This window comes from Campylobacter armoricus, assembly GCF_013372105.1.
GTDB classification, from domain to species: Bacteria; Campylobacterota; Campylobacteria; order Campylobacterales; family Campylobacteraceae; genus Campylobacter_D; species Campylobacter_D armoricus.
Genome location: NZ_CP053825.1, coordinates 403,004 through 460,674 on the forward strand (window position 1 = coordinate 403,004; position 57,671 = coordinate 460,674).

Annotated in this window: 51 protein-coding genes, 7 tRNA genes, 3 rRNA genes and 3 pseudogenes (2 of these 64 running past the window's edge); 51 read left to right on the top strand and 13 right to left on the bottom strand. The window is 30.3% G+C overall.

Features of this window, described 5'->3' with window-relative positions:
- The 6 genes from CARM_RS02085 to CARM_RS02105 all read left to right on the top strand — a co-directional run.
- Window positions 1-390, top strand: partial view of an NCS2 family permease gene (locus CARM_RS02085; protein WP_139424654.1) — the 3' portion only. 927 nt of this gene lie to the left of the window's left edge; 390 of the gene's 1,317 nt are visible here — the last part of the coding sequence; its start codon lies off the left edge, out of view; it ends in the stop codon at window positions 388-390.
- Window positions 391-399: 9 nt separating this feature from the next.
- On the top strand, window positions 400-840 hold the full coding sequence (locus CARM_RS02090) for a phosphoribosyltransferase (RefSeq protein WP_139424656.1): 441 nt from the start codon (window positions 400-402) through the stop codon (window positions 838-840).
- A 59-nt stretch (window positions 841-899) separates the two neighbouring features.
- Window positions 900-1,031 (top strand): hypothetical protein, encoded by a 132-nt coding sequence (locus tag CARM_RS08490; RefSeq protein ID WP_280525981.1) that lies wholly within the window; start codon window positions 900-902, stop codon window positions 1,029-1,031.
- A 53-nt stretch (window positions 1,032-1,084) separates the two neighbouring features.
- On the top strand, window positions 1,085-2,242 hold the full coding sequence (locus CARM_RS02095) for a hypothetical protein (RefSeq protein ID WP_139424659.1): 1,158 nt from the start codon (window positions 1,085-1,087) through the stop codon (window positions 2,240-2,242).
- Complete coding sequence (locus CARM_RS02100) at window positions 2,239-2,979, top strand: pilus assembly FimT family protein (RefSeq protein WP_139424661.1); 741 nt, start codon at window positions 2,239-2,241, stop codon at window positions 2,977-2,979. Before CARM_RS02095 ends, CARM_RS02100 begins: the two co-directional genes overlap by 4 nt.
- Before the next feature lie 284 nt (window positions 2,980-3,263).
- Window positions 3,264-4,493, top strand: a complete 1,230-nt coding sequence (locus tag CARM_RS02105) for a major outer membrane protein (RefSeq protein WP_176300988.1) — start codon at window positions 3,264-3,266, stop codon at window positions 4,491-4,493.
- Between the two features lie 23 nt (window positions 4,494-4,516).
- On the opposite strand, the gene CARM_RS02110 is transcribed toward CARM_RS02105, so the two are convergent.
- Window positions 4,517-5,257, bottom strand: coding sequence for a YaaA family protein (locus tag CARM_RS02110; protein ID WP_139493276.1), 741 nt, complete (start codon window positions 5,255-5,257; stop codon window positions 4,517-4,519).
- A 92-nt stretch (window positions 5,258-5,349) separates the two neighbouring features.
- Here CARM_RS02110 and CARM_RS02115 point away from each other — a divergent pair.
- The 20 genes from CARM_RS02115 to CARM_RS02215 all read left to right on the top strand — a co-directional run bounded on the left by CARM_RS02115 (window position 5,350) and on the right by CARM_RS02215 (window position 23,639).
- Window positions 5,350-5,425 (top strand) — tRNA-Thr (locus tag CARM_RS02115).
- 48 nt (window positions 5,426-5,473) lie between these two features.
- Window positions 5,474-5,559 (top strand) — tRNA-Tyr (locus tag CARM_RS02120).
- Between the two features lie 7 nt (window positions 5,560-5,566).
- Window positions 5,567-5,643, top strand: a tRNA-Gly gene (locus CARM_RS02125).
- A gap of 105 nt (window positions 5,644-5,748) precedes the next feature.
- Window positions 5,749-5,823 (top strand) — tRNA-Thr (locus tag CARM_RS02130).
- A gap of 65 nt (window positions 5,824-5,888) precedes the next feature.
- On the top strand, window positions 5,889-7,088 hold the full coding sequence (gene tuf / locus CARM_RS02135; protein WP_139427114.1) for an elongation factor Tu: 1,200 nt from the start codon (window positions 5,889-5,891) through the stop codon (window positions 7,086-7,088).
- Between the two features lie 39 nt (window positions 7,089-7,127).
- A complete protein-coding gene (gene rpmG, locus CARM_RS02140) occupies window positions 7,128-7,286 on the top strand; it encodes a 50S ribosomal protein L33 (RefSeq protein ID WP_139427112.1) in 159 nt (52 codons plus the stop codon).
- 22 nt (window positions 7,287-7,308) lie between these two features.
- Window positions 7,309-7,384: transfer RNA gene (locus CARM_RS02145), tRNA-Trp, on the top strand.
- Window positions 7,385-7,400: 16 nt separating this feature from the next.
- A complete protein-coding gene (gene secE / locus CARM_RS02150; protein WP_039666709.1) occupies window positions 7,401-7,583 on the top strand; it encodes a preprotein translocase subunit SecE in 183 nt (60 codons plus the stop codon).
- A 1-nt stretch (window position 7,584) separates the two neighbouring features.
- Window positions 7,585-8,118 (top strand): transcription termination/antitermination protein NusG, encoded by a 534-nt coding sequence (gene nusG / locus CARM_RS02155; RefSeq protein ID WP_087684660.1) that lies wholly within the window; start codon window positions 7,585-7,587, stop codon window positions 8,116-8,118.
- Between the two features lie 28 nt (window positions 8,119-8,146).
- Window positions 8,147-8,572: a 50S ribosomal protein L11 gene (gene rplK / locus CARM_RS02160; protein WP_039649450.1), complete on the top strand. Its 426-nt coding sequence runs from the start codon at window positions 8,147-8,149 to the stop codon at window positions 8,570-8,572.
- Between the two features lie 64 nt (window positions 8,573-8,636).
- Complete coding sequence (gene rplA, locus CARM_RS02165) at window positions 8,637-9,338, top strand: 50S ribosomal protein L1 (RefSeq protein ID WP_139427110.1); 702 nt, start codon at window positions 8,637-8,639, stop codon at window positions 9,336-9,338.
- Window positions 9,339-9,492: 154 nt separating this feature from the next.
- On the top strand, window positions 9,493-9,972 hold the full coding sequence (rplJ, locus tag CARM_RS02170; RefSeq protein ID WP_139427108.1) for a 50S ribosomal protein L10: 480 nt from the start codon (window positions 9,493-9,495) through the stop codon (window positions 9,970-9,972).
- A 20-nt stretch (window positions 9,973-9,992) separates the two neighbouring features.
- Complete coding sequence (gene rplL / locus CARM_RS02175; protein ID WP_139427106.1) at window positions 9,993-10,373, top strand: 50S ribosomal protein L7/L12; 381 nt, start codon at window positions 9,993-9,995, stop codon at window positions 10,371-10,373.
- Window positions 10,374-10,466: 93 nt separating this feature from the next.
- Window positions 10,467-14,603 (top strand): DNA-directed RNA polymerase subunit beta, encoded by a 4,137-nt coding sequence (rpoB, locus tag CARM_RS02180; protein ID WP_139427104.1) that lies wholly within the window; start codon window positions 10,467-10,469, stop codon window positions 14,601-14,603.
- Window positions 14,596-19,149, top strand: coding sequence for a DNA-directed RNA polymerase subunit beta' (gene rpoC / locus CARM_RS02185; RefSeq protein WP_139427102.1), 4,554 nt, complete (start codon window positions 14,596-14,598; stop codon window positions 19,147-19,149). Before rpoB ends, rpoC begins: the two co-directional genes overlap by 8 nt.
- A 467-nt stretch (window positions 19,150-19,616) precedes the next feature.
- Window positions 19,617-19,778 (top strand): CatA-like O-acetyltransferase, encoded by a 162-nt coding sequence (locus CARM_RS08575; protein ID WP_139427118.1) that lies wholly within the window; start codon window positions 19,617-19,619, stop codon window positions 19,776-19,778.
- Between the two features lie 72 nt (window positions 19,779-19,850).
- Window positions 19,851-20,234 (top strand): 30S ribosomal protein S12, encoded by a 384-nt coding sequence (gene rpsL, locus CARM_RS02200; protein ID WP_012661187.1) that lies wholly within the window; start codon window positions 19,851-19,853, stop codon window positions 20,232-20,234.
- A gap of 67 nt (window positions 20,235-20,301) precedes the next feature.
- Entirely contained in the window at window positions 20,302-20,772 is a 471-nt protein-coding gene (gene rpsG / locus CARM_RS02205; protein WP_012661188.1) for a 30S ribosomal protein S7, read from the top strand.
- 15 nt (window positions 20,773-20,787) lie between these two features.
- Window positions 20,788-22,863 (top strand): elongation factor G, encoded by a 2,076-nt coding sequence (gene fusA / locus CARM_RS02210; RefSeq protein ID WP_139427098.1) that lies wholly within the window; start codon window positions 20,788-20,790, stop codon window positions 22,861-22,863.
- Between the two features lie 146 nt (window positions 22,864-23,009).
- Window positions 23,010-23,639, top strand: a complete 630-nt coding sequence (locus CARM_RS02215; protein ID WP_139427096.1) for a flavodoxin — start codon at window positions 23,010-23,012, stop codon at window positions 23,637-23,639.
- A gap of 21 nt (window positions 23,640-23,660) precedes the next feature.
- Here CARM_RS02215 and CARM_RS02220 read toward each other — a convergent pair whose 3' ends face one another.
- The 3 genes from CARM_RS02220 to putP form a co-directional block, all read right to left on the bottom strand.
- Window positions 23,661-25,028: a hemolysin family protein gene (locus CARM_RS02220; protein WP_139427094.1), complete on the bottom strand. Its 1,368-nt coding sequence runs from the start codon at window positions 25,026-25,028 to the stop codon at window positions 23,661-23,663.
- Between the two features lie 72 nt (window positions 25,029-25,100).
- The gene (locus tag CARM_RS02225; protein WP_139427092.1) at window positions 25,101-26,075 is read right to left on the bottom strand and encodes a putative transporter; all 975 of its coding nucleotides are present in this window, start codon (window positions 26,073-26,075) and stop codon (window positions 25,101-25,103) included.
- A gap of 1 nt (window position 26,076) precedes the next feature.
- The gene (putP, locus tag CARM_RS02230) at window positions 26,077-27,555 is read right to left on the bottom strand and encodes a sodium/proline symporter PutP (RefSeq protein ID WP_139427090.1); all 1,479 of its coding nucleotides are present in this window, start codon (window positions 27,553-27,555) and stop codon (window positions 26,077-26,079) included.
- Between the two features lie 135 nt (window positions 27,556-27,690).
- Between putP and CARM_RS02235 the strand changes: the two genes are divergently transcribed.
- Window positions 27,691-28,896 (top strand): saccharopine dehydrogenase family protein, encoded by a 1,206-nt coding sequence (locus tag CARM_RS02235; protein ID WP_139427088.1) that lies wholly within the window; start codon window positions 27,691-27,693, stop codon window positions 28,894-28,896.
- Window positions 28,897-28,911: 15 nt separating this feature from the next.
- Entirely contained in the window at window positions 28,912-29,583 is a 672-nt protein-coding gene (gene modB / locus CARM_RS02240) for a molybdate ABC transporter permease subunit (protein ID WP_139427085.1), read from the top strand.
- Between the two features lie 83 nt (window positions 29,584-29,666).
- Here the strand turns inward: modB and CARM_RS02245 are convergent, their stop codons facing one another.
- Window positions 29,667-29,852: a hypothetical protein gene (locus CARM_RS02245; protein ID WP_039667697.1), complete on the bottom strand. Its 186-nt coding sequence runs from the start codon at window positions 29,850-29,852 to the stop codon at window positions 29,667-29,669.
- 201 nt (window positions 29,853-30,053) lie between these two features.
- Here CARM_RS02245 and CARM_RS02250 point away from each other — a divergent pair, with 201 nt between their 5' ends.
- The 10 genes and pseudogenes from CARM_RS02250 (at window position 30,054) to CARM_RS02300 (ending at window position 39,693) form a co-directional block, all read left to right on the top strand.
- A complete protein-coding gene (locus tag CARM_RS02250; RefSeq protein WP_139427083.1) occupies window positions 30,054-30,542 on the top strand; it encodes a hypothetical protein in 489 nt (162 codons plus the stop codon).
- On the top strand, window positions 30,539-30,850 hold the full coding sequence (locus CARM_RS02255) for a hypothetical protein (protein WP_139427081.1): 312 nt from the start codon (window positions 30,539-30,541) through the stop codon (window positions 30,848-30,850). Before CARM_RS02250 ends, CARM_RS02255 begins: the two co-directional genes overlap by 4 nt.
- 171 nt (window positions 30,851-31,021) lie before the next feature.
- Window positions 31,022-31,246, top strand: a complete 225-nt coding sequence (locus tag CARM_RS02260; RefSeq protein WP_139493277.1) for a hypothetical protein — start codon at window positions 31,022-31,024, stop codon at window positions 31,244-31,246.
- A gap of 599 nt (window positions 31,247-31,845) precedes the next feature.
- Window positions 31,846-33,358 (top strand): 16S ribosomal RNA (locus CARM_RS02265).
- Between the two features lie 97 nt (window positions 33,359-33,455).
- Window positions 33,456-33,531 (top strand) — tRNA-Ala (locus CARM_RS02270).
- 8 nt (window positions 33,532-33,539) lie between these two features.
- Window positions 33,540-33,616, top strand: a tRNA-Ile gene (locus tag CARM_RS02275).
- Window positions 33,617-34,059: 443 nt separating this feature from the next.
- Window positions 34,060-36,965: ribosomal RNA gene (locus CARM_RS02280) — 23S ribosomal RNA — on the top strand.
- Between the two features lie 290 nt (window positions 36,966-37,255).
- Window positions 37,256-37,372 (top strand): 5S ribosomal RNA (gene rrf, locus CARM_RS02285).
- The 16S, 23S and 5S rRNA genes sit together here with 2 tRNA genes alongside, the layout of an rRNA operon.
- A 1,245-nt stretch (window positions 37,373-38,617) precedes the next feature.
- A pseudogene (locus CARM_RS02290) lies at window positions 38,618-39,022 on the top strand (AAA family ATPase); the annotation flags it as partial.
- A 476-nt stretch (window positions 39,023-39,498) separates the two neighbouring features.
- On the top strand, window positions 39,499-39,693 hold the full coding sequence (locus tag CARM_RS02300; protein ID WP_139426632.1) for a phage tail assembly protein: 195 nt from the start codon (window positions 39,499-39,501) through the stop codon (window positions 39,691-39,693).
- 111 nt (window positions 39,694-39,804) lie between these two features.
- On the opposite strand, the gene CARM_RS02305 is transcribed toward CARM_RS02300, so the two are convergent.
- On the bottom strand, window positions 39,805-40,122 hold the full coding sequence (locus CARM_RS02305) for a hypothetical protein (RefSeq protein WP_139426634.1): 318 nt from the start codon (window positions 40,120-40,122) through the stop codon (window positions 39,805-39,807).
- A 41-nt stretch (window positions 40,123-40,163) separates the two neighbouring features.
- On the opposite strand from CARM_RS02305, the pseudogene CARM_RS02310 reads away from it, so the two are divergent.
- Window positions 40,164-40,520, top strand: a pseudogene (locus tag CARM_RS02310) (phage tail tape measure protein); the annotation flags it as partial.
- 5 nt (window positions 40,521-40,525) lie between these two features.
- On the opposite strand, the gene CARM_RS02315 reads toward CARM_RS02310, so the two are convergent.
- Window positions 40,526-41,170, bottom strand: coding sequence for a S24 family peptidase (locus tag CARM_RS02315; RefSeq protein WP_139426636.1), 645 nt, complete (start codon window positions 41,168-41,170; stop codon window positions 40,526-40,528).
- 143 nt (window positions 41,171-41,313) lie between these two features.
- On the opposite strand from CARM_RS02315, the gene CARM_RS02320 reads away from it, so the two are divergent.
- From CARM_RS02320 to CARM_RS02340, 5 genes and pseudogenes are all read left to right on the top strand, one after another.
- A complete protein-coding gene (locus CARM_RS02320) occupies window positions 41,314-41,514 on the top strand; it encodes a hypothetical protein (RefSeq protein WP_139426638.1) in 201 nt (66 codons plus the stop codon).
- 76 nt (window positions 41,515-41,590) lie between these two features.
- Complete coding sequence (locus CARM_RS02325) at window positions 41,591-42,565, top strand: asparaginase (RefSeq protein ID WP_139426640.1); 975 nt, start codon at window positions 41,591-41,593, stop codon at window positions 42,563-42,565.
- Between the two features lie 12 nt (window positions 42,566-42,577).
- The gene (locus tag CARM_RS02330; RefSeq protein ID WP_139426642.1) at window positions 42,578-43,846 is read left to right on the top strand and encodes a citrate transporter; all 1,269 of its coding nucleotides are present in this window, start codon (window positions 42,578-42,580) and stop codon (window positions 43,844-43,846) included.
- A 119-nt stretch (window positions 43,847-43,965) separates the two neighbouring features.
- A complete protein-coding gene (locus CARM_RS02335; RefSeq protein WP_139426644.1) occupies window positions 43,966-44,433 on the top strand; it encodes a hypothetical protein in 468 nt (155 codons plus the stop codon).
- Window positions 44,434-44,501: 68 nt separating this feature from the next.
- A pseudogene (locus tag CARM_RS02340) lies at window positions 44,502-44,910 on the top strand (DUF411 domain-containing protein).
- Window positions 44,911-44,920: 10 nt separating this feature from the next.
- On the opposite strand, the gene CARM_RS02345 reads toward CARM_RS02340, so the two are convergent.
- The 3 genes from CARM_RS02345 to exbB are packed head-to-tail and all read right to left on the bottom strand — an operon-like array spanning window position 44,921 to window position 46,384.
- Window positions 44,921-45,574: an energy transducer TonB family protein gene (locus CARM_RS02345; protein ID WP_139426646.1), complete on the bottom strand. Its 654-nt coding sequence runs from the start codon at window positions 45,572-45,574 to the stop codon at window positions 44,921-44,923.
- Window positions 45,571-45,960, bottom strand: coding sequence for a TonB system transport protein ExbD (exbD, locus tag CARM_RS02350; RefSeq protein WP_139426648.1), 390 nt, complete (start codon window positions 45,958-45,960; stop codon window positions 45,571-45,573). The genes CARM_RS02345 and exbD overlap by 4 nt, the downstream gene beginning before the upstream one ends.
- On the bottom strand, window positions 45,953-46,384 hold the full coding sequence (exbB, locus tag CARM_RS02355) for a TonB-system energizer ExbB (RefSeq protein ID WP_139426650.1): 432 nt from the start codon (window positions 46,382-46,384) through the stop codon (window positions 45,953-45,955). Before exbB ends, exbD begins: the two co-directional genes overlap by 8 nt.
- A 155-nt stretch (window positions 46,385-46,539) precedes the next feature.
- On the opposite strand from exbB, the gene cfrA reads away from it, so the two are divergent.
- On the top strand, window positions 46,540-48,633 hold the full coding sequence (gene cfrA, locus CARM_RS02360; RefSeq protein ID WP_139426652.1) for a TonB-dependent ferric enterobactin receptor CfrA: 2,094 nt from the start codon (window positions 46,540-46,542) through the stop codon (window positions 48,631-48,633).
- On the opposite strand, the gene CARM_RS02365 is transcribed toward cfrA, so the two are convergent.
- On the bottom strand, window positions 48,630-50,168 hold the full coding sequence (locus CARM_RS02365; RefSeq protein ID WP_139426654.1) for a DNA polymerase III subunit gamma/tau: 1,539 nt from the start codon (window positions 50,166-50,168) through the stop codon (window positions 48,630-48,632). The two genes, cfrA and CARM_RS02365, sit on opposite strands and share 4 nt — an antisense overlap.
- A 2-nt stretch (window positions 50,169-50,170) precedes the next feature.
- Complete coding sequence (gene rho / locus CARM_RS02370) at window positions 50,171-51,475, bottom strand: transcription termination factor Rho (protein WP_139426656.1); 1,305 nt, start codon at window positions 51,473-51,475, stop codon at window positions 50,171-50,173.
- Window positions 51,476-51,650: 175 nt separating this feature from the next.
- Here rho and CARM_RS02375 point away from each other — a divergent pair, with 175 nt between their 5' ends.
- Both CARM_RS02375 and ccoS read left to right on the top strand, forming a co-directional pair.
- The gene (locus CARM_RS02375; RefSeq protein WP_139426658.1) at window positions 51,651-53,996 is read left to right on the top strand and encodes a heavy metal translocating P-type ATPase; all 2,346 of its coding nucleotides are present in this window, start codon (window positions 51,651-51,653) and stop codon (window positions 53,994-53,996) included.
- A complete protein-coding gene (ccoS, locus tag CARM_RS02380) occupies window positions 53,993-54,208 on the top strand; it encodes a cbb3-type cytochrome oxidase assembly protein CcoS (RefSeq protein ID WP_139426660.1) in 216 nt (71 codons plus the stop codon). The genes CARM_RS02375 and ccoS overlap by 4 nt, the downstream gene beginning before the upstream one ends.
- Before the next feature lie 11 nt (window positions 54,209-54,219).
- On the opposite strand, the gene CARM_RS02385 is transcribed toward ccoS, so the two are convergent.
- On the bottom strand, window positions 54,220-54,525 hold the full coding sequence (locus CARM_RS02385; RefSeq protein ID WP_139426662.1) for a c-type cytochrome: 306 nt from the start codon (window positions 54,523-54,525) through the stop codon (window positions 54,220-54,222).
- A gap of 132 nt (window positions 54,526-54,657) precedes the next feature.
- Between CARM_RS02385 and CARM_RS02390 the strand changes: the two genes are divergently transcribed.
- The 4 genes in view from CARM_RS02390 to gmhA are tightly spaced (at most 1 nt apart) and all read left to right on the top strand, a layout consistent with a single transcriptional unit that may run on beyond the window.
- Window positions 54,658-55,185 carry a D-glycero-alpha-D-manno-heptose-1,7-bisphosphate 7-phosphatase gene (locus tag CARM_RS02390; RefSeq protein ID WP_139426664.1) on the top strand — a complete coding sequence of 176 codons (528 nt, stop codon included), beginning with the start codon at window positions 54,658-54,660 and terminating at the stop codon, window positions 55,183-55,185.
- 1 nt (window position 55,186) lies between these two features.
- The gene (gene rfaD, locus CARM_RS02395) at window positions 55,187-56,143 is read left to right on the top strand and encodes an ADP-glyceromanno-heptose 6-epimerase (RefSeq protein WP_139426666.1); all 957 of its coding nucleotides are present in this window, start codon (window positions 55,187-55,189) and stop codon (window positions 56,141-56,143) included.
- On the top strand, window positions 56,136-57,521 hold the full coding sequence (rfaE1, locus tag CARM_RS02400) for a D-glycero-beta-D-manno-heptose-7-phosphate kinase (protein WP_139426668.1): 1,386 nt from the start codon (window positions 56,136-56,138) through the stop codon (window positions 57,519-57,521). Before rfaD ends, rfaE1 begins: the two co-directional genes overlap by 8 nt.
- A protein-coding gene (gmhA, locus tag CARM_RS02405) for a D-sedoheptulose 7-phosphate isomerase (RefSeq protein WP_139426670.1) crosses the window boundary here: on the top strand, window positions 57,499-57,671 show its 5' end (the start). 388 nt of this gene lie beyond the right edge of the window; the window shows 173 of its 561 coding nt (coding positions 1-173); its start codon is at window positions 57,499-57,501; its stop codon lies beyond the right edge, outside the window. Before rfaE1 ends, gmhA begins: the two co-directional genes overlap by 23 nt.

A 57,671-nucleotide genomic window follows, 5' to 3' on the forward strand; every position in this document is an offset into this window, starting at 1 on the left:
TTTGTAGAAAGTTCAGCAGGGGTAGAAGCAGGTGGTAGAACAGGTCTTACAGCCTTGGTTACTGCTATATGTTTTGTTTTTACTTTGTTTTTATTGCCGGTATTTAAAGCTATTCCTGCAAATTCTATCTATCCTATTTTGGTGCTTGTTGGTGTTTTAATGTTCATGGAAGTTGCAAATATTAATTTTAAAGATAAAGCTATAGCAGTAAGTGCGTTTTTTATTATCATTATGATGCCACTAACTTATTCTATTACTACAGGTTTTGCTTTCGGATTTATCACATATTTATTTATGCGTATTATGCAAAAAGAATTTGATAAAATCAATCTTGGTATTATTGTTTTAAGTGCAATTTCATTGCTGGTGTTTTTATTACAATTTTTATAGGAAGTGATTATGTATTATTATACTTATGAAGAATTTCAAAAAGAAATTATTCCTTTTACACGCAAAATTAAGGAAGAATTTAATCCTGATGTATTACTTGCCATTGCAAGAGGTGGTATGACTTTGGGGCATTTTTTGGCAGAAGGTATGGGAAATAGAAATTTATTTTCTTTAAATTCCATTCATTATGAGGATACTCAAAAATTAGATACGATTAAAATTTTTAACATTCCCGATTTAAGTTCATATAAAAAAATTCTTTTGGTAGATGATATTATAGATAGTGGTGAAACTATGATAGAAATCAAAAGAGTTTTAATGGAAAAATATCCTCATTTAGAGCTCAAAGTAGCAAGTGTTTTTTATAAACCTTCAGCATTATTAATCCCTGAGTTTTATATAAAAGAAGCTAAAGAGTGGATTGAATTTTTTTGGAGTATAAAAATTTAATCTTTTCAAAAAAAATACTATAATGATAATTTGTATTTTATTTTGAAAGGAAAGGACTTATGAGACTGACAAGAAGAAAGTTTTTAAAAGGACTTGTTGCTACTTCAGCTATTGCTTCGGTTAATCCTTTAATGGCTGCAAGTGAGGGAACTAAATTTTATGATACTTGTGCAGAAAAAATAGAATTTTAAGATTTTTACAATCTCACGCAAGCAATGGGCCTGTAAAACTTGACTAATTAAAAATGAAAAGGTATTTGCTAGCTGTTTTATTTTTTGATTTTTGTGCTTTATTATATGGTGTTAGTACTTTATCTATAAGTTACAATGAAGCACAAATTTATTTTTACGATCATAGCTTAATTGCTATGATCGCTAGATTTGGCACCGCTCTTTTTGGTCAAAATGACTTTGGTTTAAGAATTCTGTTTATTTTACTTCATTCTTTAAGTTGTATTTTACTTTATATTCTAGCATTAAAATACACTAAAACTTCTTTTGATGCTTTTGTATCTGTAATTTTATTTATATTATTACCGGGTAGTGTTGCTAGTGCCTTACTTATAAATGAATCAAGTATTGTAATCTTTTTAACGCTTTTGATTTTAGTATTGTTTGAATATAAGAAATTTTTTTTATTTTATATTTTGTTTATTTTGGTTCTTTTTATAGATAAAAATTTTGCGATTTTATATTTATCTTTTTTCTTCTATGGGGTTTATAAAAAAGATAAAATACTTATGGGAGTTTCTTTGGTTTTGTTTGGTATCTCTATGAGTATTTATGGTTTTGACGCAAGTGGCAAACCTAAAGGATATTTTTTAGATACCATAGGAATTTTTGCAGCTTGTTTTTCTCCGTTAATTTTTCTTTATTTTTTTTATGTTGTTTATAGAATTCTTTTGCAAAATGACAAGCCATTGTTATGGTTTATCAGTGCTACCACTTTTATGTTTTGTCTGATATTTTCTATTAGACAAAGGCTTTTTTTAGAAGACTTTTTACCTTTTTGTGTGGTTTGTACCCCGCTTTTAATTCGTTATTTGATGTCTTCTTATCGCTCAAGAGTTCCTGAACTTCGCTTAAAACATAAAGTATTTATAGAGTGTTCTTTGATTTTTTTAGCTATTTTTTATATTGGAATAATTTTTAATCATAGTTTTTATTATATATTAAAAGATCCTAAAAAGCATTTTGCATATGATTATCATATTGCAAAAGATTTAGCTATGAAGTTAAAAGAACAAAATATCAATTCTATTACCCTTAATGATGATAGTTTGGCTTTAAGATTACAATTTTATGGAATTTCTAAAGGCAAAATAAAGCTTGTATTTATGCAAAAACCTGGTGATTTATATGTGAAGTTGGGTAAGCATAAGATATATTTTAATTTAAAATGAAGAAATCTTTCACGCTTATAGAATTAGTTTTCGTTTGTATAATACTTTCAATTTTATTTTCTATTGGATATTTTTATTTTAAACCAGATTATCTAAGATTGGGTGCAGAGCAAATTTTAAGTGATATTAAATACACTAGACATTTAGCAATGATGCAAAATGACTTTAGAGCAAGAGAATTTAATGTCGCAAAAAGAGAATGGTTTAAAGCTAAATGGCAAATATATTTTATACGCTCAAAATCTGCAACCAACAATGAACAAACATATACAATTTTCTTAGATAAAAATGGAGATGGTAATGCAAATATAGGAAAAAATCTAATCAATAAAGACAGGGAAATAGCAGTTGATTTGATAAATCCAAATATTTTGATGAATTCAGGGCAAAGTGGGGTAATAAATCAAAATGATTTTAAAACAAATCCTAGATATAATATAGAAAAAACTTATGGAATTAATGAGGTATCATTTGAAGGCTCATGCAAAGGAGGTACTCGTTTAATATTTGATGATTATGGGCGTTTATATACTCCATTAAAGAATTCTTCAAGAGTTTATGATAAATTATCAAATCCTTTGAATAATTGCATAATAAAATTATCCAATAAAAACAATAAACATATATGTATTGTTGTAGATCCTATAAGTTCTTATGCTTTTATTCCAAAATTTACACCATCAAATAAACAATTAATTGTTTTAAATAATAAAACCATGTATTGTGAAAATTTATAATTATTTAGTTTCCAAACATTAACTATCAAAGAGCATAATTACAATTGTAAAAGCAAACATTCATAGATAACTCCTTAGTTTTTAAAGATCTAGTTTCAAACTAGATCTTTAAAGATATTTACAGAGTTTAAAATATACGCAATTAAAATTTTATACTCTTTGCTTTATATATTTAAAATCCATCAATAAACTTTTTTAATCAATATTTATTTACTTTAAGATTTCTTATATAAAACTATGCTATAATACAAGCCATAGTTTTAATTTTAATAAGGAGAATTCTCATGAAACTAGTTAAACTTAGTTTAGTAGCAGCTTTAGCTGCAGGTGCTTTTTCAGCAGCAAATGCTGTTTCACTTGAAGAAGCTATAAAAGATGTTGATGTATCAGGAATGTTTAGATACAGATTTGAATCTGATAGATTAGATGCTGGTGCAAAACCTTACAGTGGTTTTACTGCAGGTGTTCAAAATGGTTACAATGGTGATAAAGAAAACAGACACAGATTTAAATCTCAATTAAACTTCAAAGCAGCTTTAGATGATAATTTCAAAGCTTTTGTTCAATTCCAATATGACAATACAGGCGAGTTAGGTTTTAATAGTCCAAGTGCTAAAGCTGAAACTAACACAGCTCAAAGCTTTGATGTTGAGCAAGCATACTTAGAATACACTAACGAAGCTTATGCTACAAGTGTAACTTTCGGTAAAATGGAAGTTGGTTCAATTTGGACTGATGATGCTATCGGTACAGGAGCTAAAATCATTAACAACTCTATCGAAGGTTTAACTTTTGCAGGTTACTGGTTTGATAGTTTTAATGTTACAGATGATGGTGATTTTACTGGTTTAGGTATAGCTGATGCTTCATTATATGGCGCTGCTGTATTAGGTGATTTTGATCCATTTGCTTTCCAATTATGGGCTGCTTATTCAAATAATTGGGCATTCTTATATGCAATAGATGCTAGCTATAAATTCAGCTTTAATGATGTAGCTAATTTCAAAATCCAAGGTCAATACTTAGGAAATAGCCTAGATAGCGATAAAGAAAAATTAGGTCTTGACAATGGTAATTTCTATGCTGCTCAATTACAAGGTCAAATTTCAGCATTTGATTTTAAAGCAGGTATAGTTGGTTATGGTGAAAAAGATAAAGCTAGCTTAGTTGTATTAGAAGATAAAGGTCAAGTAATCGCTCCAGGTGAGCAAATTTTCTATTCTACTGGTAGTGATTTAAGAGGTGATGTAGGTGAAAACTTCTTCTATTTTGCAGGTTTAGGTTATACTTTTGCTGAAACTGTAAGAGTAGGATTTGATTATATAGGTGGTAAATCTGAGCAAGTTGGTTATGATATAGATAAAAACGAATATGTAGCAAGTGTGTCTTATGCTTATAGTCCAAAACTTACATTTAGTGGTTTCTATTCTTACTTAACCGAAGATTTCAATACTAAAAATATAGATGATGCTGACGATCAATTCATCAGACTTGAAGCTCTATACAAATTCTAATTATAAAAGCTAAGCCAAAAGGCTTAGCTTACTATATCTAAAATTATCTCTTCTTTTAATCCTTGTATTTTAATTTCTTTGATTTTTAATTCATCAGGTAAGTTTTCAAGTAAAGCTTCTTTGTTATGTATATTTTTATTTGCTAACACTCTTAATATCTTGCCTCTATATGCTTTTGCAAAATGACTTAAAGATTTAGAATTTTTTAAAAATGCAAAAGTTAAAAAAGGTTTTTTTATGGTATAAAATTTTTCATAAAATTTAGCTCTAAGATCTATTATTAATTCATTTTCTAATAAATCATCAAGTTCTTTTGAAAATTTCTCTTTGTAAAATTTTTCTATATTAAAATTTTCTATTTTTTCACCTTGTTTGAATTTATAATAAGGAATTAAATCTTTTGCTAGTATTGGACCAAATAAATTTGAGAAAATTATGACATTATTATCTATATATTTTTTTTCTAATGAATTTAAACTAGGATAGTTTAGATATTCAAATGCAACACCACTATATCTTTCAATAGCTTTTATAGTATTTTTTTTAGATAAATCTTGACTTAACTCATTAATTTCATTTAAGTCTTTTACTCCAAAGAATTTTCCAAGCTCTTGTGTATTACGAGTATTAACAAAATTTTGATATTTCTTTAAAGCTTCCATTCTTACATAAAACATATGCTCAAAAATGAAAGAATTTTTATTTATTGGTTTTTGAGTATTAGTTTTGTTTTTACTTTCACTTGGTGAGAATAAAATTATCATATTTTTCCTTTTAATTTTTAAAAAATTATACAAAATAATTTAAAATCCTTGACATTATTTTAAAATTTTATTATAATTCAACTTTATTTTTTGCTGGTTTAGCTCAGTTGGTAGAGCAGCTGCCTTGTAAGCAGCAGGTCGGGGGTTCAAGTCCCTTAACCAGCTCCATTGTTAATAGCAGTGTTTGACCAGAAATAAAAAGCATTTTTTATTCATGGTGAGTTACTCAAGTGGCCAACGAGGGCAGACTGTAAATCTGCTGGCTTTCGCCTTCCGTGGTTCGAATCCACGACTCACCACCATTGCTTTGCGGGAGTAGCTCAGTTGGCTAGAGCATCAGCCTTCCAAGCTGAGGGTCGCGGGTTCGAGTCCCGTTTCCCGCTCCAACCTTATTTTGGTAGAGTGAAACTGGGAGCTGTTTTGTATTTAGAATTTCTAGCAGTTTCAAATATCCAAAATTTTTGTTATTTATGTTTTTAATTTTTCTGAGCGCTCGTATGGCTCAGAGGTAGAGCACTCCCTTGGTAAGGGAGAGGTCGCGGGTTCAAGTCCCGCTATGAGCTCCATTGATTTCAAAAGATTATAAAACATAAATTAGTATTTGTATGTAAATTTTATATGGAGGAAAAAGATGGCTAAAGAAAAATTTTCACGTAATAAGCCTCACGTAAATATTGGTACAATTGGTCACGTTGATCATGGTAAAACTACTTTAACAGCTGCAATTTCTGCTGTTCTTTCAAGAAGAGGATTGGCTGAATTAAAAGATTATGATAATATCGATAATGCTCCTGAAGAAAAAGAGCGTGGTATTACTATTGCTACATCTCACATTGAGTATGAAACAGAAAATCGTCACTATGCTCATGTTGATTGTCCAGGACACGCAGACTATGTTAAAAATATGATTACTGGTGCTGCTCAAATGGATGGTGCTATCCTTGTTGTTTCTGCTGCAGATGGTCCAATGCCACAAACTAGAGAGCATATTTTACTTTCTCGTCAAGTAGGTGTACCATATATTGTTGTTTTTATGAATAAAGCTGATATGGTTGATGATGCAGAGTTGTTAGAATTAGTTGAAATGGAAATTAGAGAATTATTAAGCTCATATGATTTTCCAGGAGATGATACTCCAATTATTTCAGGTTCTGCTTTACAAGCTCTTGAAGAAGCAAAAGCTGGTCAAGATGGTGAATGGTCTAAAAAAATACTAGATCTTATGGCGGCAGTTGATGAGTATATTCCAACTCCAACTCGTGATACAGATAAAGATTTCTTAATGCCTATTGAAGATGTATTTTCAATTTCAGGTCGTGGTACAGTTGTTACTGGTAGAATTGAAAAAGGTGTTGTAAAAGTTGGTGATACTATTGAAATAGTTGGTATTAGAGATACTCAAAGCACTACAGTAACTGGTGTTGAAATGTTTAGAAAAGAAATGGATCAAGGTGAAGCTGGTGATAATGTAGGTGTTCTTTTGCGTGGTACTAAAAAAGAAGATGTTCTTCGTGGTATGGTTTTGGCTAAACCAAAATCAATCACTCCTCACACTGATTTTGAAGCTGAAGTTTATATTTTAAATAAAGATGAAGGTGGTCGCCATACTCCATTCTTTAATAACTATAGACCGCAATTTTATGTAAGAACAACAGATGTTACTGGTTCTATTCAACTTGCAGAAGGTGTTGAAATGGTTATGCCAGGTGAAAATGTTAGAATTACTGTAAGTCTAATTGCTCCAGTTGCACTTGAAGAAGGTACTCGTTTTGCTATCCGTGAAGGTGGTCGTACCGTTGGTTCGGGTGTTGTTTCTAAAATTATTAAATAATTATAAGCGAGATTTTATCTCGCTTTTTAAGGAATAAAAATGAGAATAAAAGTTGGTTTAAAATGTGAAGAGTGCGGTGATATAAATTATAGCACTTTTAAAAATAGTAAAAATACAACTGAAAAATTAGAATTAAGAAAATATTGTCCAAGATTAAAAAAACACACAATTCATAAAGAAGTTAAATTAAAAAGTTAAGGCTTTTATATAAAAAGCCCCTAGGGCAATAGCTCCAATGGTAGAGCGCCGGATTCCAAATCCGATGGTTGGGGGTTCGAATCCCTCTTGCCCTGCCACAAAATAAGGTAAAATATGGAAAAACTAATAACTTATTTTAAATTATCAAAAGCTGAATTAGGAAAAGTGATTTGGCCTTTAAAAGAGCAAGTTAGAAATGCTTATATTACAGTTTTTGTAGTTGTTGCTGTTGTTTCATTATTTTTAGCATTAGTTGATTTGATTATGTCATTTTCGTTATCTAAAATTATAGGATAAAATGATGAATCATAAATGGTATGCAATTCAGACTTATGCTGGTAGTGAAATGGCTGTAAAAAGAGCCATAGAAAATTTAGTTAGAGATCATGGAATTCAAGAACAATTATTAGAAGTGATTGTTCCAACTGAAGATGTGATTGAATTTAAAAATGGTAAAGAAAAAATAAGCGAAAGAAGTCTATATTCAGGTTATGTATTTGCTAATATTGACTTATCAACAGAGCTTTGGCACAAAATTCAGTCTTTGCCAAAAGTTGGGCGTTTTATAGGGGAAAGTAAAAAGCCGACCCCATTAAGTGAAAAAGATATCAATCTTATTTTAGAAAAGGTGAAAAATAAAGCAGCACCTAAACCTAAAATTTCGTTTGATAAAGAAGAGAGTGTTAGAATAACTGAAGGTCCTTTCGCAAACTTTGTTGGTATTGTAGAAGAGTACGACATGGTTAGAGGGGTTTTAAAGCTAAATGTTTCAATATTTGGTAGATCAACTCCAGTTGAGATTTTATACTCTCAGGTTGAAAAAATAGTTTGATTTTTATAGTAAGTAAAGGAGAAAGGTTATGGCTAAAAAAGTCGTAGGTGAAATAAAATTACAAATAGCTGCTACTAAGGCTAATCCATCACCTCCAGTTGGTCCTGCTCTAGGTCAACAAGGTGTTAATATTATGGAATTTTGTAAAGCGTTTAATGAAAGAACAAAAGATATGGCCGGTTTTAATATTCCAGTTGTTATCACTGTTTATGCAGATAAAAGCTTTACTTTTATTACAAAACAACCACCAGCAACTGATTTAATTAAAAAGGCTGCAGGTATTTCTAAGGGAACTGATAATCCTCTTAAAAATAAAGTTGGTAAATTAACTAAGGCTCAAGTTCTTGAAATTGTTGATAAAAAAATTGCAGATATGAATACAAAAGATAGAGAGCAAGCTGCTAAGATTATTATGGGTTCTGCTCGTTCTATGGGTGTAGAAATCGTAGATTAATACTCTTTACCGCCAAGAGTTTAAAAAGGCGGTAGCACTTTAATATAAAATGCGGAGAAAATTAATGTCTAAAAATACTAAAAGATTTACAGAATTATTAAAAAAAATAGATTCAAATAAAAATTATTTAATGGATGAAGCAATAAATACAGTTAAAACCCTTGCTTCTGCTAAATTTGATGAAACAGTGGAAATTGCATTAAAATTAAATGTTGATCCAAGACATGCTGATCAAATGGTAAGAGGTAGTGTTGTTTTACCTGCCGGTACAGGTAAAAAAGTTAGAGTTGCTGTTATAGCTAAAGATGCTAAAGCCGATGAAGCTAAAAATGCTGGTGCTGATATAGTTGGTAGTGATGATTTGATAGAGGAAATTCAAAAAGGAAATATGAATTTTGATGTGTTAATAGCTACTCCAAATTTAATGGGCTTAGTTGGTAAAGTAGGTCGTATTTTAGGTCCTAAAGGTTTAATGCCAAACCCAAAAACTGGAACGGTAACTATGGATATTGCACAGGCTGTAAATAATGCCAAAAATGGACAAGTGAATTTCCGTGTAGATAAACAAGGAAATATCCATGCAGGTTTGGGTAAAGTTAGTTTTACTCAAGAACAACTAAAAGAAAATATAACAGCTTTTGTTAAAGCAATTAATAAGCATAAACCAGCTGCTGCAAAAGGAAGATATATTAAAAATGCTAGTATTTCTTTAACTATGAGCCCTTCTCTTTCTCTTGATACTCAAGAATTACTTGACACAAAATAAAATTAATGAGAGTTTTACTCTCATTAATAAAAATTAGATAAGATAATGACTTTTATTTTATCTAATTTTTATCTTAGATTGGAGATAGCCGAGGTCTCAGGACTTAATTAGATTTTCTACTCTGCTTGAAATCGCCGGTCGGAAAGGAGTAAAGATGACAAAAAGCCAAAAGATTGAACTTGTTTCTAAACTTGAAGAAAATTTTAAAGTTAGTGAAGCTGTTATAGTTTGTAACTATAAAGGTTTAAATACTAAAAAACTTGAAGAGTTAAGAAATAATGCAAGAGAAATGGATGTTAAAGTTCAAATTATAAAAAACACTTTAGCAAGTATTGCTCTTAAAAATGCCGGTAAAGATGGAATGGAACTTAAAGATACTAATATTTATCTTTGGGGTGAAGACCAGCTAAATGTTTCAAAAGTTGCTGATAAATTTAGTGAAGCAAATCAAGCGTTTGAAATTAAAACGGCATTTATTGAAGGTGAAATTGCTTCAGTGGATAAAGTTAAAGCTTTAGCTAAAATGCCTTCTCGCAATGAATTACTTGCTATGCTTTTGCAAGTTTGGAATGCACCAATTACCAATTTTACAATTGGATTAAATGCATTAAAAGAAAAAAAAGAAGCTGAATAAAAAAATAAAAAGGATAAATTATGGCAATTACTAAAGAAGATGTATTAGAATTTATTTCTAACTTAAGTGTTCTTGAGCTTTCAGAGCTAGTAAAAGAATTTGAAGAAAAATTTGGCGTTTCTGCTGCTCCGGTTATGGTTGCAGGTACTGCTGTTGCTGGCGGTGCTGCTGGCGGTGCTGCTGAAGAAAAAACCGAGTTTGATATTGTATTACAAGATGGTGGTGATAAAAAAATCAATGTGATTAAAGTTGTTCGTGCTTTAACCGGTCTTGGACTAAAAGAAGCAAAAGATGCAGTTGAGCAAACTCCATCAGTTCTTAAAGAAGGTGTTAGTAAGGCAGAAGCTGAAGAGGCTAAGAAACAACTTGAAGAAGCTGGTGCTAAGGTTGAGCTTAAATAATTTTTTGTTTTAAAAGAAAGGATTTAAATCCTTTCTTGTTTTCCTTTAATTAGGATTCTTTCTTTCAATACTTTTACCATGGGGTATAATAATATGTTAAATTCAAAATCAGGAAATCGTTTAAGAATAGACTTCTCGAATGTTCCACAACAAATAGACATTCCAAATTTATTACAATTACAAAAAAAGAGTTTTGATTATTTTTTAAACATTGATGAGAAAAATTCAGAAAGTGGAATTGAAAAAGTATTTAAATCTATTTTTCCAATTCATGATCCGCAAAATAGATTAAGTTTAGAATATGTAAGTAGCGAAGTAGGTAAACCTAAATATACTATTAGAGAGTGTATGGAAAGAGGACTGACTTATTCAGTGAATTTAAAGATGAAAATTCGTCTTACTTTGCACGAAAAAGATGAGAAAACTGGTGAAAAAATCGGTATAAAAGATATCAAAGAGCAAGAAATTTATATTAGAGAAATTCCTTTAATGACAGATAGAATTTCTTTTATAATTAATGGTGTAGAAAGAGTTGTTGTTAATCAACTTCATAGAAGCCCGGGTGTTATTTTTAAAGAAGAAGAAAGTACTACCGTTGCTAATAAATTAGTATATACAGCTCAAATTATACCAGATAGAGGATCTTGGCTTTATTTTGAATATGATGCTAAAGATGTTCTTTATGTGCGTATAAACAAAAGAAGAAAAATTCCTATTACAATATTATTTAGAGCACTTGGCTATAAAAAACAAGATATTATAAAATTATTTTACCCTATACAAACTATCCATATAAAAAAAGATAAATTTTTAACCCAATTTAATCCAAATGATTTTTTAGATAGAGTCGAATATGACTTAAAAGATGAAAAAGGAAATGTTATTCATCAAGCTGGTAAAAGAATGACTAGGAAAAAAGCTGAACAACTTGTAAAAGATGGTATTAAATGGGTTGAATATCCAGTTGAAATTTTAACAAATAGATATTTAGCAAATCCAATTATTAATAAAGAAACTGGAGAAGTTTTATTTGATTCATTAACACTTTTAGATGATGCAAAAATAGCTAAAATAAAGGATGAAGAGAAACAATTTGATATTGCTAATGATTTGGCAAATGGCGTTGATGCTGCTATTATTAATTCGTTTATTCAAGATAATGAAACTTTAAAATTATTGAAACAAACTGAAAATATAGATGATGAAAATGATTTAGCAGCAATTAGAATATATAAAGTGATGAGACCGGGAGAGCCTGTTGTAAAAGATGCAGCTAGAGCATTTGTAAATGATCTATTTTTTAATCCAGAAAGGTATGATCTAACCAAAGTTGGTCGTATGAAAATGAATCATAAATTAGGTTTAGATACGCCTGAGTATGTCACAGTTTTAACTAATGAAGATATAGTAAAAACCGCAAAATACCTTATTAAAGTAAAAAATGGTAGAGGTCATATTGATGATAGAGATCATTTGGGTAATCGTCGTATAAGATCTATTGGCGAACTTTTAGCAAATGAGCTTCATATAGGTTTAGCTAAAATGCAAAAATCTATTAGAGATAAATTTACAGCTTTAAATGCTGATATTGATAAAGTTATGCCTTATGATTTAATCAATCCTAAAACAATCACTGTAACTATTATGGAATTTTTTACAGGTGGTCAATTATCTCAATTTATGGATCAAACCAATCCATTAAGTGAGGTTACTCATAAGCGTCGTTTGTCAGCTCTTGGTGAAGGTGGCTTAGTAAAAGAAAGAGCGGGTTTTGAAGTGCGTGATGTTCATGCAACACATTATGGAAGAATTTGCCCTGTTGAAACTCCAGAAGGGCAAAATATCGGATTGATTAATACTCTTTCAACATATGCTAAAGTAAATGATTTAGGTTTTGTTGAAGCACCTTATAAAAAAGTTGAAAATGGTAAAGTTAGTAATGAAATTGTATATTTAACTGCTACTCAGGAAGAAGGTTTAGTTATTGCAGCAGCATCAACAAAAATAGATGATAAAGGTAATATTGTAGAAGAATTTGTTGAAGCAAGACAAGATGGAGAAACAATTTTAGCTAGAAGAGAAGAGGTGCATTTGATAGATCTTTGCTCTGGTATGATAGTAGGTGTTGCCGCTTCTTTAATTCCATTTTTAGAACATGATGATGCAAACAGAGCATTAATGGGTTCTAATATGCAACGTCAAGCAGTACCGCTTTTAACAACCCAAGCTCCAATTGTTGGAACAGGTATGGAAAAAATAGTTGCTCGAGATGCTTGGGAAGCTATTAAGGTCAAAAGATCTGGTATAGTCGAAAAAGTTGATAATAAAAATATTTTTATACTAGGTGAAGATGAAAATGGTCCATTTATTGATCATTATAAAATGGAAAAAAATCTAAGAACAAATCAAAATACGACTTTTATTCAACATCCTATTGTTAAAAAAGGTGAATTTGTTCAAGCTGGACAGATTGTCGCTGATGGTCCAAGTATGGATCAAGGCGAGCTTGCTATCGGTAAAAATGCGCTAATTGCTTTTATGCCTTGGCATGGATATAACTATGAGGATGCTATTGTAATTAGTGAGAAAATTTTACGCGAAGATACTTTTACTAGCGTTCATATATATGAAAAAGAAGTTGAAGCTAGAGAGCTTAAAGACGGTGTGGAAGAAATTACAAAAGATATTCCAAATGTTAAAGAAGAAGATTTGGCACATCTTGATGAAAGTGGTATTGCTAAAATAGGAACTCATATAAAGCCTGGTATGATTTTAGTAGGCAAAGTTTCACCAAAGGGTGAAGTGAAACCAACTCCAGAAGAAAGGCTCTTAAGGGCTATTTTTGGAGAAAAAGCAGGACATGTTGTAAATAAATCATTGTATGCAACCGCCTCATTAGAAGGTGTTGTTGTAGATGTAAAAATCTTTACTAAAAAAGGTTATGAAAAAGATGCACGTGCAGTGAAAGCCTATGATGAAGAAAAATTAAATTTGGAAAAAGAACATCATGATAGACTTTTAATGATGGATAGAGAAGAAACCTTAAGAGTATGTTCTTTGCTTTCTAAGTCCGCTTTAAATTCAGATGAAGAAATAAATGGTAAAAAATACAAAAAAGGTGCAAAAGTAGATATTAAAGAGCTTGAGAAAATTAATCGTTTTGCTTTAAATTCTTTAATTAAAGCTTATTCTAAAGATGTGCAAAAAGTATATGATGATTTAAAAAATCACTTCCAAAATGAGAAGAAAAAACTTAAAACAGAACATGATGAAAAATTAGAAATTTTAGAAAAAGATGATATTTTACCAAGTGGAGTAGTGAAGCTTGTAAAAGTATATATTGCAACAAAAAGAAAATTAAAAGTTGGTGATAAAATGGCTGGGCGCCATGGTAACAAAGGTATAGTATCTAATATTGTTCCAGAAGTTGATATGCCATATTTACCAGATGGTAGACCTATTGACATAGCTTTGAATCCTTTGGGGGTTCCAAGCCGTATGAATATAGGTCAAATTCTTGAGAGTCACTTGGGTATAGTAGGTATGAGGTTAGGAGATCAAATCCAAGAAATATTTGATAGAAAGCAAAAAGACTTTGTAAAAGAATTGCGTGAAAAAATTCTTGAGATTTGTGATGTGTCTAGACTTAAAATTGAGAAAAAATTTATACAAACTCTTAGCGATGAACAATTAATTACTTATGCTAGAGATTGGGCCAAGGGTGTAAAATTTGCAACTCCTGTTTTTGAGGGTGTAACAGTTGAAGAATTTAGTAAGCTTTTTGAGATGGCGAAAATTTCCATGGATGGTAAAAGTGAGCTTTATGATGGAAGAACTGGTGAAAAAATGGCAGAACGTGTCCATGTTGGATGTATGTATATGCTTAAATTACACCACTTAGTAGATGAAAAAGTTCATGCAAGAAGTACTGGACCTTATAGTCTTGTAACGCAACAACCAGTTGGTGGAAAAGCATTATTTGGAGGGCAAAGGTTTGGTGAGATGGAAGTTTGGGCTTTAGAAGCTTATGGTGCTGCACATACTTTAAGAGAAATGCTAACAATAAAATCTGATGATGTTGAGGGTAGATTTAGTGCTTATAAAGCTTTGACAAAAGGTGAGAATGTTCCAGCAACAGGTATTCCAGAAACATTCTTTGTACTTACAAATGAATTGAAATCTCTTGCTTTAGATGTTGAGATTTTTGATAAGGATGAAAATAATGAGTAAATTTAAACCTATCGAAATAAAAGAAGATGGCAGACCTAGAGACTTTGAAGCTTTTCAATTAAGACTAGCATCTCCAGAAAAAATTAAATCATGGTCTTATGGTGAAGTAAAAAAACCTGAAACTATTAATTATAGAACTTTAAAGCCCGAAAGAGATGGACTTTTTTGTGCTAAAATTTTTGGACCAGTAAGAGATTATGAGTGTCTTTGTGGAAAATATAAGAAAATGCGTTTTAAGGGTATTAAGTGTGAGAAATGTGGAGTTGAAGTTACTAGTTCTAAAGTACGCCGTTCAAGAATGGGTCATATTGAGCTAGTTACTCCAGTTGCTCATATTTGGTATGTAAATTCATTACCAAGTCGTATAGGAACTTTACTTGGTGTAAAGATGAAAGATTTAGAGCGCGTACTATATTATGAAGCATATATAGTAGAAACTCCAGGTGATGCATATTATGACAATGAAAACACAAAAAAAGTTGAATTTTGTGATGTGCTGAATGAAGAGCAGTATTTAAATTTAATGCAACGCTATGAAAGCAGTGGTTTTAAAGCAAGAATGGGTGGTGAAGTTGTTAGAGATTTATTAGCAAATTTAGATCTTGTAGAGCTTTTAAATCAACTAAAAGAAGACATAGCGGCAACTAATTCAGAAGCTAAGAAAAAAACTATTATTAAAAGATTAAAAGTTGTTGAAAATTTCTTGAATAGTAATTTGAATACCAACACAAATAGTGATGAAGTGGTTCCAAATCGTCCTGAATGGATGATGATTACAAATTTACCTGTGTTACCACCTGATTTAAGACCTTTGGTAGCATTAGATGGTGGCAAATTTGCAGTTTCTGATGTAAATGATTTGTATAGAAGAGTTATCAATAGAAATACGCGTTTGAAAAGACTTATGGAACTTGATGCACCTGAGATTATTATTAGAAATGAAAAAAGAATGCTTCAAGAAGCTGTTGATGCTTTATTTGATAATGGTAGAAGAGCAAATGCTGTAAAAGGTGCAAACAAGCGTCCATTAAAATCTTTAAGTGAGATTATTAAAGGTAAGCAAGGTCGTTTTAGACAAAACTTACTTGGGAAAAGAGTGGATTTTTCAGGTCGTAGTGTTATAGTTGTGGGACCAAAGCTTAGAATGGATCAATGTGGTTTGCCTAAGAAAATGGCTTTGGAATTATTTAAGCCACATTTGTTAGCAAAGCTTGAAGAAAAAGGTTATGCAACTACTGTAAAACAAGCTAAAAAAATGATAGAAAACAAAACCAATGAAGTTTGGGAGTGTTTAGAAGAGGTGGTTAAAGGTCATCCTGTAATGCTTAACCGTGCACCAACCTTGCATAAACTTTCTATTCAAGCTTTCCATCCAGTGCTTGTAGAGGGTAAAGCAATTCAGCTTCATCCATTAGTATGTGCGGCATTTAATGCTGACTTTGACGGGGATCAAATGGCTGTGCATGTTCCTTTATCGCAAGAAGCAATAGCTGAATGCAAAGTATTGATGCTTTCTTCTATGAATATATTATTGCCTGCTAGTGGTAGATCAGTAACAGTTCCATCTCAAGATATGGTTTTAGGAATTTATTATTTATCTTTGGAAAAAGATGGTGCTAAGGGTGAGCATAAAATTTGTACTGGTATAGAAGAGGTTATGATTGCTTTAGAAGCTAAATCTTTAGATATACATGCAAGCATTAAGAGTGTTGTTGATGGTAGAAAAGTTACTACAACTGCTGGTAGATTGATTATTAAATCTATCTTGCCTGATTTTGTTCCAGAAAATATGTGGAACAAAGTAATGAAGAAAAAAGATATAGCTGCTTTGGTTGATTATGTTTATAAAGTAGGGGGATTAGAGGTTAGTGCTAGCTTTTTAGATAAACTTAAAGATCTTGGTTTTGAATATGCTACAAAAGCAGGTATTTCAATATCAATAGCAGATATAATCGTGCCAAAACAAAAACAAAAAAGTATTGATGAGGCTAAAAAACAAGTAAGGGAAATTCAAAATTCATACAATTTAGGTCTGATCACTTCAGGTGAAAGGTATAATAAGATTATTGACATTTGGAAAAGCACTAATAATGTTTTATCAAAAGATATGATGGATTTAATCAAAAAAGATAAAGAAGGATTCAACTCTATTTATATGATGGCTGATTCTGGTGCTAGAGGTTCTGCTGCTCAAATTTCACAGCTTGCTGCTATGAGAGGTCTTATGGCTAAACCTGATGGTTCTATTATAGAAACACCTATTATTTCAAATTTCCGTGAAGGACTTAATGTTCTTGAATATTTCATCTCTACTCATGGTGCTAGAAAAGGTTTAGCAGATACTGCTTTAAAAACAGCAAATGCTGGTTATTTAACAAGAAAGCTTATTGATGTTGCTCAAAATGTTAAAGTAACTATGGATGATTGTGGTTCACATGAAGGTGTCGAAATCAATGAAATTACAGCAGATGGTGTTGTAATTGAAACTTTAGAAGAGAGAATTTTAGGAAGAGTATTAGCTGAAAATATTATTGATTCTATTACCAATGAAATTTTATTTTCAGAAGGAACTTTAATAGATGAGGAAAAAGCTAGGATTATAGTTGAAAGTGGTATAAAGAGTGTAAGCATTAGAACTCCTATTACTTGTAAAGCCAAAAAAGGCGTATGTTCTAAATGTTACGGAATTAACTTGGGAGAAGGTAAATTAGTTAAACCAGGTGAAGCTGTAGGTATAATTTCAGCTCAATCAATTGGTGAGCCAGGTACCCAACTTACGCTTAGAACTTTCCATAGTGGTGGTACTGCAAGTACAGATTTGCAAGATCGTCAAGTTGTAGCACACAAGGAAGGTTTTGTAAGATTTTATAATCTTAACACATATAAAGATAGACAAGGCAAAACTATCGTTGCAAATCATCGTAATGCAGCTATTTTACTTGTTGAACCAAAGATCAAAGCACCATTTAAAGGAGTAATTCATATAGAATACGCTTATGAAGATGTAGTTGTAAGTGTTAAATCTAAAAATAATGAAGCTAAATTTATACTAAGAAAATATGACTTAGCAAAAGCAAATGAACTTGCTGGTGTAAGTGGTAATATAGAAGGTAAATTGTATATTCCTTATAATGATGGAAGCGAAGTAGCTGAAAATGAAAGCATTGTAGAAGTGATTAAAGAAGGCTGGAATATACCAAATCGTATTCCTTATGCAAGTGAATTGCTAGTAAAAGATGGAGATCCAATTACTCAAGATATTGTTGCAGGTGCTAAAGGAACACTTAAATTTTATATGCTTAAGGGTGATGGTTTAGACAGAATTAGAAATCTAAAAAAAGGTGATATAGTTAAAGAAAAAGGTGTGTTTGTTGTAATTGCTGATGAAAATGATAGAGAAGCAAAAAGACATTATATACCAAGAGATTCTGTAATTGAATTTGATGATAGTGCTTTTATAGATAATTCTAAAACTATTATTGCTAAATCAAGTAAAGAAGATAAAACGATTATTGCTGAATGGGATGCATACAATAACACAGTGATAGCAGAAGTAGCAGGAGTTGTTAGTTTTGAAGATATTGAGTCAGGTTATAGTGCTGATGAACAAATTGATGAAGCAACTGGAAAAAGATCTTTAGTGATTAATGAGTATTTACCAAGTGGTGTTCGTCCTGCTATATTAGTTATGGGTGATAAAGATAAAATAGTGCGTTATCAATTGGAGCCAAAAACCGTTGTATATGTAAATGATGGCGATAAAGTTAAGCAAGCAGATATTTTAGCTAAAACTCCAAAAGCTGCTACAAAATCAAAAGATATCACAGGTGGTCTTCCAAGGGTATCTGAACTATTTGAGGCAAGAAAACCAAAAAATACTGCTGTTGTAGCGGAAATTGATGGAGTTGTGAGATTTGATAAGCCTTTAAGATCAAAAGAAAGAATTATCATTCAAGCTGAAGATGGAAGTAGTGCAGAGTATTTGATTGATAAATCAAAACGCATTCAAGTAAGAGATGGAGAATTTATCCACGCAGGTGAAAAATTAACTGATGGAGTTATTTCAAGTCATGATGTTCTTAGAATTTTAGGTGAAAAAGCATTACATTATTATCTTATCTCTGAAATTCAGCAAGTTTATCGTGGTCAAGGCGTTGTGATTTCTGATAAACATATTGAAATCATCGTATCACAAATGCTAAGACAAGTAAAAATTGTTGATAGTGGTCATACTAATTTCATTGTGGGTGATTTGGTTTCAAGAAGAAAATTCAGAGAAGAAAATGAAAGAATTTTAAGATATGGTGGTGAACCTGCTGTGGCTGAGCCTGTATTGCTTGGGGTTACAAGAGCAGCTATTGGAAGTGATAGTGTGATTTCAGCTGCTTCATTCCAAGAAACAACGAAAGTTTTAACAGAAGCTAGTATTGCTGGTAAATTTGATTATCTTGAAGATTTAAAAGAAAATGTAATTTTAGGTCGTATGATTCCTGTTGGTACAGGTCTTTATGGAGATCAAAATTTAAAACTCAAACAACAAAAATGATTTTTAATCCTAGCAATTTTGCTGGGATTTTTTTAAAATATTTTATGTTTAAAATAATTGATTTAGAACAATATAAAAAAAGAACATTTTAATTTTTGTACTCAAAATATTCCTTATTCTTTTGAAGTTACTGCCAAAGTAGATATCATTTTGTTAAAATTTGCAATTGTGAATTTATCTATGTTATCAAAAAGCATAAATACCTTAATGATTTTTATTTAGTTTAGATAAAATAGACTGCTAATATGCTATGGTTTTATTCTTCCTTCTTGTGTTATTTTCTATAAAAATATTAAACTTTTTCTATTCTTTAGATTTTTGTAAAGAAAATTTAAATTATTCTTTATCTTTATATAAATAAGGATAAGCAATTAATAAAAATGCAAAAGTATGTTCTTAAAAGAGCCTGTGGATAATCTTTTTAATATTTCTGCTATTCCTTGGATAGCTTTTGAAAATTTTTCTTTATATTTGCAAAAAAAGAGCAATGTTTCTTTCCTATTATCACAAGTGGAAAGATTATAAAAGAAAATAAAAAATTTCTCATTCCTTTTAGTATTAATGTTAATCATGCCACCAATGATGCTTATCACATTTATGTTTTTAGAAAAACTCCAAGAAAACCTTAATAGTTTATAATTTTATAAGTAAAATTTAGATATCATCCAAAGTTTATTATTTTATTAATGAAAGGAATTACTGTGCCAACCATAAATCAATTGGTTAGAAAAGAGCGCAAAAAAGTTTTAGAAAAATCTAAATCACCAGCGCTTAAAAATTGCCCACAAAGAAGGGGAGTTTGTACTAGGGTTTATACAACAACTCCTAAAAAACCAAACTCAGCGTTAAGAAAAGTTGCCAAAGTAAGACTTACAAGTGGCTTTGAAGTTATTAGTTATATCGGTGGTGAAGGTCACAACCTACAAGAACACAGCATTGTTTTAGTGCGTGGTGGTAGGGTAAAAGACTTACCAGGTGTTAAGTATCACATTGTTCGTGGTGCTTTAGATACAGCAGGTGTTGCAAAAAGAACTGTTTCTCGTTCTAAATATGGTGCAAAACGCCCTAAAGCAGCAGCTAAGTAATAAAATTGCAGACAAATCCGTTAGATTTGATTTTGTTTGAGTAAAATTATAAATTTGAAGGAAAATTATGAGAAGAAGAAAAGCTCCGGTAAGAGAAGTCTTGCCAGATCCGATTTATGGAAACAAAGTAATCACAAAATTCATTAATTCTTTAATGTATGATGGTAAAAAAAGCACAGCTACTACTATTATGTATGGTGCTTTAGAAGCTATTGATAAAAAAGGTGGAGAGAAGAAAGGTATAGAAATTTTTAATGATGCTATTGAAAATATCAAGCCTTTGTTAGAAGTTAAATCTCGCCGTGTTGGTGGAGCTACTTATCAAGTTCCGGTTGAAGTTCGTCCTGCTAGACAACAAGCTTTAGCTATAAGATGGATTATTTCTTTTGCTAGAAAAAGAAGCGAAAGAACTATGATAGAAAAATTAGCAGCTGAATTATTAGATGCAGCTAATAGCAAAGGTGCTTCATTCAAGAAAAAAGAAGATACTTATAAAATGGCAGAAGCTAATAAAGCATTTGCTCATTATCGTTGGTAAGAAGGAGCGTAGGATATGTCAAGAAGTACTCCTTTAAAAAGAGTTAGAAATATAGGTATTGCAGCTCATATTGACGCAGGTAAGACAACTACAAGTGAAAGAATTCTTTTCTTTACAGGTATGAGTCATAAAATTGGTGAAGTGCATGATGGTGCAGCTACGATGGACTGGATGGAGCAAGAAAAAGAAAGAGGTATTACAATTACTTCTGCTGCTACAACTTGTTTTTGGAAAAATCACCAAATTAACCTTATAGACACTCCAGGCCACGTTGATTTTACAATCGAAGTTGAAAGATCAATGCGTGTTTTAGATGGTGCAGTTTCTGTTTTTTGTTCTGTAGGTGGAGTTCAGCCACAATCTGAAACGGTTTGGAGACAAGCTAATAAATATGGTGTTCCAAGAATCGTTTTCGTAAATAAAATGGATAGAATTGGTGCAAATTTCTTTAATGTTGAAGAGCAAATCAAAAATCGCTTAAAAGGTAATCCAGTTCCACTTCAAATTCCAATTGGTGCTGAAGATAATTTCAAAGGTGTGATTGATCTTATTACAATGAAAGCTTTGGCATGGGAAGATGAAAATAAACCGACTGATTATGTAGAAAAAGAAATTCCAGCTGAATTAATGGAAAAAGCTGAAGAATATCGCACTAAAATGATAGAAGCAGTATCTGAAACATCTGATGAGTTAATGGAAAAATATTTAGGCGGAGAAGAACTCACTCAAGATGAAATCAGAGCAGGAATTAAAGCTGGATGTTTAAGTCTTTCTATGGTTCCTATGCTTTGTGGAACCGCATTTAAAAATAAAGGTATACAACCTTTACTTGATGCTGTTGTTGCATATTTGCCAGCTCCTGATGAAGTAGCTAATATCAAAGGTGAATACGAAGATGGGACTGAAGTTTCTGTAAAATCAACTGATGATGGCGAATTTGCAGGACTTGCATTTAAAATTATGACTGACCCATTTGTTGGACAACTTACTTTTGTTCGTGTGTATAGAGGAAGCTTAGAAAGTGGTTCTTATGCATATAATTCAACAAAAGATAAAAAAGAAAGAATTGGTCGTCTTTTGAAAATGCACTCTAATAAAAGAGAAGAAATTAAAACTTTATATGCTGGAGAAATTGGAGCGGTTGTGGGTCTTAAAGATACATTGACCGGTGATACTTTAGCAAGCGAAAAAGATAAAGTTATTTTAGAAAGAATGGATTTTCCAGATCCTGTTATCTCTGTTGCGGTTGAACCTAAAACAAAGGCTGATCAAGAGAAAATGTCTATAGCTTTAAATAAATTAGCACAAGAGGATCCAAGCTTTAGAGTTTCAACTGATGAAGAAAGTGGACAGACTATTATTTCAGGTATGGGTGAGCTTCACTTAGAAATCATTGTTGATCGTATGCTTAGAGAATTTAAAGTAGAAGCTGAAGTAGGTCAACCTCAAGTTGCTTATCGTGAAACTATTAGAAAAACTGTTGAGCAAGAATATAAATATGCTAAGCAATCAGGTGGTCGCGGTCAATACGGACATGTATTTTTACGCCTTGAGCCTATGGAGCCAGGTAGTGGTTATGAATTTGTAAATGACATTAAAGGTGGTGTTATTCCAAAAGAATATATTCCTGCTGTTGATAAAGGTGTGCAAGAAGCATTACAAAATGGTGTTTTAGCAGGATATCCTGTTGAAGATGTTAAAGTAACTGTTTATGATGGAAGTTACCATGAAGTAGATTCATCCGAAATGGCATTTAAACTTGCAGCTTCTATGGGCTTTAAAGAAGGTGCAAGAAAAGCAGGTGCTGTAATACTTGAACCTATGATGAAAGTCGAAGTTGAAACTCCTGAAGAATATATGGGCGATGTAATAGGTGATTTAAATAAGCGCCGTGGTCAAGTAAATTCTATGGATGAAAGAGGTGGTAATAAAATCATCACAGCATTTTGTCCATTAGCTGAAATGTTTGGATATTCTACTGATCTTAGAAGTCAAACTCAAGGTCGTGCTACTTATTCTATGGAATTTGATCATTATGATGAAGTTCCTAAAAATGTTTCTGAAGAAATTATCAAAAAAAGAAATGGGTAATTTTTTATCAAGATGAGAAATAACTCATCTTGATTTATAACTTCTATCAACACACTTCTCTTACTCCTTAAAATAATTTATTAATAATTAATTTAATAAATAATACAATCTTGCATCTGAAATTTTTTACAATAGGATGGTAAATTATGAATTCAAGAAGAGATTTCTTAAAAAAAGCTTTTCTACTAAGCTCTTTAGTATATTGTGCGCAGTTTGGTTTTGCTAGAACAGAAGGTAAGAAAAGTGCAATTGTTTATTATAGTAGAACTTTAAATACACATATTTTAGCTAAATATTTACAAAATATTACAAAATCAGATTTAATAAGTCTGCAAACTATAAATTCTTATCCTAGTGATTTTGACACAATGTCTAAAATCGCAAAAGATGAAAGGAATAGAAATTTTAAACCAAAATTGGTTAATATTAATTTTGAACCTAATAATTATGATATGATATTTATAGGAACTCCTGTTTGGGCTGGTGGTATTTCCTCTCCTTTAAGAACTTTTTTAAGTATGTATAATTTTGATTCTAAAATTATTATTCCATTTTGCACACAAGTAAAAGATGGTATTGAAGGATGTGTAAAAGATATACAAGGTCTAATACCTAATTCAAAAATTTTAGAAGGAATTGATATAAAAGCTGCCTTTGAAAAAGAAGATCAAAATTTAAAAAGTAAAAATGAAAAATATATAAATAACAATACAAATTATCTTACTTCAGCTGATAAACAAAAAATAGATTTATGGCTTAAGAAATACAAGAATTAATCCCTGTTTTTTTAACAGGATTTATTCTTGCATTTGAATTTTTTTTACAACTTTCATGCGATCTATACTATTTCCATCCATTTTTTTAACTTCATAGTGGCAAAATTCATCTTCAATTCTATCTCCAACAACTGGTAAGCGTCCTAAAAGATTGAATACATATCCACCTATAGTAACTTGATCTAATTCTTCATCATAACGAATATTTAGAAGTTCTTCTACCTCACTAATCTCATATCTTCCTTGGAATTCATAGATATTTTCAGCAAGTTTTTTAAAATGCGGTCTAGAATCATCGTGTTCATCGTTAATATCACCAACAATTTCTTCCATAATATCTTCCATAGTTAAAAGTCCAGCTGTTCCACCATACTCATCTACCACCAATGCAGTATGGACTTGTTCTTTATTCATCATAAAAAGAACTTTAGAAATACTAATGTTTTCTGGAACTAATATCATTTTGATTAAAAAATCATCTAATTTTTTTTTATTTTTACTAAGCTCGTTTTGCATAATATCTCTAATATGAACCATACCTAAAATAACATCTTTAGAACCATCGATATATGGAAAGCGTGTGTGTTTGTATTGACACACAATTTGCATATTTTCTTCATAGCTTTTTTGCTTGTTAAGACAAATCATATCTTTTCTAGGTGTCATAATTTCTTTTGCAACTGTATCTGAAAAATCAACAGCATTGCGAATGATTTCAGTTTCAAATTCATCTAATACTCCACCTTTTTGGCTTTCACTTGCAATAAATTTGATTTCTTCTTCAGAATGACTTAATTCATGTTCTTTAGCTGGTTTTATACCTATAATTTTTAAGGAAAATGCTGCTAAAAAATCAAATGTTTTAATAAATGGTAAGAAAAGTAACCAAAATAAATGTAATGGTCTTGCAACCCATAAAACAGCTTTATCTGCAATAGCTATAGCAACACTTTTTGGAACCAATTCACCTAAAACAACATGTAACAATGTAATAATAGCAAAAGCTATAACAAATGCTATGGTGTGAATTAATGCAGGTTTTAGTCCTAGATTAGCTAAAGGAATTTCTAATATTTTAGCAATAGCAGGTTCGCCTATCCATCCAAGCGCTAGAGAGCTTAGAGTAATACCCAATTGGCATGCACTCAAGTAAGTATCAAGTTTAGAAGTCACCTCTAAAGCTTTTTTTGCATTAGGTTTTTTTTCTTTTATCATTTCTTCAAGTTTTGATCTTCGCACCTTAACGATACTAAATTCAGATAAAACAAAAAACCCATTTAATAATACTAAAGCCAATGCAATAAGAATCATAAAAGTAGAATAACCCATATCAATAGAGGCAACAGCAGGTAATGTTTGGTTTAAGTCTAAAATTTGACTGGGGTCCAAAAAAACTCCTTTAATAAAATTTTTGCAAAATTATATCAAAATTAAGCTATAAAAATTGCTTAAAAAATGTATTTATTTAGTTTTTCTATAATCTATATTTTTTTCAAATTCATCTAAGCGCTTATAAATACTACGCAATTGTGTAATAGTTGTCCAATTTGTAATAAAAATACTAAACGAAGATCTAACCTGATCAAAAGCATTCCCAACTTGTATGATAATTCCAAGTTGTATAAGTCCTAAAAATAAACTTGGAGCCATAATCAAAAAAGGCACTATAACCATAATTTGTTCAAATAAATAAAGCCATATATTAAAATATCCATAGTGCAAAAACAATCTTTTATAGTTAATTTTAAGTCCGGTAAATAAACTTAAAATACTTTCATCATTTGCGTAATTTTTTCTATCATCTTCAGCAAAAACAAGTTCTTTTCTAAAGGCAGCTTCGGCCTTTTGATTATTATATTCAAGCCCTGGTAGTTTTATACCAACAAACCATGATATAACAAGACCCCCTAAAGAAACCAGAAAAGCTATCCATACCAAAGAACCTTTGATATCTTTTAAAATAGGCAAATTTACATGCTCACTAAGCATCCATAATATTGGTATAAAAGCAATTAAAGTCATCAAAGCTTTTACAAAAGCAAGTCCTAAACTTTCAATAATTTTTGAAAAATTATAAATATCTTCTTGAATTCTTTGTGAGCTACCCTCTATATTATCATCTTTTTTTTGCCAAAATTTAATATAATCAAATGTCATAGCTTCACGCCATTTAAATGCATAAATGCTTCCAAAATATTGCGTGATGGTAGCGATTAATACATAAGGCAGTGCTAAATATAAAAATTGCTTTATAAAGTGATAAAAATCATTTATATTATGATTTTTAGCATCTTGTAACACATCATAAAATTCTTTATACCATTCATTAATTGCAACATTAATTGAAGTTTGTGCTAACAAAGAACTTAATAAAAAAAATAAACCCAAATAAGCCCATAAAATCCATTTTTTAGAGTAAAAGAAAGATTTAAACATTTTAAATCTCTTTTAACATTTTTTCATAGTGTTTTATTGTATGTTTTTTTGCTTTAAAAATTACACTAAAAATCACAATAAAACAACTTGCAGCTAAAAATCCAGGAATGATTTCATAAATTGCAATAAAATTTGAACCAAAATGTTTATAAAATATAACGGTTAAAGCTCCGCTAATCATTCCAGCTATAGCACCTTCTTTACTCATATTTTTATAAAATAATGAAAATAAAACAACACTTCCAAAACTTGCTCCAAATCCTGCCCAAGCATAGGAAACTATACTTAAAATTTGACTTTGAGTGTCAAGAGATAGTAAAAAAGCCACTAGTGCCACCATTAATACAGCTAAGCGTGATAATAAAGTTATTTTTTTATCATCTGTTTTTCTTTTTAAAATTTGCGTATAAAAATCTTGTGCTAAACTAGAAGCACACACTAACAATTGAGAACTTGCAGTACTCATAATAGCAGCTAGTATAGCAGATAATAAAATTCCAGCTATCCAAGGATTAAAAAGTACTTGAGACATTACGATAAATATTCTTTCAGGATCATTTAAAGTAAGATTAAATTTAGCAACATAAGCAATACCTAAAAATCCTATCATAGCAGCACCAAATAAAGAAACTACCATCCAAGTTATACCTATAAAAGTTGCAGTAGGAATTTCTTTTACATTTTTTATAGAAATAAAACGAATTAAAATATGAGGTTGACCAAAATATCCAAGTCCCCAAGCTAATGTAGATATTACCACTATCCAACCTCCGCCATCTAAACCAAAAGCTTGAGGTTTTATATTATTTATAGTTGAAAAAGCTTCCCCAAATCCACCTAATTCAAAAATCATTACAAAAGGAATGATTATAAGTGAACTCATCATTAAAAGCCCTTGTATCATATCAGTCCAGCATACTGCTTTATATCCACCTAAAAAAGTATATAAAACAATGACTAAAAATCCAATACTTAATGCAAGAGTATATGATAAATTAAATACACTTTCAAAAAGTTTTGCACCACTTACTAATCCTGCACTAATATAAATTGTAAAGAATATTAAAATAACTATTGCACATATGCTTCTTAAAATATGTTTATCATCGTGAAAACGAGTTTCAAAAAAATCAGGTATTGTGATACATTCTTTGGCTATCTGAGAAAAAATTTTAAGTCTTTTTGCTATAAAAGTCCAGTTTAAAAACATACCAAAGGTTAAACCTATAGCTATATAAATTTGACCAAGTCCAGCTGCATACAAAGCACCAGGAAAAGCCATCAAAAGCCAACTACTCATATCTGAAGCCCCTGCACTCAAAGCAGATACTACTGGTCCCATAGAAGCATTGCCTAAAAAGTAATCTTTGCTATTTTGATTTTTTTTATAAAAATAAAAGCCTATAAAAAGCATTAAAAATGCATAGGCAATAAAAGTGATAACAATAGGATATGAAAGTTCTACACTTTGTAAGTTCATAAGTGTCCTTAAATTAAAAAATTATCATTTTACTTTTTTTATTTTAAAAAAACATTATAAAAAGTATTTTTAGTTTTTATTTAAAGCTTTATAAAGTTTTTTTGTTATAATTTTTGAAAAATTAAGGAATGATAAATGAAAAATCTTTTAATAATAGGTGCTGGCGGAGTAAGTCGCGTTGCAAGTGTAAAATGTGCTATGAATGCTGATGTATTTAGTAAAATAACTTTAGCAAGTAGAACAAAAAGTAAATGCGATGAAATAGCTAAATTTATAAAAGATCGTTTAGGGGTAGAAATTCAAACCGCACAAATTGATGCTGATGACACTGATGCGGTTGTTGAGCTTATAAAACAAACAGGTGCTCAAATTTTATTAAATGTGGCTTTACCTTATCAAGATTTAAGTTTGATGGATGCTTGTATAAAAGCAAAAATTCATTATGTAGATACAGCAAATTACGAACATCCTGATTTAGCAAAATTTGAATACAAAGAACAATGGGCAAGAAATGAAAAATTTAAAGAAGCTGGAATTTTAGGGCTTTTAGGAAGTGGTTTTGATCCTGGTGTAACTAATGTATTTTGTGCTTATGCACAACAAAATTTATTTGATGAAATTCATTATATAGATATATTAGATTGCAATGCGGGAGATCATGGTTATGCTTTTGCTACAAATTTTAACCCTGAAATAAATTTAAGAGAAGTATCAGCAAAAGGGCGTTATTGGGAAAATGGAAAATGGATAGAAACTGATCCTATGCAAATAAAAATGGAGTGGGATTATCCTGAAGTTGGTGTAAAAGATAGTTATTTGCTTTATCATGAAGAATTAGAAAGTTTAGTAAAAAATATAAAAGGTTTAAAAAGAATAAGATTTTTCATGACTTTTGGACAAAGTTATTTAACACATATGAAATGTTTAGAAAATGTAGGAATGTTAGGTATTAAACCTATAATGCATAAAGGCGTAGAGATAATTCCTATAGAATTTTTAAAGACTTTATTGCCTGATCCTGCTAGTTTAGGCCCTAGAACAAAAGGATATACAAATATAGGATGTGTTATAAGAGGTATTAAAGATGGCAAAGATAAACAAATTTATATATACAATGTTTGCAATCATGAAGAATGTTTTAAAGAAACGGGTGCTCAAGCTGTAAGTTATACCACTGGAGTTCCTGCAATGATAGGAACAAAACTAATAGCTAAAGGTATTTGGAAAGGACAAGGCGTGTTTAATATGGAAGAATTTGATGCCAAAGCTTTTATGGATGAGCTAAATTCTCAAGGACTTCCATGGAAAATAATAGAAATGGAACCAAATTTAGGAAAGTAAAATAAAGTCTAAAAAGTGTTCAAAAATTTAGAAAGTATAGATTGGGAACCTTTTTTGGTTTCCATTAAATTATCTTTTATCACATGTGTGATTTTATTTTTATTTTGTATTTTTCTTGCTTGGCTTTTTGCTTTTAAAAATTTTAAATTTAAAAATTTTTTAGAAACACTTATATCTTTACCTTTGGTTTTGCCACCATCTGTAATAGGTTTTTATTTATTAATTTTATTTTCAAAATATTCCATCTTAGGGGAATTTTTGGAGAAAAATTTTAATATTTCTTTGGTTTTTACTTTTGAAGGTTTGGTAATGGCAAGTTGTATTTATTCTTTGCCTTTTATGTTTAATCCTTTATATTCAGCTATGTTAGCTCTTCCAAAAAATATTACAGAAGCTAGTTATTCTTTGGGAAAAAGTACTTTGGAAACTCTTTTTAAAGTGATTTTACCAAGCATAAAACCAGCTATAATGAGTGCTTTGGTTATCACTTTTGCTCATACTATGGGTGAGTTTGGCATAGTATTAATGATAGGAGGTTCATTAAGTGGTGAAACCAAAGTAGCAAGTGTAGCTATTTATGAAAGTATGGAAAATTTAGATTTTACAACCGCACATATATATAGTTTGATTTTATTAATTTTTAGTTGTATGGTTTTATTTTGTGTAAATTTTTTTAAAAATAAATAACAAATGTTAATTTTGTTGTAAAAGAAGATAAAAATCGAATAATATTATCATTAAATACAAATTGTATAATAATTACAAATATTTTATTTAAATTTTTCTATTTCTTCTAAAATTTCATTTTCAATATTTAATAATTCCTCGTATGTTTTTTTATGACATTCTAAAAGACTATTATATTTAAAACCAAGCATTACTATGCGGTATAAATTTGGTTTATATTTTCTCCAATTGTATAAAGTACTAACATCAATATCTAATTCATATGCCATATCTCGCTTTGTTTTCTTCAAGCTTATATCCTTAAATTATAAAAAATAAATTGTATAAAGTTTTTTCTTTATTAAAAACAATTGAAATATTCAATAAAAAATAAAAAAATAATTGAAATATTAAATATATATTAAGTTATGTTGTGAAATAATTCAAAATCAAATTAAAAAATTAAAATAAAAAGGATTAAAATAACAGGTTTGGATTTATATTATTCAATAGAAAATAAGCTTCCAAGAAAATATCATTGGCTTACAAATTGGTATATAAAATTTGAAAAACCTAAAATTTCTAATGAAGAATTAAAACTGAAGTTTGAAAAACTAAACAATGAACAATTAAACGAAGTTGCGTTTAAATTATCAAATACAAAAATTATAAATCCAACAAATGTTTTTTGGCTTTATAATTTTATATTTGGTGCATTAGGGATTGTTAGATTTGCTATAGGGCATTTTAAATTTGGTTTATTTGGACTTATATTTACAATAATGGCTATCATTGTTTCATTTTTCTTAAATATGAATCCTTATGATCCTTTAATAGGTTTATTGTATATATTCTTTTATTATGGAGGTCAAGGATTATGGGTAGCTGATTTGTTTATGGTTGGAGTAAGTCTTAGAAATCAAAATATAGAAAAAATTAATAACATTCTTGATGAAACTTTATCAAAGGATAGCGTGTGAATACTGAAAATGTAAAGCCTTTTATAGAAAGCGAAAAATATCCTTTTGAGGTTATTTTTAAAGATGATTTGTTTGAAGTAGTTATTGGAGAAGCATCAACAAATAAAAATGAAATTTCAATATGTATTAAAACATTAACCAAGAATTTTGCTTATAATAAAAATTCTTGTTATTTTATTTTTCCATCCCATTTCGGAATTGAATTTTTAAAAATTTTTATCGGTGAAAGTAGTGAGTATAATCATAAAATTTTAAATACTATAGAACAAATAAGGAATTTCAATGAAAATTATAAAAATATTAATTAGCATAATGTCTGTTTTTTCTTTAGTGTTTGTTATGATACAACGCCAAAATGCGATGATAAAGTTACATTAGAGCTTTTAGAAGGGTTAGCTAAAGAAGAATTTGAAAATACTTATATAGAAAGCTTAAATCTTGCAAGAGTTGAACTTTTTGGGGTGAATGCAAGTGAGTTATTGGAAAAATATAAAGAATATCTAAAAAATGTCAAAATAGAATTTACAAATTTTAGAACTCAAGAAGAAAATTCTAAATATAAATACAAACATTGTCAAGTAGATATTAAAGCAAATTTTCCAAATACACCTGATGAATTAAAACCACCTTCTAATTTAGTAAAAAATCTATTAGGACAAGAATTAAAAGACAAATTAAAACTATTGTTAATGGAGATGGTATAGTGGAATTAAATTTATACTATAGAGTGCAACTTAGTGATGATAATAAACATATTAATGTTGAATTATTAGATTATTGATTAATAATAATATATGTATATATTATAAGGATTAATAAAACCTATCAATCCTTATCAATCCTTATCAATCCTTATCAATCCTTATCAATCCTTATCAATCCTTATTTTGCTTTATCAATTATCAACCATAACTTTTACGCTACAATACTTACAATGAAATATATACTATTTTATTTATCTTTATTTATTTATATCTTAGTGAGAATACAAGAAATAAATCCAAAAATTTTCCTAATTTTATTAATAAAACTTTAAGCTTATATTGATATAATTTCATTTCCTTTTTTAAAAAAAGGTAAGTAAAAATTAAGATATTTCAATCTCTAATTTTTAAATTGTTCTTTAAATTATTAATATTGTTAATCAAATCTTATAGTCAATCTTTGAAATCTAAATAAGTGATCGATTGAGCCAGAGATTTACTTTAAATAATGTAAATCTATCAATTAAATAATTAAAGATTATTTTTATTAATCTTTAAAATACTTTTTCTTTGAAGAAAAAGATTAAACTATCTATATTTTTATGGAGAGTTTGATCCTGGCTCAGAGTGAACGCTGGCGGCGTGCCTAATACATGCAAGTCGAACGATGAAGCAACTAGCTTGCTAGTTGTGGATTAGTGGCGCACGGGTGAGTAAGGTATAGTTAATCTGCCCTACACAAGAGGACAACAGTTGGAAACGACTGCTAATACTCTATACTCCTGCTTAACACAAGTTGAGTAGGGAAAGTTTTTCGGTGTAGGATGAGACTATATAGTATCAGCTAGTTGGTGAGGTAATGGCTCACCAAGGCTATGACGCTTAACTGGTCTGAGAGGATGATCAGTCACACTGGAACTGAGACACGGTCCAGACTCCTACGGGAGGCAGCAGTAGGGAATATTGCGCAATGGGGGAAACCCTGACGCAGCAACGCCGCGTGGAGGATGACACTTTTCGGAGCGTAAACTCCTTTTCTTAGGGAAGAATTCTGACGGTACCTAAGGAATAAGCACCGGCTAACTCCGTGCCAGCAGCCGCGGTAATACGGAGGGTGCAAGCGTTACTCGGAATCACTGGGCGTAAAGGGCGCGTAGGCGGATTATCAAGTCTCTTGTGAAATCTAATGGCTTAACCATTAAACTGCTTGGGAAACTGGTAATCTAGAGTGAGGGAGAGGCAGATGGAATTGGTGGTGTAGGGGTAAAATCCGTAGATATCACCAAGAATACCCATTGCGAAGGCGATCTGCTGGAACTTAACTGACGCTAAGGCGCGAAAGCGTGGGGAGCAAACAGGATTAGATACCCTGGTAGTCCACGCCCTAAACGATGTATGCTAGTTGTTGGGGTGCTAGTCATCTCAGTAATGCAGCTAACGCATTAAGCATACCGCCTGGGGAGTACGGTCGCAAGATTAAAACTCAAAGGAATAGACGGGGACCCGCACAAGCGGTGGAGCATGTGGTTTAATTCGAAGATACGCGAAGAACCTTACCTGGGCTTGATATCCTAAGAACCTTATAGAGATATGAGGGTGCTAGCTTGCTAGAACTTAGAGACAGGTGCTGCACGGCTGTCGTCAGCTCGTGTCGTGAGATGTTGGGTTAAGTCCCGCAACGAGCGCAACCCACGTATTTAGTTGCTAACACTTCGGGTGAGCACTCTAAATAGACTGCCTTCGTAAGGAGGAGGAAGGTGTGGACGACGTCAAGTCATCATGGCCCTTATGCCCAGGGCGACACACGTGCTACAATGGCATATACAATGAGACGCAATACCGCGAGGTGGAGCAAATCTATAAAATATGTCCCAGTTCGGATTGTTCTCTGCAACTCGAGAGCATGAAGCCGGAATCGCTAGTAATCGTAGATCAGCCATGCTACGGTGAATACGTTCCCGGGTCTTGTACTCACCGCCCGTCACACCATGGGAGTTGATTTCACTCGAAGTGGAAATACTAAACTGGTTATCCCCCACAGTGGAATCAGCGACTGGGGTGAAGTCGTAACAAGGTAACCGTAGGAGAACCTGCGGTTGGATCACCTCCTTTCTAGAGTACAAAGTAATAAGTCTCACAACTATTACTTCAATATATAAACTCAATTGATTCTTGTTTAGATTTCAAAGATTGATGAAAAGCTAATTTTGGGGAATTAGCTCAGCTGGGAGAGCGCCTGCTTTGCACGCAGGAGGTCAGCGGTTCGATCCCGCTATTCTCCACCATTTATTAAGGGCCTATAGCTCAGCTGGTTAGAGTGCACCCCTGATAAGGGTGAGGTCACAAGTTCAAGTCTTGTTAGGCCCACCATAAAAAAGATTTGTTTATCGATCTTAAATTAAAGTTTTAAAACTTAAAGTAAGTATATAAATACAACATAAAATATAATACTTCTTATATTTTTAAATTATTTAAACTCTTTATATATACTTTCTTTAGGTTTTAAGACCTAAGCTAAATAAATAATAAAATATTTTATATTAGATTAGTTATTTAATGTTATTTGAATTATCATTGTTAAGAGTCACAAGCAAGTTTTAATAAAAACAATTTTACAGGACTTGTTAAAGGATAAAACCTAGCTATCTTTTCTTTAGCTTTTAGTTAAAGAGAAGTTTTAAACTCACAGCTTAGTTAGACTAATTTTTATTTAGTTTTATTAAGTGTTTAAATGCTTTCCGTCTTGAGATAGTAAAGTCTTATCATAAAAACTTTAACAAGGAAGTGATGCGTTTTAGAATAAAAGGTAAAAAAGGTAAGCTACTAAGAGCGAATGGTGGATGCCTTGACTGGTAAAGGCGATGAAGGACGTACTAGACTGCGATAAGCTACGGGGAGCTGTCAAGAAGCTTTGATCCGTAGATTTCCGAATGGGGCAACCCAATGTATAGAGATATACATTACCATAATGGAGCGAACGTAGGGAATTGAAACATCTTAGTACCTACAGGAAAAGAAATCAATAGAGATTGCGTCAGTAGCGGCGAGCGAAAGCGTAAGAGGGCAAACCCAGTGCTTGCACTGGGGTTGTAGGACTGCAATGTGCAATAAGTGAGGTTAGCAGAACATTCTGGAAAGTATAGCCATAGAGGGTGATAGTCCCGTATGCGAAAACCAAACTTTAGCTAGCAGTATCCTGAGTAGGGCGAAACACGTGGAATTTTGTCTGAAGCTGGGTCGACCACGATCCAACCCTAAATACTAATACCAGATCGATAGTGCACAAGTACCGTGAGGGAAAGGTGAAAAGAACTGAGGTGATCAGAGTGAAATAGAACCTGAAACCATTTGCTTACAATCATTCAGAGCACTATGTAGCAATACAGTGTGATGGACTGCCTTTTGCATAATGAGCCTGCGAGTTGTGGTGTCTGGCAAGGTTAAGCACACGCGAAGCCGTAGCGAAAGCGAGTCTGAATAGGGCGATTAAGTCAGATGCTGCAGACCCGAAACGAAGTGATCTATCCATGAGCAAGTTGAAGCTAGTGTAAGAACTAGTGGAGGACTGAACCCGCTAGCGTTGAAAAGCTATGGGATGACTTGTGGATAGGGGTGAAAGGCCAATCAAACTTCGTGATAGCTGGTTCTCTCCGAAATATATTTAGGTATAGCGTTGTGTCGTAACTAAAGGGGGTAGAGCACTGAATGGGCTAGGGCATACACCAATGTACCAAACCCTATCAAACTCCGAATACCTTTAGTGTAATCACAGCAGTCAGGCGGCGAGTGATAAAATCCGTCGTCAAGAGGGAAACAACCCAGACTATCAGCTAAGGTCCCCAAGTCTTACTTAAGTGGAAAACGATGTGAAGTTACTTAAACAACCAGGAGGTTGGCTTAGAAGCAGCCATCCTTTAAAGAAAGCGTAATAGCTCACTGGTCTAGTGATTTTGCGCGGAAAATATAACGGGGCTAAAGTAAGCACCGAAGCTATAGACTTAGTTTTACTAAGTGGTAGGAGAGCGTTCTATTTGCGTCGAAGGTATACCGGTAAGGAGTGCTGGAGCGAATAGAAGTGAGCATGCAGGCATGAGTAGCGATAATTAATGTGAGAATCATTAACGCCGTAAACCCAAGGTTTCCTACGCGATGCTCGTCATCGTAGGGTTAGTCGGGTCCTAAGCCGAGTCCGAAAGGGGTAGGTGATGGCAAATTGGTTAATATTCCAATACCAACATTAGTGTGCGATGGAAGGACGCTTAGGGCTAAGCAAGCTAGCGGATGGAAGTGCTAGTCTAAGGATGTAGGAGCTTATATAGGCAAATCCGTATAAGAATACTCCGAGATCTTAAAGGCTCTTCAAAGTCTTCGGACAGCGAGGAGAATTGCTGATGCCGTCGAGCCAAGAAAAGTTTCTAAGTTTAGCTAATGTTGCCCGTACCGTAAACCGACACAGGTGGGTGGGATGAGTATTCTAAGGCGCGTGGAAGAACTCTCTTTAAGGAACTCTGCAAAATAGCACCGTATCTTCGGTATAAGGTGTGGTTCGCTTTGTATTAGAATTTACTTCGAAAGCAAAGAAACTTACAACAAAGAGTCCCTCCCGACTGTTTACCAAAAACACAGCACTCTGCTAACTCGTAAGAGGATGTATAGGGTGTGACGCCTGCCCGGTGCTCGAAGGTTAATTGATGGGGTTAGCATTAGCGAAGCTCTTGATCGAAGCCCGAGTAAACGGCGGCCGTAACTATAACGGTCCTAAGGTAGCGAAATTCCTTGTCGGTTAAATACCGACCTGCATGAATGGCGTAACGAGATGGGAGCTGTCTCAAAGAGGGATCCAGTGAAATTGTAGTGGAGGTGAAAATTCCTCCTACCCGCGGCAAGACGGAAAGACCCCGTGGACCTTTACTACAGCTTGACACTGCTATTTGGATAAGAATGTGCAGGATAGGTGGGAGGCTTTGAGTATATGACGCCAGTTGTATATGAGCCGTTGTTGAGATACCACTCTTTCTTATTTGGGTAGCTAACCAGCTTGAGTTATCCTCAAGTGGGACAATGTCTGGTGGGTAGTTTGACTGGGGCGGTCGCCTCCCAAATAATAACGGAGGCTTACAAAGGTTGGCTCAGAACGGTTGGAAATCGTTCGTAGAGTATAAAGGTATAAGCCAGCTTAACTGCAAGACATACAAGTCAAGCAGAGACGAAAGTCGGTCTTAGTGATCCGGTGGTTCTGTGTGGAAGGGCCATCGCTCAAAGGATAAAAGGTACCCCGGGGATAACAGGCTGATCTCCCCAAGAGCTCACATCGACGGGGAGGTTTGGCACCTCGATGTCGGCTCATCGCATCCTGGGGCTGGAGCAGGTCCCAAGGGTATGGCTGTTCGCCATTTAAAGCGGTACGCGAGCTGGGTTCAGAACGTCGTGAGACAGTTCGGTCCCTATCTGCCGTGGGCGTAAGAAGATTGAAGAGATTTGACCCTAGTACGAGAGGACCGGGTTGAACAAACCACTGGTGTAGCTGTTGTTCTGCCAAGAGCATCGCAGCGTAGCTAAGTTTGGAACGGATAAACGCTGAAAGCATCTAAGCGTGAAGCCAACTCTAAGATGAATCTTCTCTAAGCTCTCTAGAAGACTACTAGTTTGATAGGCTGGGTGTGTAATGGATGAAAGTCCTTTAGCTGACCAGTACTAATAGAGCGTTTGGCTTATCTTTTTTAAGCATCACTTCCTTGTTAAGGTTTTTACTTAAAGCTTTAGAATTTATATTCAGTTATTAAACAATAGCTTAGCTTTGATAATAATCTTTCAAGTAAAGTTTATATTAGAACTTGCTCTTAACATTGTTTTTTAAGTATTCTAAAGTAAAACAATAAAGTATTTAGCTTAAGATAAATAAAATATCTAAATACAAGACTAAAGAAAACTAAAATAAAAATAGTTTTATTTGATTATTTTTTATTTTACTATGTTTTTATACTTTTAATGGAATATTTAAATAACAATGTCCGTGATTATACAGATGTGGAGACGCCTTGTCCCATCCCGAACCAAGAAGCTAAGCACATCGTGGGTGATGATACTACGCCTTACTGGCAGGGGGAAAGTAGCTCATTGCGGACTTGTTAGTTTCTTATTATTCTTACTACTTTTAATTATAATTCATATATATTTTTATTTAAATTAATCTTTGTTTTTATATTTTTTAGTTTAATGTTTTATATACTTTTTTGTTTTTAATTAGATTGTTTTATTTTATTATCTTGATTGGTATTTTTATCATTCTTTTTTAGTTGTGCTTTGTTTAATCTTTAATAATAACTAATTATTTAGTTTGTTTTTAGTTTTAGTTAAGTAATAGGTTTTTAATATATAATTTAGAGGATTTGGTTGGATTGTTATAGTTATTTTTTTGTTGGGTTATATATTTGAATTTAGCTATATAGTAGTGCAAGTTGTGTAATTTGTTTGATTGAAATAAACTTGGTTTTAGTTTAAATTTTTTAATGTTTGATTAGGTTTGTATGTTTTTTAGTTGTTGTTTGTAAATTGGTTTCATTTGTTAAGTTGGTTTGACTTTTTAAAGTTTATTTGGATTTATGATTAAGATTAATTTGCTTGTATAAATAAGATTAGTATGAAAAAATTATAAAAAACATAGTAGGTAAAATATGGAGAAATTTATTAAAAAAATTGCTTAAAGAAAGTGTGAAATTTGAACAAGATATAAATAATGGCTTGAGCGATATAAATATATTTAAAGCTTTGGGTGTTGGAGGAGGTTTTTAGGTTTTTAATTGTATGCTAGGTGTATTTAGTGGTTGTTTGAGTTAGGGATTTCTTATTGTGTTGTGTTTATCTTAGGTTTTTTGAATTCTCATATGGTTTTATTTGGTTTAGTAATTATAGTATTTGTTGTTTTTGATTAATTACTTAATTATAGTGTTTATTATGATTTTTATGGATTTAAATTAAATATTGCTTATTTTTTAAATCTTGAGGTGTATTTTAATAAGTTTATTTTTTAGTGGTTGGGGTAGATTGTTTTATTGTGGAGTTTTTATTCTGTGGTGTGGTTTAAGTGAGTTTAATCTTAATTTATTTTAGATTATAGATTATATTGCTTTAGGTTGTGCTTAGGTGAATTTATTATTGTTGTACGAGTGAAGGTTTAAATTGTAAAGAGTGTTGTATTTGGATATATGGTTGAGTTATAGTTAAAAATTTAAGTTATTTATAAATATGAAAATATTAAAAAAATAGTTGTTTTATTTGAAAATGGTGAAATGGTGAGTGTGATAGGTGTTTGTTGGAATAAGTTAGATGGAGTTTTTGATATTTTTAAAAACATAATATAATACCAAAATGATTTTAGATAAATTGATAAATTTTTTAAAAGATAGTAATGTATTTTTAAGTGGTAGTGCTGGTGTAGGCAAAACATTTTTAACTATGGAGCTTATAAAATCTTATAGAAAACAAGGTAAAGTTGTAGTAGTATTAGGTTCTAGTGCTCTTAGTGCTTTTAATATAGGTGGAGCAACTTTGCATAGTTTTTTTGCTTTTAAAAGATGTCAAAATTATGATGAATTGTATTATGAAGATAGAAAACAAAAGGATAAATTAGAAAAGATTAAACGCATTTTAGAACAATGTGATTTATTAATTATAGATGAGATTTCTATGGTAAGTGCTTCTTTGATGGAGATGGTTTATTATAGATTAACAAGAAGTAATTTTAATGGTAAGGTTTTATTAGTAGGTGATTTTTTTCACTTTCTTTAGAACTTGCAAATAAAGCATTGTGGTTGTTAAGTCTATTTAAACTAGTAATTTTATAATCACAACTTCGTTCCAAATTATCAAAATTTAAGGATTTAAACTCAAATTCTCCTAAAGCTAAAACCATTTAAGCTCCTTTTTAGTTTCATCAAGCTAAAATTATCTTAGTTAGATAGGGTTGATGGTTGCAATGTAGTAGTTGAGGATGTGCGGTAACTAGTCCGAGAACACATCGTATTGTGGGTGCAAGTCCCACCGCTCTATCTAATTTTTTCTAAGTGCTTAAGACCTTTTCTATATCCACTTTTCCAAGTGTAATAACCGCATTAGTTTTTTCAAATTTCTTTAGTTTGTATTTATATTTTAAACTTTGCATATTTTTATTATATTATACAAACATTGTTTTTGTTATAAATAAGTTATAAAATGAAAAACTAATTAAACTTGAAAATGGCGAAGAGTTAAAAATGAAAGCACCTAATGTGCGTGTTTTAAAAAATGCTACCAATAAAAGTGATAAAGAAATGGATCAAACCATTTATATGATAGCTACGCTTACAAATAAACAAGAAAGCGACATAGAAGAATTAAATCTTAAAGATTTTATGGCTTTACAAAACACTCTTAAAGATTTTTTGCAAGAAGCAGGAGTTATAGCTTAGAAGCTATAGCTCTTATAAGCCATAGTTTAAATTGGGGTTTAAATGAGGTGTTAGATTTAGATTTGGAAGAATTTGAAAAAGCTTTAGAAATAGCAAAAGAGTTGTTAAAAACTAAAGCTCTTTAGGATTTAGAAGTTGTTTGTGGCTGTTTTTGGCTCTAAAAAGTTTTTTAAAAAGTTTAAAAATAAGTTTTGAAATAAAAAATAAAATTTCACAACTTATCATAAATAAAGCTTGAATAAGCTGTGATAAACCAAGAAAAAAACCAATAAGAAGAACAAACAAAGCTACAAAAAATGTTATAAAAATATTGGCAAAAAAAGAAATTTCATCATTATAAGTAGTGCAAAAAATGCCAATATAGCAAACAATTGCAAAGCCATATGAGTAGAGATAATCTCTTTTTGTTAAAAGTATTTTTTTATTCATAGCAAAGATTTTAAAATACAATTACTTAAAAAAGGTTGAATGTGGAAAATGCTGGAAGTATTGGAATTGGTATCGCTTTAGGATTTGTATTAAAGAATGCATCTGTTATAAAAGAAGCAACCAAAGATTTTAATAATTTAGAAAAAGTAGTAGCAAAAACTAAACTTGGCATTAGTGGCTTGCAAAAACAACTAGATACCCTTAAATTAAATAGCAATCTAAGAGAAGAATTAAAAGCTCAAAGAAAAGGTTTGCAAGATGAAATTTTAAGTTTAGGTAATGTCATTAGAGGTGGAATTATTGGTAAAGGTTTAGGAGAAGCTATAAGTTTTGAATCTGCTATGGCTGATGTTAGAAAGGTTTTAAATTTTGATGAGAATGATAATATAATAAAAATTTTTATTTATAATTTTTTATAATCAATTTTATATGTTCCAATAATTCTTCCTATAATTTTTAATTCGTTAGGATTTTTAATATCAATAATAGGATATTCTTTGTTATCACTGGTTAAACACAAGGGTCTTTTTTTTAATCTTTTAATTAAAATTTCTTTTTGAAATTCAACAATATATATACCACCTTCTATGGTTGATTTATCTTTTTGAAATACGACCATCTCTCCTTCTTTTATTGTAGGTTCCATACTATTTCCTATCATAGAAACAATACCCATTTTTAAAAATTCTTGTAAATTAAACATACTATTTAATTCATTTTTATTGAAAGGTATGGTTTGTGTGGTAATATTACTATCGGTAGTAAAATCTGATGAAAGATAATAGTTTTTATAAAATGGAATCAATATTGTATCTTTATTATTTATTTTTTCAGTTTGTTGTAAATTTTTACTAACTAGATTTATATAGTTATTTTGTTTATATTTTAATTGATTAAACTTTAATATAGCATGTGAAGATATTCTTTTTCGTTGTCTCCATCCTATTGCAGTAGATTTCTTAAGACCCAATTTTTCAGCTACCATTTCTAAGCTAGTAACATTAAAATAAAGCTTCATTTCTTCTACTAATGTTTTAAAATTTTCCATTTATCACTTTCTATTTATAGTTATTTTATTTATAAATTATTGACATATAAATAAAATAACTATATAATGTATAAAATTTATTTCTAAATTGTATCTTAAAAAAATCAATTTGAAATAAAAATTACAAATTGAAAGGATAGAAGTTGTTAAAAAAATATTTTGAAGATAATAATATTAATCTTAAAAAGTTTGCTCAAAAATATGATTTGGATTATATGAGCCTTTTTAGAGTTGTTAATGGCTATTATTCTGAAAAATATACAGCTAAAGCAAATACCAAAGCTGTTTATAAGAAACTTTTAGAACTCAATATTATTCATGAGCTTCCTGATATTTTGAAATAAGTAATGATGATAAGTTAATTTTAAGTCAATCATACAATTGATTTACATTTAGCTTACTTTAAAAAAGGAGATTGGTATGAAAATTAGTGTTTTAGGTATAGGTGGTACTATTTGTATGTTAAAAGATGAACTAGGAGGGGTAAGTCCTAAATTAAGTGCAAAAGCATTAGTAGATAGCATTGGTTTAAAAGAAAATATAAACATAGAAGCAAAAAATGTATTGGCAGTACCAAGCCCATCTTTAAAATTTGAAGATATTTTAGAAATCATAAAAGTAGCAAAAAATGAAATTAGAAATAATTCTAATGGTATAGTTATTACGCAAGGCACTGATACACTAGAAGAAAGTGCATTTTTATTAAGCTTGTTGTGGGATGAGGAAATTCCTATGATTGTCACTGGAGCTATGAAAAATCCGAGTGAGATTGGAAGTGATGGAGCTAGCAATTTATATCAGTCAATTCTTGTTGCAAGTGATAAATTATCTCAAAAAAGAGGTGTTTTGGTTGTTTTTAATCATGTGATATATCAACCAAGATTTTTACACAAAAGTAATTCTTTTTCTCTTGAGACTTTTAAATCTATTAATGGAGGTAATATTGGCTATATATATGAAAAACAAGTAAAATATATCAGCCCTGTCTATAAAAATAAAATTTACCATATTCCAAATAAAATAAATAAAAAAGTTGCAATTATACCTGCTTGTTTATCTGGAGACGATTATTTTTTAGATAATTTATCCGCTTTTGATGGTCTAATAATAAATGGTTTTGGAGCAGGACATGTTTCTTTTGATTTTATTGAAAAAATAAAGTCGTTAAGTTTAAATATACCTTGTGTTGTTGCATCTAGAACAGGAAGTGGACCGACTGCTTATAATACATATTCGTATAGAGGTAGTGAAATTGATTTGCAAAAAAATGGTTTTATTATGGGAGGGTTTTTTGATTGTTTGAAAGCTAGGATATTTTTAACTTTATTGCTAATGAATAATTTTAATAAAGAAGAAATTTTAAAAGAATTTAATTCTTATTATATGCATTTTTAATTAGGAAGTAATATGAGTTATTTATTTATTTCACAAATATTTATGTGTGTTACTCTTTTTTTAATGGTGATTGGAAAAACTCCATTGTATTTAACTGCTGTTATTGGAACAACAATAAGCGTTTTAATTGCTATGTTAGACTCTAACGATATTCTTATAAACTCTCTTTTGCTTTCTGGCTTAAATCCTGTTATTTTGGATATGACAGGTATTTTGATGTTTATAGGGATAATGCAATCAAGCGGGTTCATGGATGATATCATAAAAATTATTATAAAATTTGGCAGAAGAATTGGTGGTGGGGAAGGAATTGCTTCTGCTAGTGCTATATGCGCTGGAGTTATAGGAATGTTGACAGGTTTTACTCAACCTTCTGTAACAGCGGTAATTACTGCAAGACCATCGGTGTTATTAGGTATGAATCCAAACCATTCAGCAGGCTTACATGGACATGCTGGACATCTTGGTAATTTTGGTGGATTTACCCATCCTACACAGGTTGCAATTATTGGTGCTACTAATATTGGTTTTGGCTTAATTAATATTTTTGCTATTTTTGTTGCTGTGAGTTTAATTTTATGTTCAGCATTTCGATCTAAGATTTATCAGAAAAAGAATTTTATAGCAATTGATAAAAATAAAATGCAAGAAATAGCAAAAGAAATAGAAAACCAAAAAAGTAAGCATAGTGTTTATGTTATTTTTTTACCTTTTATTGCCTTATTTGGTGGTTTTATCTTTGGATATCCTATTTTTTTATTGGGGATATTTTCTAGCGTTTTAACAATTGTGCTTAGCAGGGTTAATATTTTTAATGCAGAAAAAAATATGATAGATGGAGTTAGCAAAATAGCTATTCCTTTGGTTGCAACTATAACATTTTTATTTATGAGTGCTGTGATTAAAGAAATAGGACTAGCAAAAACTATTGCAACTATATTTGAGCCAATTTTAAATATAGCTCCTGTCCAAGCAATGTTTATAGTAGCTGTTTTTGCTGGATTTATAACACAAAGCTATGGCGCGAGTTCAGCTATTTTGTTGCCATTCTTACAAGCTACTATGGAAGTTTGTAGTTATAATTTTGCTTTAGCATTTGTAGCAGCAGGTGGAGCTTCTATAGCTCAATATTTTCTAACAGGCGGACCTGTTGCTGCTTTATCAACCGTTATACCTTTGGTTGAAGGATCAAATTTAAAGGATTCAAATAAATTTCAAAGACCTTCGCAACTTTTTGCTTTATTCTTGATTTTTATCATCTCTTTTTTTATTAAATTCTAATATGGTATAAGTTGTAAGCCCATAAAATTTAAGTATTTTATGGGTTGTATAAAAATAAAATATTTTTGGAATAATTATTGCTTGATAAAATTTGTAATTTTATTTTAGGAGAGTATAATATGATTCGCATTGATCATAATGGTTTTTTTAACCATTCTTATAATACTTTAAATTTAAAGCAAAAAAATGAAACACAATTAATGCAATCTAATCAAGAGCAACAAGCATTTTCACTTGAATTAAATTCAAGTATCCAAGAAAAAAATAGCTTGTATGATAGACCTTTAAAGGAGTTGTTTCAAGAAGCAAAAGAAGCTTCAGAGAATGCCTTAAAAGAATACAGAGAAGAAATGTATTACAATAGAGAAACTGGTAAATACGAGAAAAAATTTGTAGAAAGCAATGAAAAATATAAAGAAAAGATAAAAGAGAAAATAGAAGAGCAAATTAAAGAAAATATACAAAATAGTGTGCAAAATAAAATTTCTCATATTAATATTCAATTGAGTCCTAAACAATTAATAGCACAAGCACAATTTGAAGAAAAACAAAAAGCGACTCTTAAAACATCAGATGTTTTTATGTAATTATTTAAGATAATAGAAAATTATGAAAAAAAATTATTAGTATTTTAATATTATCAAGTGTAGCTTTAATGAGTGGAGATAAATTATTGAATATTTATGAAAGTCCTACTTGTGGATGTTGCGATCTTTGGGCTGATTATATGAAAACTAAAGGTTATAAAGTGCTAGTGCATAAAAATGAGAATTTTTTAAAAATAAAAGAAAAAAATGAATATTCAACCTATATATCAAAGCTGTCATACGGGTGTGATTGATGGTTATGCTATAGAAGGACATGTTCCTGAAGATGTAATTGCTTGGCTTTTGGAAAATAAACCTAAAGATGTTATAGGAATTTCAGCTCCTGGTATGCCTCAAGGAAGTCCTGGAATGGAGCAAGGTTATGAAGAAGAATATCCTGTTGTTTTAATGCTTAAAAATGGAGATTATAAAATTTATGGAATCTATAAAGGACATAATTTAATCAAGACAAACTAAGCAGTTTTGTTTAGTTTATTTTATATATCAATGGTATTTTTATATGAAAAGTTTTTTCATATTGTGGAAAATTCTTAGATGCTATGCGTATAGTTTCTAAGGCACTATCGTTTAATAATTTGTATTTTGATGGTTTTAATATTTTTAAGTTTAGTAAGTTTTTATCTTTAGTCCATGTAAATTCTACTAAAATTTCACCACTCATGCGCATTTTTTTAGCTTGTCTAGGATAAACTAAAGCTTCATCTATAGCTTGTTTGACTTCTTTTAAAAGTTCATTATTATTAGATAAGGTTATGTTTTCTTGAGAAGCTAGTTGGGTGTTTTGTTCTTGGGTGATAATGGGTTGTTGAGGCTTTACTTCTTTTGGTTGATTTATTGTTTTAGCATTAGTTAAAGATTTTGCTTTTTTAGGCTGAATAATAGCTTTTTCTTTGACTTGCTCTATTTTTTTAACTCTTTCTTGTTTTGGTTGCTCGTTTTCTGTTTTAGAGGAATCTTGCAAAAATTGTTTTATAGCTATGTTAAATTTTTCTTCTTTTGTAGTGCTATGCTGTATATGTAAAAAATTTTTAGAATAAATGAAAATAAGAAATAAGGGTGCAAAAAGAAATAAGGTGATAAGAAATGATTGATTTTTATGGTTGTTTATGAAAGCTTTCATCTTTTTTGCTCTGTCAAGATTTGAAAATTTTCATGATTTTTATTTTTTAAAATATCAATAATTTTTACAAAACTCTCAAATTTTGCTTCTTTATCGCTTTTTAACTCTACTAAGGTTTTAGAGTCTATAGTGTTAATTTTTGCTTTTATTTCTTCTAAGGAAGTTGTTTTTCCATTAATATAAAATTTATTTTCTTTATCAATCAAAATACTTATTTTATCTTTGTTTTCATTTGTAGAATTTGAATTTTCACTTTGAGGTAGATTGATTTTGATTTCACCATGTGCAATAAAAGTAGATATGCTTAAAACAATGGCTAGTAAAACAAGCATTATGTCTATAAAAGGAATGATGTTTAAACCTTCGTTTTTTGGCAATTTAAGCATTTTTATCCTTAAAAATGCGATATGCGTTGCTTAAAATCGATATTTTTCTAAGCAACCCATTATAAGCCATTAACGAAGGAATAGCGACTAAAATTCCTAAAGCAGTGGCTTTTAAAGCCAATGATAAACCAATAACAATAGATTTTACATCAATATTTCCGCTTGCACCCATATCATAAAATGTAATCATAATTCCTATTACAGTTCCTAAAAGTCCCACATAAGGAGCATTAGTGTAAATAATATAAAGCATAGTGAGATTTTCACTAATAGCATCATCAAATTTTTCTTGACATTGATAGTCATTGAGTTTAATTTTTCTAAAAAATAAAATACGCTCTATGGTGCACCATATAGCAATAAATGCCATTATCCCTAAAACAATAAATATAATTAAATCAATATAAGTTTTTAAAAATTCCATACATCCTCACTTAAAAATTTTTGTGATTATATTACCAAAAATTAAATTTTTTATTAATAACAATTATCATAATTGATACAATAAATTTATTTTAAATTAATAATTATTATCATAATATTCTAATTTTGAAAATTTGTTTATTAAGAAAGGAAATAATGAAAAAACATTGTTTATCGTTTTGTGTTGCTAGTCTTTTAGTTTGCAATGCTTTATCACAAGAAGTTTTATTAGATAGTTCTATAGTAAGTGCTTCTGGATTTTCTCAAGATATCAAAGAAGCTCCTGCTACTATAAATGTGATTAGCAAAAAAGACTTAGAAAGTAAGCCTTATAGAGATGTTGCTGAAGCTATTGCTGATATTCCTGGTGTGGATTTATTTGCTAGTAAAGGAAAAACTGGCTCTTATAATATTACCATGAGAGGCATTACCGGATACACTTTAATTTTAATCGATGGACGCCGTCAAGGAATAGGTGGAGAAGTAGGGCCTAATGGTTTTAATGAAATTTCAAATTCATTCTTACCTCCAATTTCTAGCATAGAAAGGATAGAGGTAATAAAAGGACCAATGAGTACTTTATATGGTTCTGAAGCTTTGGGTGGAGTTGTGAATATCATCACAAAAAAAGTAAGCAATGAGTGGGAAACATCAGTCAGTTTGGATGGTATTTTTAATACACATAAAGAATGGGGTAATACTTATGGTACAAGTATATATTCTAGTGGTCCATTGATGAATGATCGTTTGGGACTTACTTTGCGTTTTAGAGAGTTTTATAGAGAACAATCTAATGTTGAATTTAGCAATGGAAGCGGTCAAAGAGTTCAGGGCGATCAAGCACAAAGCCCTACAAAAGCAAATAATTTCAATTTAGGAACTAGGTTAAATTACTTAGTAGATGATTATAATACTTTGATATTTGATATTGATTTTTCAAGAAATCATTATGATAATAAAAAAGGTCAATTGGGAACTTTAACCAAACCAACTGATAAAAATGATGGCTCTTTAACCGGTGGCTATACAGACACTATGCAAGTTGATAAGCTAGTAACTTATTTAAGCCATGAGGGTGTTTATGAGAATTTTTCAATTACTTCCACTTTACAATATAATCGCGTAAGTAATGATGGTCGTGAGGTGGTTGGTCAAAAAACTCAGCCGTTTTTAGGACAAAATAGAGATATAGTCGCTGAAGATATTATTTTAGATACTAGATCAGTTATACCTTTGGGTCAAAGTCATATTTTAAGCGTGGGTGGTGAATACAGACTTGAAAAAATGCAAGATAAAATAGCTAATCCTACTAATTTTGATCAATATTTATTAGCCTTTTTTGCAGAAGATGAATATAGTATAAGAGATGATTTAAGGCTTACTTTTGGTGCAAGATATAATCATCATGAAATTTTTGGAAATAATCTTTCTCCAAGAGCTTATTTAGTTTATAATCCTACCAACGAGCTTACTTTGAAGGGGGGTGTATCTACAGGATTTAGAACACCTTATGCAAATAGATTAATAAATGGGGCTTATAATTATGGTGGTCAAGGTAAATACCCTATGTATGGAAATCCAAATTTAAAAGAAGAAACTTCGCTTAATTATGAATTAGCTGCTGTTTATAATAATGATTTGTTTTATATTTCAGCCACTGGGTTTTTAACAAATTTTAAAGACAAAATTTCTAGTCAAAAATTTAGTAATGGTGATATGATTTTAGGTATTGGTAAATGTGAAGCTAACACATGCTATCAAGCGATCAATCATGGTAAAGTTGAGTATAGGGGAATAGAATTTGGAGCAGGGATTACTCCTATGGAGCATTTAAATTTAGATTTAGCTTATACTTATCTTGATAGTGAAATAAAAGATGCACAAGATAAAACTATGATAGGAAAACCAGAGGAAAATAGTTTAAAGCATAATATCATGTTAAAAGCAAGTTATAGTATCTTTAACAAATTTACTCCATGGATAAAAGGTGAGTGGCAAATAGATCGTTATATGGGTGATACAAATATCAATAGAGAATATTACCAAGATGTCTTTTTAGCTTCTATGGGCGTGCGTTATGATATAAATAAAAATTGGAATATTAATGCGGCTATTTATAATCTTTTTGATAAAAGCTTTACTAATGATTGGGAATCTTATAAAAATAAAGGTGAAGATGTTTGGGTGAATACTTATAACCGCATAGAAGAGGGAAGAAGAATTTATATCTCAATCAATGGTAGTTTTTAATTTTGTATTGTTGGGGAGCCAAAGAGCTTGTTAAGAGCTTCTTTGGTTTCATCTTTAGGATCGTATTTTTTAGCGTCTTTTTTAAAGTTTTCAAAATGCTCATTTAAATTTGGAGTACTTTTTACTTCTTGTTTTATAGGTTCTTTGAATATATCTTGTAGTTTTTGTGTATCTATAGTTTCTATTTTTTGAATTTTAATTTGTGCTTTTTCTCCAAAGAGTTCGTGGAGTAAGGTTTTGATTAATTTAAAACCATTATTTAAAACGATTCTATCATCATCTTTAGCATGCGAACTAATATTTAAAATATCATCTTCAAAAGAAATAAATTGCGTTGTTTTTTTGAAAACTTCAGCCAAATCATAATCTCTTTTGTATATAGCTTTTAATAAACTTTCATAAGGATTGAGTTTTTCTTCTTTTGGATTTTGTGTAGAAAGCAACTCTTGGTGTTTTGGTTTTTGAATATTTTCATTTGATAGAGTTTTGTTTGTATAAATAACTTCATCAATAGTTTTTAGGTAAGTTGCCTCTATAAGCATGAAAGCCATAACGCAAAGGACAAAACTATCATCATCACTAGAATTTAACATAGTCTTAGCGCGTGAAAGAATTCTAAAAAATCTTTCATAAATTAACATAGAAAAAAGATTATTTTTGGCAAAAAATGCTTCTTTTAGAAAAAATATCATCTCATCAATAATATTGCTTGCTTCATAATCTTCAAATTCTTTTAAAAACTCAAGAACTTTATCTTTATCATTGGCTAAAATAGCTTGATAAAATTCTTCAATTTTAGCTGGATCTAAAAAGCCTAGCATAGCGGTGATTTTTTGTGTTTGTATATGATTTTGGCAATATACTATGGCTTGATCTAGTAAAGTCAAAGTATCTCTTAAAGAGCCATTTCCACTTCTTGCTATGAGTTTTAAAGCTTCTTTTTCATAGTTGATATTTTCTTTGTCTAAAATCCATTCAAGATGGTTTAAAATATCATGGGTGGAAATTTGTTTAAATCTAAAATGTTGAGTTCTTGAAAGAACTGTAGCGGGAAGTTTTAAAGGATCAGTTGTTGCTAATATAAATTTTACATAACTTGGTGGTTCTTCTAGGGTTTTAAGTAAAGCATTTGCCGCTTGTGGAGTAAGCATATGCACTTCATCGATAATAAAAATTTTAAATCTAGCCAAAGAAGGAGCATATTTTACCTGCTCGATAAGTTCTTGAATATCCTCTAAACTCCTATGGCTTGCAGCATCCATTTCTATAATGTCTATATTAGAACCATTTAGTGAAGATAGACATTGAGAACATTCCCCGCAAGGATTAGCATTTGGTCCTTTTTCGCATACTAAAGCTCTTGAAAAAATTCTTGCACTTGATGTTTTCCCACTTCCTCGTAACCCAGAGAACAAATAAGCATGTGCTAAACGATTGTTATCAAGAGCATATTTTAAACTTGTGGAAACAGTGCTTTGTCCTATAAGTTCATTGAAATTTTTTGGTCTGTATTTTACAGCGAGTGCTTGAAGCATCATTACTCATTCATGATAGATAATAACTCTTCATTGCTTTTAGTTTTTAGCATTTTAGAGTATAAAAATTTTAATGCTTCTATATCATCCATTTGCGAAATAGCTGATCTAATCGCCCAAATTTTTTGGAGTTTTTCAATACCTTGAAGCAACTCTTCTTTTCTAGTACCTGATTTTATGATGTTAATCGCAGGATAAATTCTTCTATCTGAAATATTTCTATCAAGAACAATCTCACTATTTCCTGTTCCCTTAAATTCTTCAAAAATAACTTCATCCATTCTTGATCCCGTTTCAATTAGCGCTGTTGCTATGATGGTTAAAGAGCCACCATGCTCTATATTTCTAGCAGCTCCAAAAAATCTTTTTGGCTTATGAAGAGCATTTGCATCAACCCCACCACTTAAAACTTTTCCACTGCTTGGAGTAGCGGTGTTGTAAGCTCTAGCTAATCTTGTAATAGAATCAAGTAGAATAACCACATCTTTACCTGTTTCTACCATTCTTTTTGCTTTTTCTATAACAAGTTCAGCTACTCTTACATGGTTATAAGCAGGTAAATCAAAAGTAGAGCTAAATACTTCCCCTTTTACACATCTTTGCATATCTGTAACTTCTTCAGGACGCTCATCTACTAAAAGCACAATCAAATGAGCTTCTGGATGATTTTTAGCAATAGCAGTTGCTAGTTCTTTCATTAGCTCTGTTTTACCAGTTCTTGGAGGCGCAACTATCAAACTTCTTTGCCCTTTTCCAATAGGTGCAAATAAGTCAAGCATTCTTCCTGTAAGCTTTAAAGGATCGTATTCTAGTTTAATCTTTTCAGTTGGAAAAATTGGAGTAAGATTATCAAATAAAGGTCTTTCCCTGGCTTCTTTTAATGGAAGATAATTGATTGCTTCGATTTTTAATAGAGCATAGTATTTTTCTTGATCTTTAGGCTCTCTAACTTGACCAGTAACTATATCTCCTACACGCAATGCAAATTTTCTAATTTGAGAGTTTGATACATAAGCATCATTTACACTATCGCTTAAATTAGAATCCATTCCGCGTAAAAAACCATAACCCTCGGGTGAAATTTCTAAAATTCCTGTAAAGAGTATGAAGCCACCTTTTTTAGTTTGAGCTTTTAAAATCTCAAAAATAAGATCTTGCCTTCTAAATTCTCTTGGATTTTCTATTTCAGCTTCATTGGCTATTTTTACTAAGCTTTCCAAATCTAGCAACTTTAAATCTTCTATTTTGTAACCTTCCACTGGAATGTGTGTTCTTTGATGTTGTTTTTTTTCTTTTGTATTTTCCATATATCCTCTAAAATGTAGAAAATGTAGTATTTAAAAAATGAATATCAAGATTTTATTCAAAAAAATGCTTTTTTGTCAAGTTTTTAAAATTATAATATAGCTTTGTAAATATTTTTAAAACTATGAATTTAAAAAAAATGATAAAATATTATAAAAATAACATTGAAAGTATAAGATGAAATGCAAACATTGTCAATTGAGTTTCAAGCAAAATCAAATGATAGTAAAAAATGGAAATTATTTTTGCTGTAAAGGGTGTGAAAGTGTTTATGAGATATTGCAAGAAAATAAACTGGAAGAATTTTATGAAAAACTTGGTAACCAAACATTAACCCCGGTTGTGATAGAGCATGTTCATAAAAATTATGAAAAATACATACAAAAAACTAAAGAAGGTTTTAGTGAAATTTTTTTATTGATAGAAGAAATTCACTGTGCTGCTTGTATTTGGCTTAATGAAAAAATTCTTATAAAATGCGATGGTGTTATAGATGTAGATATAAATTCTATTTCACATAAAGCTAGAGTTGTTTTTGATGATAATGTTATTAGTTTAACAAAAATACTACAAAGTATAGAGAGTATAGGTTATAAAGCTAGTGTATATTTACCTACAAAAAACGAGCAAAGAGCAACTCAAACTAAAAGAGATTTTTATGCAAAATTAATAGTTGCTATTGCTTGTGTTATGAATATTATGTGGATTTCAGTTGCAAAATATGCAGGATTTTTTAGTGGAATGGAAGCTGATATCAAGGATATTTTGCATTTTGCTGAATTTTTACTTTGTTCTCCTGTGCTTTTTTATACAGGTTCAATTTTTTATAAAAATGCTTATTATGCTTTAAAATTTAAAAGTATCAATATGGATACTTTGGTAATTAGCGGGGCAAGCTTAACTTATGTTTATTCAATATGGGCTATGTTTTCAAGATCTTCTCAAGTGTATTTTGATTCTGTTGCTATGATTATTTGTTTTGTTTTTGTAGGAAAATATTTAGAGCTTTTGAGTAAGAAAAAAGCTTTGGATACTCTTGATCATTTGCGTTCGTTTTTGGTTGATGAAGTTAGGGTATTAAAAAACGAAAAAATAGAAAATGTTGATGTGGAAGAGATAAAAATAGGGGATATTATAGAATTAAAAGAAGGTGATAGAGTATTAATTGATGGTGTGTGTATCAGTGGCAATGTTAGTTTAGATGTTTCAAGTTTAAGCGGAGAGAGTTTGCCGATTGATATGCAAAAAAATGATGAAATTTATTCTGCTTCACTGGTTTTAAGTGGTAATGCTTTGTATGAAGCAAAAGCCTGTTATAAGGACTCTAAGTTAGCTAAAATCATTACACTACTTGAAAATTCAAGCACAAAAAAAGCAAAAATAGAAAAAATGATACAACAGATTAGCGGTTATTTTTCTCCTATTATTTTAACTTGTGCTTTGTTGTGCTTTGTCTTTACTTTTTTTGTTTTAAATTTAAGTTTTGAGGAAGCTATGGTGCGTATGGTTTCAGTGTTAATTATAGCTTGTCCTTGTGCTTTGGCCTTAGCTACTCCGGTTTGTTCTTTGATAGCTATTAGTGTTGGATTGAAAGAAAAAATTTTATTCAAAGAGGCTGGTGTTGTGGAGGATTTGAGTAAATGTAATATTGCTGTTTTTGATAAAACAGGTGTTTTGACAAGGGCTAGTTTAGAGGTAAAGAAATATATTTTAGATAAAGAATTAAATAAAAATGAGTTAATCAGTTTCTTGCATTTAACCAATCATCCTGTTGCTAAAAGCATTTTGCAATTTTTTAATGAAAAAGAATATGAGAGATTGGAATTTAATAATGTGCAAAATTTTCAAGCAAGAGGATATAAAGCCTTTTTTGGAAATGATGAATTTTTAGGTGGAAACGAGAAATTTATTAAAGAAAATAATGTTAAAACTGAAGAATTCAAAAATACACATTTTGTTTTTGTCAAAAATAAAAAAATAATGGCTGTATTTGAACTAGAAGATAACATTAGAGAATATGCTAAAAATTTGATTAAATTTTTAAAAAAGCAAAATATACAAATTTATATGCTAACTGGAGATAATTTTTATGCAGCAGATAAAGTATCTAAAGAATTGGAAATAGAAAATTTTAAAGCATTGTGTATGCCAGAGGATAAAATGCAAGCAATAGATGAATTAAACCAGCAGGGTAAAGTTTTAATGGTTGGAGATGGGGTAAATGATGCTTTAGCTCTAGCTTATGCAGGTGTTGGAATTTCGCTAAAAGAAGGTTCTGAACTTGCTATGGAAAATAGTGATGTGGTTTTACTTAAAAATGATTTAAAAAGTTTGCAAAAATCTATAGAATTGGCTAAAAAAACTTATTTTACAATAAAACAGAATTTAACTTTTTCTTTGTTTTACAATGCTTTAACTATACCTTTAGCCTTTTTTGGATTGATTAACCCATTAATAGCTGCTTTATCAATGTCATTTAGTAGTATAATAGTTGTTTTAAATGCTTTAAGGATAAAAAAATGAATGGTGTTTTGATAATGATGATAGGGGTTTCATTAGTTGCTTTATTTTTGGCAATTATTTCTTTGCTTTGGGGTATTAAAAATAAACAATTTGATGATGATCGTAAATTTACAATTTTAAATGATAGTGAAGATGCCTTAAATGATGCAATTATTTTAGAAAAAAGAAAAAAAGATGCCTTAGAAAAGAAAAATCAAAAAACACAGCCATAAAGGCTGTTGGATTATTTTTTTAAGCTTTCTATGTAATTTTCAATTGCTTGGAAATCTGCTTCTGTTAAACCTTTAAGGTTGATTTTCATAATAGCACCTTGTCCATAAGCATTTCTTGTGCCAGCTGCGTATTCTTTCATAAATTGTAGTCTTTCAGCTGCAGTTAAAGAATTTAAAGCAGGAACTTTATTAAGATATACCTTATCTGCTTTAGCACCATGGCAAACTGCACATTTTTTATAAAGTGTTGCGCCATCTGCAGCAAAAGCTGAAACGCCAAGACATGTTAAAGCTGATAAAACAAGTAATTTTTTCATTGTATCACTCCTAATATAATTAAAAATTCATAATTGAATATTTTTATTATATGATTTTTTGATTTAAATTCGCTTAAAAAAAATATTTGATAAATTATAAAAATCTTAATAAAAATACATTATAATTTTTTTATGAAAAAAAATGCCTTGTTTTTAGATAGAGATGGAATTATAAATATAGATAAAAAATATGTTCATAAAATAAAAGATTTTGAATTTTGTGATGGTATTTTTGAGCTTTGTAATTTTTTTATACAAAAAGATTTTTTAATTTTTGTAATAACAAATCAATCAGGCATAGCAAGAGGTTATTACACTGAAAATGATTTTCAAATATTAAGCTCGTTTATGAAAGATGAATTTTATAAAAAAAATATAAAAATAGAAAAAATTTATCATTGTCCTCATTTGCAAGGTTGTGAATGCAGAAAACCAAAACCCGCTATGCTTTTAAAAGCGCAAAAAGAATTTGATATAGATATGGAAAAATCTTTTTTTATAGGTGATAATATAACAGATATGCAAGCAGGAATAAATGCAAATGTTAAAAATTTATTTTTGATAAATGAAAATTACAAAGATGATGAAAATTACAAAGATGATGAAAATTACAAAGTTTTTAAAAATTTAAAAGAACTTTTAAAATATTTAAAGGATTAAGATGAGAGTTGTTATAACAGGTGGAGCTGGTTTTATAGGTTCAAATCTTGCTTTAAAATTACAAGAGCAAAATCATGAAATTTTGATTATAGATAAAATGAGAACTAATAATAAATTAGATAATGGAAATTTAGAATGTTTTGGACATTTTAAGAATTTGCTAGACTTTAAAGGAGAAATTTTTACAGCTGATATAAATGATATGCAAGTTTATGAAAAAATTAAAGATTTTAAACCTGATGTTATTTTTCACCAAGCTGCGATTTCTGATACTACAGTTTATGATCAAAATAAAGTTTTAACAACAAATTTAAATACTTTTAAATATTTAATAGATATTTGTTTAAAAAATAATTGCAAATTAATTTATGCCAGCTCAGCTTCAGTGTATGGAGATGCGCCTAGCCCACAATGTGTAGGAGAGCATGAAATTCCAAAAAATCCCTATGCTTTTTCAAAATTGATGATGGATAATTTAGCTAAAAAATATTTTGATAAAATGCATATAGTAGGGCTTAGATATTTTAATGTTTATGGCAAAAATGAATTTTTTAAAAATACTACCGCTTCTATGATATTGCAGTTTGGTTTGCAAATTTTATCAAATAAAAATCCGCGTTTATTTGAAGGAAGCGATAAGATTTATAGAGATTTTGTTTATATTAAAGATGCTGTAAATGCAAATCTTGATTGTTTAAATTCAAAAAGTGGAATTTATAATGTAGCAACTGGAGTTGCTAGAACCTTTCAAGATATAGTAGATATTTTACAAAAAGAATTAAATACAAATTTAAAATGTGAATATATGCCAAATCCTTATATAAAAGCTTATCAATTTCATACTCAAGCAAAATTAGATGAAAATTTTTCTTATAGACCAAAATTTAGCTTAGAAGATGGCATAAAAGATTATTTACCTGAGATAAAAAGAATTTTTCAAAAGGAAGTAAATGTTTGATTTTTTAACTTCTAAAAATCCTAAAATTTTAGTAGTAGGCGATTTTATGGTAGATCATTATATATGGTGCGATTGTGAAAGGATAAGTCCTGAAGCACCTGTTATGGTGGTAAAATCAAAAAAAGAAGATAAAAGATTAGGCGGAGCTGGTAATGTTTATGCAAATTTAAAAAGTTTAGGTGCTGATGTTTATGCTATAGGTGTTATTGGTGATGATGAAAGCGGTAAATTTTTGCAAGAAAATTTAAATGCAAAATTATTTATAGAAAAAGATAGAAAAACGCCTTTAAAAAGTAGAATTTTATCTCACTCTCAACAAGTTTTAAGGCTTGATGATGAAAATGACTTTGAGACAAAATTAGAAAATGAAATAATAAGCGAATTTAAAAAAATAATAAAAGATTTTAAAGCTGTTATTTTAAGTGATTATAAAAAAGGCACTTTAAGTGATAAAGTGTGCAAAGAGCTTATAAACATAGCAAATTCTTTAAATATACCTATTTTGGTAGATCCAAAAGGAAATGATTTTTCAAAATATAAAAATGCTACTTTGCTTACTCCAAACAAAAAAGAAGCTATGAATGCTTTAGGAATTGATAGTTTAGATAATTTAGAATTTTTTATAAAAAAATTAAAAGATGATTATGGTTTAAAATATTCTATTATTACTTTATCAGAAGAAGGAATAGCGGTTTTTGATGAAAAATTACACATAATTCCCGCTAAAGCTTTGGAAGTTTATGATGTAACAGGAGCTGGAGATAGTGTAATAGCTATGCTTGCTTATGCATTATCTTTAAATATAGATATTTTAAAAGCTTGTGAGTTGGCAAATAAAGTAGCAGCTGTAGTTGTAGCTAAAGTAGGAAGTGTGAGTGTAAGTTTTGATGAGGTTAAAAATCTTGAAAAATCATCTTTTGAAGATAAGATAAAAACTAAAGAAGAACTTATAAAAATCACACAAAATAAAAAAATAGTTTTTACAAATGGATGTTTTGATATTTTGCATTTTGGTCATATAAAATATCTTGAAAAAGCAAAAAAACTAGGCGATATTTTAGTTATAGGTTTAAATTCTGATAAAAGTGTAAAAAGATTAAAAGGAAATGATAGACCTATAAATAATGAATTTAATAGAGCTTGTATGCTTGCTAGTTTGTATTTTGTTGATTATGTTGTGATTTTTGATGAAGATACTCCTTATGAGTTAATTAGCTTTTTAAAGCCTGATATTTTAGTAAAAGGAGCTGATTATAAAGATAAGGAAATAATAGGCTCAAATTTAGTTAAAAAAGTTAAATTGATAGAATTTGAAGATGGTTTTAGTACTACAAATATTATAAACAGGATAAAGAATGATAGAAAAAATAGAAAATGAATTTAATATACACAAAGAAGTGTTGGAAAAAACTATAACACTAAAAGAAGATATTTTAAAAGTGGCTAAAATTTTGACGAATTGCTTAGAGAATAATGGAAAACTATTAATTTGTGGTAATGGTGGAAGTGCTGCTGATGCTCAGCATTT

Coding starts and splice junctions, on each gene's coding strand:
- CARM_RS02090 (WP_139424656.1), top strand. CDS start 400: ATGTATTATTATACTTATGAAGAATTTCAAAAAGAAATTATTCCTTTT.
- CARM_RS08490 (WP_280525981.1), top strand. CDS start 900: ATGAGACTGACAAGAAGAAAGTTTTTAAAAGGACTTGTTGCTACTTCA.
- CARM_RS02095 (WP_139424659.1), top strand. CDS start 1,085: ATGAAAAGGTATTTGCTAGCTGTTTTATTTTTTGATTTTTGTGCTTTA.
- CARM_RS02100 (WP_139424661.1), top strand. CDS start 2,239: ATGAAGAAATCTTTCACGCTTATAGAATTAGTTTTCGTTTGTATAATA.
- CARM_RS02105 (WP_176300988.1), top strand. CDS start 3,264: ATGAAACTAGTTAAACTTAGTTTAGTAGCAGCTTTAGCTGCAGGTGCT.
- CARM_RS02110 (WP_139493276.1), bottom strand. CDS start 5,257: ATGATAATTTTATTCTCACCAAGTGAAAGTAAAAACAAAACTAATACT.
- tuf (WP_139427114.1), top strand. CDS start 5,889: ATGGCTAAAGAAAAATTTTCACGTAATAAGCCTCACGTAAATATTGGT.
- rpmG (WP_139427112.1), top strand. CDS start 7,128: ATGAGAATAAAAGTTGGTTTAAAATGTGAAGAGTGCGGTGATATAAAT.
- secE (WP_039666709.1), top strand. CDS start 7,401: ATGGAAAAACTAATAACTTATTTTAAATTATCAAAAGCTGAATTAGGA.
- nusG (WP_087684660.1), top strand. CDS start 7,585: ATGATGAATCATAAATGGTATGCAATTCAGACTTATGCTGGTAGTGAA.
- rplK (WP_039649450.1), top strand. CDS start 8,147: ATGGCTAAAAAAGTCGTAGGTGAAATAAAATTACAAATAGCTGCTACT.
- rplA (WP_139427110.1), top strand. CDS start 8,637: ATGTCTAAAAATACTAAAAGATTTACAGAATTATTAAAAAAAATAGAT.
- rplJ (WP_139427108.1), top strand. CDS start 9,493: ATGACAAAAAGCCAAAAGATTGAACTTGTTTCTAAACTTGAAGAAAAT.
- rplL (WP_139427106.1), top strand. CDS start 9,993: ATGGCAATTACTAAAGAAGATGTATTAGAATTTATTTCTAACTTAAGT.
- rpoB (WP_139427104.1), top strand. CDS start 10,467: ATGTTAAATTCAAAATCAGGAAATCGTTTAAGAATAGACTTCTCGAAT.
- rpoC (WP_139427102.1), top strand. CDS start 14,596: ATGAGTAAATTTAAACCTATCGAAATAAAAGAAGATGGCAGACCTAGA.
- rpsG (WP_012661188.1), top strand. CDS start 20,302: ATGAGAAGAAGAAAAGCTCCGGTAAGAGAAGTCTTGCCAGATCCGATT.
- fusA (WP_139427098.1), top strand. CDS start 20,788: ATGTCAAGAAGTACTCCTTTAAAAAGAGTTAGAAATATAGGTATTGCA.
- CARM_RS02215 (WP_139427096.1), top strand. CDS start 23,010: ATGAATTCAAGAAGAGATTTCTTAAAAAAAGCTTTTCTACTAAGCTCT.
- CARM_RS02225 (WP_139427092.1), bottom strand. CDS start 26,075: ATGTTTAAATCTTTCTTTTACTCTAAAAAATGGATTTTATGGGCTTAT.
- putP (WP_139427090.1), bottom strand. CDS start 27,555: ATGAACTTACAAAGTGTAGAACTTTCATATCCTATTGTTATCACTTTT.
- CARM_RS02235 (WP_139427088.1), top strand. CDS start 27,691: ATGAAAAATCTTTTAATAATAGGTGCTGGCGGAGTAAGTCGCGTTGCA.
- CARM_RS02245 (WP_039667697.1), bottom strand. CDS start 29,852: ATGGCATATGAATTAGATATTGATGTTAGTACTTTATACAATTGGAGA.
- CARM_RS02300 (WP_139426632.1), top strand. CDS start 39,499: ATGAAAGCACCTAATGTGCGTGTTTTAAAAAATGCTACCAATAAAAGT.
- CARM_RS02305 (WP_139426634.1), bottom strand. CDS start 40,122: ATGAATAAAAAAATACTTTTAACAAAAAGAGATTATCTCTACTCATAT.
- CARM_RS02315 (WP_139426636.1), bottom strand. CDS start 41,170: ATGGAAAATTTTAAAACATTAGTAGAAGAAATGAAGCTTTATTTTAAT.
- CARM_RS02325 (WP_139426640.1), top strand. CDS start 41,591: ATGAAAATTAGTGTTTTAGGTATAGGTGGTACTATTTGTATGTTAAAA.
- CARM_RS02330 (WP_139426642.1), top strand. CDS start 42,578: ATGAGTTATTTATTTATTTCACAAATATTTATGTGTGTTACTCTTTTT.
- CARM_RS02335 (WP_139426644.1), top strand. CDS start 43,966: ATGATTCGCATTGATCATAATGGTTTTTTTAACCATTCTTATAATACT.
- CARM_RS02345 (WP_139426646.1), bottom strand. CDS start 45,574: ATGAAAGCTTTCATAAACAACCATAAAAATCAATCATTTCTTATCACC.
- exbD (WP_139426648.1), bottom strand. CDS start 45,960: ATGCTTAAATTGCCAAAAAACGAAGGTTTAAACATCATTCCTTTTATA.
- exbB (WP_139426650.1), bottom strand. CDS start 46,384: ATGGAATTTTTAAAAACTTATATTGATTTAATTATATTTATTGTTTTA.
- cfrA (WP_139426652.1), top strand. CDS start 46,540: ATGAAAAAACATTGTTTATCGTTTTGTGTTGCTAGTCTTTTAGTTTGC.
- CARM_RS02365 (WP_139426654.1), bottom strand. CDS start 50,168: ATGCTTCAAGCACTCGCTGTAAAATACAGACCAAAAAATTTCAATGAA.
- rho (WP_139426656.1), bottom strand. CDS start 51,475: ATGGAAAATACAAAAGAAAAAAAACAACATCAAAGAACACACATTCCA.
- CARM_RS02375 (WP_139426658.1), top strand. CDS start 51,651: ATGAAATGCAAACATTGTCAATTGAGTTTCAAGCAAAATCAAATGATA.
- ccoS (WP_139426660.1), top strand. CDS start 53,993: ATGAATGGTGTTTTGATAATGATGATAGGGGTTTCATTAGTTGCTTTA.
- CARM_RS02385 (WP_139426662.1), bottom strand. CDS start 54,525: ATGAAAAAATTACTTGTTTTATCAGCTTTAACATGTCTTGGCGTTTCA.
- CARM_RS02390 (WP_139426664.1), top strand. CDS start 54,658: ATGAAAAAAAATGCCTTGTTTTTAGATAGAGATGGAATTATAAATATA.
- rfaD (WP_139426666.1), top strand. CDS start 55,187: ATGAGAGTTGTTATAACAGGTGGAGCTGGTTTTATAGGTTCAAATCTT.
- rfaE1 (WP_139426668.1), top strand. CDS start 56,136: ATGTTTGATTTTTTAACTTCTAAAAATCCTAAAATTTTAGTAGTAGGC.